The organism is Streptomyces sp. CC208A (genome assembly GCF_030010625.1).
In the GTDB taxonomy this organism is placed as follows: domain Bacteria; phylum Actinomycetota; class Actinomycetes; order Streptomycetales; family Streptomycetaceae; genus Streptomyces.
This window is the reverse complement of record NZ_JASCXN010000014.1, coordinates 1-55,734: the sequence shown is the minus strand read 5'-3', so window position 1 is coordinate 55,734 and position 55,734 is coordinate 1. Positions and strand designations below refer to the sequence as shown.

Here is a 55,734-nt window from a genome sequence, read left to right as displayed (position 1 = left end):
GATGCGGTGGGACTCCCGGCCCACCCGGGCCTCCAGCTCCGCGACCCGGTCGCGGAGCTGGTCCTCGTGCGCGGCCGCCACCCACAGCTGGAGCGCGGCCCGGAAGAGGGGCCCGGTGTAGAGGCCGACGAGCGCGGCGACGGTCTGCGCGCGGTCGTCGGTGGGCAGCGCCCGCAGCGCCTGCGAGCGCTCCTCCGCCACGTACTCGACGGCCGCCGTGAACAGGTCCTCGCGGGTCGGGAAGTGGTGCTGGGCGGCGCCCCGCGACACCCCCGCCCGTTCGGCGACCACCGCCACCGTGGACCCCGCCCAGCCGTACTCGGCGAGGCAGGCCACGGCGGCCTCCAGGAGCCGCTGCCGGGTGACGCGGCTCCGGTCCTGCTTCGGGTTCCGGTCGCTCCGGTCGTGCCGGGGCGCGGTCAGAGCCGCCATTCGGGGTCCCGTCGTTCGAGGAAGGCCGTCATGCCCTCGCGTGCCTCGGCGGAGGCGAAGAGCGTGGCCGATCTCTGCACGAGCTCCTCCGCGTCGCGCTCGAAGGTCTCCAGGACTCTAGCGGTGACCAGCCGTTTCGACTCACGCAGCCCTTGCGGCGAGCCCGCCCGCAGCCCGTCGAGGATCGCGCCCAGCTCGTCCTCGCCCGCCGTGACGAGCCCCATCGCCCGCGCCTCCGGCACGCCGAAGCGCTCGCCGGTGAGGTAGTAGCGGGCGGCGGCGCGCGGTTCCAGCCTCGGCAGCAGGGTCAGCGAGATCACCGCGGGCGCCACCCCGATGCGTACCTCCGTGAGCGCGAAGTCCGCGCCCTCCCCCGCCACCACGACGTCACAGGCGCTCAGCAGCCCGAGCCCGCCCGCCCGCACCCTGCCCCCGGCCGCGACGTGCCCCACGACCGGCTTCGGCAGCTCCACGACCTGCCGGAGCAGGTCGACGAAGGCGTACGGGCTGGGCGGCGCCTTCAGATCGGCGCCCGCGCTGAACGTGCCCCCCGTGTGCGTCAGCACCACCGCCCGCACCGCCGGATCCTTCCCGGCCTCGGCGAGCGCCCCGCCGAGCTCGGCGACGAGCGCGGCCGAGAGCGCGTTGCGGGTGTCCGGGGAGTCGAGGGCGAGGGTGACGACCCCGCGTTCCTCGGTGACGGCGATCAGGCTCACGTACGGTCCCTCGGCTCTCTTCTCGTGTCGTCTCGTGTCGTCAGACCTTCTCGACCCGCACGGATCGGTCCGCGAGGAGTCGATTCATGTCGTCGGTGTCGGAGGTGAAGACGGTCACCTCGGCCCCCTGCTCGGCCTCCCGTCCGGCCACGGCCGCCAGGACGGCGTCGATGGCGTACTTGTGCCCGTGCAGGCCGGCCGCCCTCAGCATGTCGCGCGCCATGGCGACCACGTGGTCGTCCGTGTGCACGACGCGGATCCGGGACAGCGTCCAGTCCCACAGCGCCTGCCTCGACGCCGCGCGCGGGTCCCGTGCTTCCAGGGTCGTGAGCGCCGAGGTGACGATCGGGATGTCGAGCCCCGGAGCCGCCTTGATCAGGGCGGCCATCTCCCGGTCGCCCCGGACCGCCTGGGAGAGCGCCTCGGAGTCGAACACGAAGACGCGTCGTCGCGGTCGGTGCGGCTTCGCCCGGGCGGCCCGGCTCACGCGGCCTCGCCCGGACGCGAGCTCTGCTCGTCGTGCCAGTCGTCGATCGCGGCGATCCGGTCCAGCGCCGCCCGCTGCTCGTCGTCGGTCACGGCGCCGTACTCCTCTTCGAGGCGTTCGGCCAGCTCGCGCAGCCGGTCCATGGCGTCCTGGTGGGCGGCGGCGGCGGCGATGTAACCGGACACCCCGCGCGCGTCGACGCGTCCCTTGATCGACTCCACCAGCTCTTCCGGCACGGTGATGGTGATCTTCCTGGTTGCCATACTCGGAGTATGGCACATGGCGGGCGTGCTCAGCAGGACTTCGGCAGGGCTCAGTAGGACTTCGGCAGGCCCAGGGTCTGGTGGGAGACGAAGTTGAGGATCATCTCCCGGCTGACGGGGGCGATCCTGGCCACGCGGGAGGCCGTGATCAGGCGGGCGAGGCCGAACTCCTTGGTGAGACCGTTGCCGCCGAGGGTGTGGACGGCGGTGTCGACGGCCTTCACGCACGCCTCGGCCGCCGCGTACTTGGCCATGTTGGCGGCCTCACCCGCGCCGAGGTCGTCGCCCGCGTCGTACAGCTTCGCCGCCTTCTGCATCATCAGGCGGGCGAGTTCGAGCTCGATGCGGGCCTGGGCGAGGGGGTGGGCGATGGCCTGGTGGGCGCCGATGGGGGCCTTCCAGACCTGCCGTTCCTTCGCGTAGGCGACCGCCCGGTCGAGGGCGAAGCGGCCCATGCCGATCGCGAAGGCGGCCGTCATGATCCGCTCGGGGTTCAGGCCCGCGAAGAGCTGGAGCAGCCCCGCGTCCTCTCCCCCACGCCCTGGGGCGTGGGAGGTGCCCCCACCCACCAGCGCGTCCGCCGGCAGCCGCACCTCGTCGAGGGTGAGCTCGAACTGCTTCTCGTCCGCGTCGAGTTCCATCTCGATCGGGCGGCGGCCGAAGCCGGGCGTGTCGCGCGGGACGATGAAGAGGCAGGCCTTCAGGGTGCCGGTGCGGGCGTCCGACGTGCGGCCCACGATCAGGGTCGCGTCCGCGATGTCGACGCCCGAGACGAAGACCTTGCGGCCGTTCAGGACCCAGCCGTCCTCCGTGCGGGTCGCGGTGGTGGTGATGCGGTGGGAGTTGGAGCCCGCGTCCGGCTCGGTGATGCCGAACGCCATCGTCCGCGAACCGTCCGCGAGGCCGGGCAGCCACGCCGCCTTCTGCTCCGCCGTGCCGAAGCGGGCGATGACCGTGCCGCAGATCGCGGGCGAGACGACCATCATCAGGAGCGGCGCCCCGGCCGCGCCCGTCTCCTCCAGGACGATGGACAGCTCGGCCATGCCGCCGCCCCCTCCGCCGTACTCCTCCGGCAGGTTCACGCCCAGGTAGCCGAGCTTCCCGGCCTCCGACCACAGGGCCGCCCGGTCGAAGCCGGGGCCGTGGCGACGGCCGAGCGCGGCGACGGCGGCGCGGAGTTCGGTGTGCTCCCGGGGTTCGATGTCGGTGCTCATGCTGTCTGGTCCTCCTGGTCCTCGGTCTGTACGACGGCGAGCAGGGCGCCGACCTCGACCTGGCGGCCGGGGGCGGCGTGGAGCGCGGTGAGCGTGCCGGAGGCGGGAGCGGTGACGCGGTGCTCCATCTTCATCGCCTCCAGCCAGAGCAGGGGCTGCCCGGCCTCGACCCGGTCGCCGACGGCGAGGCCGTCCGCGAGCCGGACGACGGTGCCGGGCATCGGCGCGAGCAGCGACCCGGGCAGGGTCCGCTCGCGCGGGTCGGTGAAGCGGGGGCGGGGGGTGAGGCGGTACGGGCCCACGTGAACGGTGCCGTCCTCGTACGCGGACACCTCGAAGTCCCTCACCACCCCTGCCGCTTCGAGGCGTACGCGATCCGGCGCGGCGCTCACCACCCGTACGCCCTCCGGGGCCGTCACCTCGTAGCCGCCGTCCCGCGCCGGCCGGTAGCGGACCTCGTGCTCCCCGTACGTCCTGGTCTCGTCCCGCGAGCGGAGGTTCCGCCAACCCCCGCCGAAACGGCCGCCGTTGCGGGCCGCGTCCGCGAGGGCGGCGGCGACGGCCGCGTACGCCTCACCGTCCGGTTTCCGCGCGAGGGCGGCGAGGTGCCGCTCGTAGAAGCCGGTGCCCAGGGCGGCCGGGTCGGTGAAGGCGGGGTGCCTCAGGGAGGCGACGAGGAGGTCACGGTTGGTGGCGGGGCCGTGGATCACGGCCCGTTCCAGGGCGTGGGCGAGTTTGCGGGCGGCCTCGGCCCGGGTCGGGGCGTGCGCGATCACCTTGGCGAGCATCGGGTCGTAGTGGACGCCGACCGCGTCGCCGGAGGCGTAGCCGGTGTCCGTACGTACGCCGGGGCCGGGCGGCACGCCGAAGGCGTGCAGCACGCCCGTCTGCGGGGCCCAGCCCGCCGCCGGGTCCTCCGCGTACAGGCGGGCCTCGATCGCGTGGCCCCGGGCGGCGGGCGGGTCCGGCGGGAGCGGGGTGCCCTCGGCGACGGCGATCTGGAGGGCGACGAGATCGACACCGTACACCTCCTCCGTCACCGGGTGCTCGACCTGGAGGCGGGTGTTCATCTCCAGGAAGTGCGCCCTGCTTCCCGCGACCAGGAACTCCACCGTGCCCGCGCCGACGTAGCCGACGGCCTTCGCGACCGCCGCCGACCGCTCGTACAACTCGTCGACGAGCGCGGGCGGCAGGCCGGGCGCCGGGGCCTCCTCGACGACCTTCTGGTGGCGGCGCTGGAGGGAGCAGTCGCGGGTGCCGAGGGTCCAGACCGTGCCGTGCGCGTCGGCGAGCACCTGCACCTCGACGTGCCGGCCGTTCTCGACGTACGGCTCGACGAACACCTCCCCGTCCCCGAAGGCACTCTCCGCCTCGGCGGCCGCCGCCATCAACGCGCCTTCGAGGTCGGCGAGTTCGCGGACGATCCGCATACCGCGGCCGCCGCCTCCCGCCGCCGCCTTCACGAGCACCGGCAGGTCGCCGGCGGTGACCTCCGCCAGGGGCTCGACGCCCATGAGCTCCTTCGCGCGGGTCTTGGACGCCATCGCCTCGATGGCGTCCGGCGGCGGGCCGATCCACCGCAGCCCGGCCTCCGTCACGGCCCGCGCGAAGCCGGCGTTCTCGGAGAGGAAGCCGTAGCCGGGGTGGACCGCGTCCGCGCCGGCCGCGAGCGCCGCCGCCACGATCAGATCCCCCCGGAGGTACGTCTCCGAGGGCGCGGCCCCCGGCAGCCGTACCGCCGCGTCCGCCTCCCGCACGTGCAGGGCGTCCGCGTCCGCGTCGGAGTGGACGGCGACCGTGGCGATGCCGAGGTCGCGGCAGGTGCGGAAGACGCGGCAGGCGATCTCGCCGCGGTTGGCCACGAGGACGTTCCTGATCACGTGAGGCCTCACATTCGGAAGACGCCGAAGCCGCCGCGCGCGCCCTCGACCGGTGCCGTGTGGATCGCGGACAGGCACAGCCCGAGGACCGTGCGGGTGTCGCGGGGGTCGATGACCCCGTCGTCGTAGAGCAGGCCGGAGAGGAACATCGGCAGCGACTCGGACTCGATCTGCGCCTCGACCATCGCCCGCAGGCCGGCGTCGGCCTCCTCGTCGTACGGCAGCCCCTTCGCCGCCGCCGACGCCCGCGCCACGATCGACAGCACGCCCGCGAGCTGCTGCGGGCCCATGACGGCGGACTTGGCGCTGGGCCAGGCGAAGAGGAACCGGGGGTCGTACGCCCGCCCGCACATGCCGTAGTGCCCGGCGCCGTACGACGCCCCCATGAGGACGGAGAGATGGGGGACGCGGGAGTTCGACACCGCGTTGATCATCATCGCGCCGTGCTTGATGATGCCGCCCTGCTCGTACTCCTTGCCGACCATGTAGCCGGTGGTGTTGTGGAGGAAGAGCAGCGGGATGTCCCGCTGGTTCGCCAACTGGATGAACTGGGCCGCCTTCTGGGACTCGGCGGAGAAGAGCACCCCCTGCGCGTTGGCGAGGATGCCGACCGGGTAGCCGTGGAGCCGCGCCCAACCCGTGGTCAGGGAAGGCCCGTACAGCGGTTTGAACTCGTCGAAGTCGGAGCCGTCGACGATCCGGGCGATCACCTCGCGCGGGTCGAACGGCGTCCGCAGGTCGCCGGGCACGATCCCGAGCAGCTCCTCGGCGTCGTACTTCGGCGGCTCGTAGCCGAAGGGGTCCGGATCCGGGTGCGCCTTGCGGTGGTTGAGGCGGGCGACGATCCGGCGGGCCTGCCGGATGGCGTCGGCCTCGTCGACGGCGTAGTGGTCGGCGAGCCCGGAGACCCGGGCGTGCATGGCGGCGCCGCCCAGCGACTCGTCGTCGCTCTCCTCGCCGGTCGCCATCCTCACCAGCGGCGGACCGCCGAGGAAGACCTTCGACCGCTCCTCGATCATCACCGTGTGGTCGGACATGCCGGGCACGTACGCCCCGCCGGCCGTCGAGTTCCCGAAGACGACGGCGACGGTCGGGATCCCGGCGGCGGAGAGCCGGGTCAGGTCGCGGAAGAGCGCCCCGCCCGGGACGAAGATCTCCTTCTGTGAGGGCAGGTCGGCGCCGCCGGACTCGACGAGCGAGACGACGGGGAGCCTGTTGGCGTACGCGATCTCGTTGGCGCGCAGCGCCTTCTTCAGCGTCCACGGGTTGGAGGCGCCGCCGCGCACGGTCGGGTCGTTGGCGGTGATCAGGCACTCGACGCCCTCGACGACCCCGATGCCGGTCACCAGGGACGCCCCCACCTGGTAGGCGCTGCCCCAGCCGGCGAGCGGGGACAGCTCCAGGAACGGCGAGTCGGGGTCGAGGAGCAGCTCGATCCGCTCGCGGGCGAGCAGCTTGCCGCGCTTCCGGTGCCGGGCGGTGTACTTCTCGCCGCCGCCGGCGAGCGCCTTGGCGTGCTCGGCGTCGAGGGCTTCGAGCTTCTCCAGCATCGCGGAGCGGTTGATCTTGTAGTCGGGGCCGGTGGTGTCGAGGGCGGAGGCGAGGACGGTCACAGGAGTTCCTCCGGGATGTCCAGGTGTCGGCTGCGGAGCCATTCACCGAGGGCCTTGGCCTGGGGGTCGAAGCGGGCCTGGGAGGCGACGCCCTCGCCGAGGATCCCGGCGACGGTGAAGTTCACCGCCCGCAGCTGGGGAAGCACGTGCCGAACGACCTCCAACTCCTCTGTTTCCGGGAGGAGTTCGCGGAAGAGGTCGACGGTGAGGGTGTGGACGAGCCACCGCCACTCCGCGTCCGTCCGCACCCACACCCCCACGTTGGCGTCCCCGCCCTTGTCGCCGCTGCGGGCCCCGGCGATCCGCCCGAGGGGGACGTTTCTCACCGGACCCGCGGGCAGCGGCGGCGGGAGTTCCGGTTCGGGTACGGGTTCCAGGGCACGGGTCGCCGGCGGTACGGGGACGGCGAGGCGGGTCCCGTCGGGGAGCACGGCCGTGTGCGGGACGTCGGCGGCGGGCACGTACGCGGTCTCGAAGACCCCGTAGGGGGAACCCCTCCCCGGCGGGGCGGTGACGTGGAAGCCGGGGTAGCTGGCGAGGGCCAGCTCGATCACCGCCCCCGTCAGGGTCCTGCCGACCTTCTCGGGGTCCTGGTCGCGGACGACGAGCCGGAGCAGGGCGCTCGCGGTCTCCTCGGTGGCCGCGTCCTCGCGGTCGGTGCGGGCGAGCTCCCAGCGGACCTCGGCGGGCGGGGCGGCGGCGAGCGCGGCGCCGACCTGCTCGCGGACGAGCGCGGCCTTGGCGTCGACGTCGAGGCCGGTGAGGACGAAGACGACCTCGTTGCGGTGGCCGCCGAGCCGGCAGCGGCCCGCTTTGAGCGTGGGCGGCGGCGCCTCGCCCCGCACCCCGTCGATCCGCACCCGGTCGGGGCCGTCCTGCGTGAGCCGTACGGAGTCGAGCCGAGCGGTCGCGTCGGGCCCGGCGTACCGGGCGCCGGAGGTCTCGTACAGGAGCTGGGCGGTGACGGTGCCGACGTCGACGACGCCGCCGGTGCCGGGGTGCTTGGTGACGACCGCGGAGCCGTCCTCGTACAGCTCGGCGAGGGGGAAGCCGGGCCGCAGGAGAGCCTTGTGGCCGTGCTCCCGGAAGAAGGCGTAGTTGCCGCCGGTGGCCTGGGTTCCGCACTCCAGGACGTGCCCGGCGACGACGGCCCCGGCGAGCCGGTCGTACTCCTCCGGGCCCCAGCCGAAGTGCCACTGCGCGGGCCCGGTGACGAGCGCCGCGTCGGTCACCCGGCCGGTGACGACGACGTCCGCCCCGGCGGCGAGGCAGGCGGCGATCCCGGCGCCGCCCAGGTAGGCGTTGGCGGTCAACTCCCCTGGCTCGGGCGGGAGTCGGTCGCCCTCGACGTGCGCGACGCGGGTCGGGAGCCCGAGTTTCGCGGCGAGGGCGCGGAGGGCGTCGGCGAGTCCGGCCGGGTTGAGGCCGCCCGCGTTGGCGACGATGCGGACGCCGCGCTCGTGGGCGAGCCCGAGGCCCTCCTCCATCTGCCGCAGGAAGGTCCTCGCGTACCCGGCGGACGGGTCCTTGAGGAGGTCGCGGCCGAGGATGAGCATGGTCAGCTCGGCGAGGTAGTCGCCGGTGAGCACGTCGAGCGGCCCGCCGGTCAGCATCTCGCGCACGGCGGAGAACCGGTCGCCGTAGAAGCCTGAGGCGTTGCCGATGCGGAGCGGGGTCACCGTGCGCCCTTCCGGGGAGCGCGTCCGGGCCCGGCCGGTCCTGCGAAGGCCTGGGCGATGGTGAGCCAGTGCTCGGCGTCGGCGCCGTCGGCGCGGAGGGCGGTGTCGTCGCGGTGGACCCGCTGGGTGACGAGGAGGCAGAAGTCGAGGGCGGTGCCGGTGACCCGCCGATCGGCGCCCTCGGGGCCGTACACCCACAACTCCCCGCCCGGCCCGGTGAGTTCCACCCGGAAGGGTTCGGCGGGCGGCTGCTCCCCGCGCACCAGATAGGCGTAGTCGCGGGCCCGGTGACCGATCCAGGCGACGTGCCGCAGCCGGGCGGTCGGCGTCCGTACGACTCCGAGGGCGTCGGCCACGTCCTGCCCGTGCGCCCAGGTCTCCATCAGCCGGGCGGTCGCCATCGCGGGCGCGCTCATCGGCGGCCCGTACCAGGGGAACCTCCCGCCCGGCGGCACCCCCCGCAGCGCCTCCTCAAGCCGCCCCCGCCCCTCCCGCCAGCGCCCGAGCAGCTCGGCGGGCGGCAGCGCGGCCCCCTCCTCGGCTCCGTCGTCCACGAACCGCTCCGGCGCGGCCGCCGCCTTCTCGGCCTCCTTCGCGAACCCGTCGGCGTCGGTGACGGCGAGCAGCGCGGCCCGGTCGGTCCAGGCGAGGTGGGCGATCTGGTGGGCGACGGTCCAGCGCGGGGCGGGGGTGGGCCGGGACCACTCGGCATCGCCCAACGCGGCGACGAGCGCGTCGAGTTCGTCGCCCTCGGCGCGGAGGTCGACGAAGACGTCGGCGGGGTCGGACACGGTGCGCTCCCCTCGGGAGGACGGGCCTGAGGAGTCGGAGCATGGCAGCGATCCAGGAAACAATCAAGCACGCTTGCTTGAAAAATATGGCGTGCGGACCGATGAGTTTCGAGCACGGCCGCAGTCCTGGACCATGAACACAACGGCAGGCACACAGAGAACCGAGGCCCACCATGCGCACGCTCATCAGCTCCGCCTTCGTCTCCCTCGACGGCGTCATCGAGGCCCCCGGCGGCGAGGCGGGCTACCGGAACTCCGGCTGGACCTTCAAGGACGTCGAGTTCCTGCCGGAGGCGTACGAGATCAAGGGCCGCGAGCAGCGGGAGGCCACCGCGATGCTGCTCGGCCGGATCAGCTACGAGGCGTTCAGCCCCGTGTGGCCGGCCATGGCGGACTTCGCCGAGTACAAGGAGATGCCGAAGTACGTCGTCTCCACCACGCTCACCGAGGACGACCTGGTCTCCGACTGGGGCCCGACCACCATCCTGCGCACCCTCGACGAGGTCGCCGCCCTGAAGGAGACCGAGGGCGGGCCGATCATCATGCACGGCAGCGCGTCCCTGAACCGCGCCCTCTCGGACGCCGGCCTCATCGACCGCTACCACCTCCTGGTCTTCCCCCTCCTCCTCGGCGCGGGCAAGCGCCTCTTCAGCACCACGGACAAGGACGCCCAGAAGCTGAAGCTCGTCGAGCACGAGGCGTATGCGAACGGCATCCAGAAGCAGGTCTTCGACGTCGTCCGCTGACGCACCGGAGACGCAGGGCCGGCCGGCGCGTCAGCCGAGCGTGCCGATGAGCAGGCCGGGCATGAGGTACAGGCCGGCACCGCCGAGGAAGAGGACCATGCCCCCCGTGAGGAGGGTGATGAACAGGGCGGCGTAGGGGTCGCCCAGGGTGTGGCTGCTCCGGGTGTCGGGGACGAACCACAGGGTGCGTGTCGAGCGCGGCTTGGCGAACCGGCCCGAAGGGCGCACCGCGTGCTCCCTTCGGACGCCGTCCGGGTCGGTGAACCGGTAGACGAACTCCGGCCAGGGCCCGCTGGAGGTGCGGGCGACACCTCTGCCGGTGTACCGGGCCTCGACCCTGATCCCAGGGGTCCAGGGGGCCCAGACGCCGGCGAGTCCGGCGCTGAGGACCGGGGCCAGGACGGCGACCAGGCCCCAGGGCGCGACGGAGAACCAGACTCCGACCGCGCGTACGGGGTGGCCGAGGAGCAGGAGGAGGAGCGAGGCGAGCAGGTTCGCCGTCAACAGGGCGAAGAACGCCGGCCGGACCGGGGAATACCGCTGGCGCAGAGGCAGGGAGCGTACCGGCCCCACGGTGACGGTGGCCGGCCGCAGCGAGCGGTGCGCCCCACACGCCCCGCCCGCCCCACACGCCCCGCCCGCCCCACACGCCTGGCCGGACTCGCGGACGAGACGCTCCAGGGCTGCCGCGAAGGGGCGGCCGTGTCGGTCGCGGCAGGCCAGTTCGTAAGGCCCGCGATGCTCCGTGACCGACGGCCGCAGAGTGATCCGCAACCGCACCCACGGCCCCTTCCCCTGGACGACGGCCACCTTGCCGACGAGCTCGTAGGGGATACGGGTCACGGTCCTGGCGTCCTGCCACCGGACACCGCCCCCGCCGAGCCGGACGGTGACACCCCCCTCCCGAAGAACCGGCGAAGGCACTGACGGCCCGGCTCCCGCCCCCGACACCATCGACACGGCTCCTCCCCAACCCCGATCCCCTCCGTGGCGCCCCATCCTTCCCCGGCGCCCGACGGACCACCACGCCCGCGCCCGGCAAGGCGGTACCGCGCTCGCTGCCGGGAGCGGGAAGTCCCGACCGCGGAGGACGACGGGCGCTAAGCCGCGCGGCGCGGACGGGGGACCAGTTCGCCGCCGCAGTTGGGGCAGACGCCGGACATCGCCTCCGTACAGGGCACGCAGAAGGTGCACTCGTACGAGCAGATCCGGGCGGGCCCGTCGGCCGGCAGGGGCGTCGTCTCACAGCGTTCGCAGCGTTCGCGCATCTCAAGAGCCATGGCTTCATGATCGTCCGGCGCCGGGAGGCACCGAAACAGGCCGACGGCCAGAGAAGCGACAGAATCCGGCCACGGGCGGCGGGGCGCTACGAGGCCGTGGCGGCCTTCTGCGTACGGACCGCTCCGATGCTCGCCCCGATGACGAGCGCGATGGCGAGGGCGTCGGTGACGGACAGTACCTGGTGGAGGACGAGGAAACCGGCGCCCGCCGCGATGGCCGGTTCCAGGCTCATCAGGACGGCGAAGGTGGGGGCGGGCAGGCTGCGCAGGGCGAGGAGTTCGAGGGTGTACGGCAGCACCGAGGAGAGCAGCGCGACGCCGAGGCCCAGCGCGACCGTGGACGGCACGAGCAGCGCGCCGCCCGCCTCCGCGATGCCGAACGGCAGGGTGAGGACCGCGCCGAAGGCCATCGCGAGCGCCAGGCCGTCGGCCTGCGGGAAGCGGCGTCCGGTGCGGGCGCTGAAGACGATGTACGTGGCCCACATGGCGCCCGCCGCGAGCGCGAAGCCCGCGCCGAGCGGGTCGAGCCGGTCGAAGCCGCCGCCACCGAGCAGGGCGACGCCACCGAGCGCGAGCCCGGCCCAGAGGAGGTTGACGAGCCGGCGGGAGACGACGACGGAGAGGATCAGCGGGCCGAGCACCTCCAGGGTGACGGCGGCGCCGAGCGGGATCCGGTCGACCGACTGGTAGAAGAGGACGTTCATGCCGGCCATGGCGGTACCGAAGGCGACGACGGTCCCCCAGTCGGCGCGGCCGTAACCGCGCACCTTGGGCCGGCAGACCGCCAGGAGCACGAGCGCGGCGAGCGCGAGCCGCAGCGTGACGACGCCGAGCGCCCCGGCCCGGGGCATCAGCAGGACGGCGAGGGCCGCCCCGAACTGCACGGACAGTCCGCCGGCGACGACGAGCGCGACGGGCCCGAGGCGGCGGGACTCACGGGGACGGCCGACCCGGCCGACCCGCCTCTCGGGGCCGGTACCCACGACCGGAGCCGAAGCCGAAGCCGCATCCGTCACCTGGCTGTCCACGCTCACCGTTCCTCCCACCCTCCACCGGACAAAAGTCCACTCAACTGAACCCTCAGTTCAGAGTAATGGACTTCGCCGCATCCTGACGACCGAATTCCGCTTCCACGCTACGGAGCCCCACCGCGCAGCGGAAATGCCGACCATCCTGCGGTTATGCTCCAGAGGCATGACCGTGCGCATCGAGCTGCGCCACCTGCGCTGCTTCCTCGCCATCGCCGAGGAGAAGAACCTCACCCGGGCCGCCGCCCGCCTCCACCTCACCCAGCCCGCCGTCTCCCGCACGCTCGCCACCCTCGAACGCCACCTCGGCACCCGGCTCGTCGACCGCTCCACCCACCACCTCGCCCTCACCGCCGAGGGCCGCGCCTTCCGCGAACGGGCCACCGCCGCCCTCGCCGCCTTCGACGCCGCCGTCGACCCGGCCAGGCTCCGCCACCGTCCCCTGCGCCTCGGCCACGCCTGGTCCGCCTTCGGGCCGTACACCACCCCGCTCCTCCGCCGCTGGCAGCGCGAACACCCGGAAACCCCCCTCGAACTCCTCCGCATCGACGACCGCACCGCCGGCCTCGCCCGCGGCCAGGTCGACGCGGCCCTCCTGCGCGGCACCGTCGAGTCCCCGGGCCTGGTCACCGCCGAACTCACCACGGAACCGAGGGTCGCCGTCCTCCCCGCCGACAGCCCGCTCGCGGACCGCCCCGGCGACCTCACCCTCCTCGACCTCGTGGACGAGACGGTCATCCTGAACACCGTCTCCGGCGCGACCACCCTCACCCTGTGGCCCCTGCCCGCCCGCCCCACGCGCACCCTCACCGTCGCCAACACCGACGACTGGCTCACCGCCATCGCCGCCGCCCGAGGCGTGGGCGTCTCCTCCACCTCCACGGCCGCCCTCCACCCCCACCCGGGCGTCACCTACCGCCCCCTCCCCGACGCACCCCCGCTCCCGGTCCTCCTCGCCTGGCGCGACGCCTTCCCGCACCCGGCGACGGAGGCCCTGGTGGCGATGGCCCGCGAGATCGTCAGCGGGGGCGGCTGACCCGCCGGAGCGAACACCGGACGTGCCGGGCCCACGCGTACTGCTCCGCCTCCTCGTACGACTCCTCGTACGACTCCTCGTACGAGAGGACAACGAAAACGCGTCGACAGCGCTCCCCGGTACCCGACAGAGTGTCCGCCCATGACGAGCAGCGAGCTGTGGAGCCGCGCGACCGCCGACCGCTACGACGCCGAGGAGGCCGAGATGTCCTCGGCCGCCGTTCTCGGACCGACCCTCGCCTTCCTCGCCGAGCTCGCCGGAGACGGCCGGGCGCTGGAGTTCGCCATCGGGACCGGACGCGTGGGCGTCCCGCTCCGGGAGCGCGGCGTGCCGGTCGTGGGCATCGAACTGTCCGAGCACATGGCGGCGGTGCTGCGGCGCAAGGCCGACGAGGACAGGCTCCCGGTGGTCATCGGGGACATGGCCACCACCGTCGTCCCCGGCGGGTTCACCCTGGTCTACCTCGTCTACAACACCATCACGAACCTGCTCACGCAGGACGAGCAGGTCGAGTGCTTCCGCAACGCCGCCCGCCACCTGGAGCCCGGCGGCCGGTTCGTCATCGAACTGGGCGTGCCGCCGCTGCGGTTCCTGCCGCCCGGCCAGGTCGCGGTGCCGTTCGACGTCTCCGAGCGGCATCTCGGCTTCGACACCTTCGACCTCGTCGAGCAGATCCTCGTCTCGCACCACCTCACCCGCGACGGCGACCACTACCGCCGCGAGAACTCCCGGCACCGCTACGCCTGGCCGGCGGAACTCGACCTGATGGCACGCCTCGCCGGGCTCGAACTCGAACGCCGCGTCGCGGACTGGGACGGAACACCGTTCACCCAGGACTCCACGAAGCACATCTCCGTGTGGCGCAAGCCGCCCCTGGCTTGAAACTCCTACCGGGAAATGAGGATCTGGGACGAAGACGACGTCCGCGCGCGGATACGGGAGCCGGCCGCCCGGGACCCCGAGCTGGAGCGCTTCGGGGCGGACACGCATCGGTACGCGCTGACGCGACCGCTGCCGGAGAGGGAGATCCGGACGTTCGAGGAGACCCACGGCATCCACCTGCCGCCGGAATACCGCTCCTTCGTCGCGGAGGCGGGCAACGGCCCGGCCGGGCCCGGCCACGGCCTGATGCCGCTGACCGCCCCCCGCCCGGAGGCCGACGCCGAGTGGGCCGTGGACGACGAGTGGCGGGAGGATCGCCTGCCCGGCCGGCTCTCGACGCCGTTCCCCCTCACCGCCCCCTTGCCCGGCCCGGTCAGGACAACGACCGAGAGGCTGACACCGGGCACGCTCATGCTGACCGACCAGGGCTGCGGCGCGTACGTCCGCCTGGTCCTGAACGGCCCCCACACCGGAGAGCTCTGGCAGCTCGACCCCGACTGGGGCGGCTTCGTACCGGTGAGCCCCGGCTTCCACGACTGGTACACCGACTGGCTGACGAGCCCGTGACCGCGTCCCCTGCCGGCCGGCACCCACGGGCTTCGGGCGCCGCCGGCCCCCTCACGGCACCTCCCCGCCCACGTCGATCGCCTCCGCCAGGACCTCCGCCAGGTGCCGCCCCCGCCACTCCGTCAGATGCGCGATCTGGGTCCTGCACGAGAAGCCGTCCGCCAGGACCTCCGTCCCGGGGGCGGCGGACCGCAGCGCCGGGAGGAGCTGGTCCTCCGCGCAGGCCCGGGAGACCTGCTCGTGGCCCGGTTCGAAGCCGAAGTCGCCGGCCAGGCCGCAGCAGCCGCCCGCCGGTTCGCCCGTCAGGCCGGCCCGCTCCCGGAGTCTGCGGTCGGCCGCGTCGCCCAGAACGGCGTGCTGGTGGCAGTGGGTCTGGCCGGTGACCTCGCGGTCCAGGCGGGGCGGGGTCCAGTTCGGGGCCAGGGTCTCCAGCGCCTCCGCGAAGGTGAGGACCGAGGCCGCCAGGCGGGCCGCCCTCGGGTCGTCCGGGAGCAGTTCGGGGAGGTCGGTGCGGAGGGTCGCCGCGCAGGAGGGTTCCAGGACGACCACGGGGCCTGCCTCCGGTTCCATCACGTCCAGCGTCCGCCGCATCACCCGCCTCGCCGCCCCCAGCCGCCCCGTCGACACATACGTCAGACCGCAGCACACCCTCCCCGGCGGCAGCGCCACGCCCAGGCCCGCCTCCTCCAGGACCCTCACCGCCGCCCGGCCCACCTCCGGGGCCAGGTGGTCGGTGAAGGTGTCGGGCCAGAGGGTGAGGGCCGGGGGGCGGGCCGAGGCGCGGTCGGCGAACCAGGAGGCGAAGGTGTATTCCGCGACCTTCGGCAGCGGGCGGTCCGGGGTCACGCCCGCCAGGCGGGCCGCGAACGGCAGCCGCGTCGCCGTGTTCAGACCCCGCCCGAACAGGTCCAGCCAGCGCGGCAGTCCGCCCATCGTCCAGTGCGAGCGCGGCCGGCGCAGCAGCCCGCCCGGCCCCGCGTAGTGCCGGGACAGGAACTCCGCCTTGTACGCGGCCATGTCGACGCCCACCGGGCAGTCGCTGCGGCAGCCCTTGCAGGACAGGCACAGGTCCAGCGCCTCCCGGACCTCCTCCGAGCGCCAGCCGTCCGTGACGACCTCGCCGAGCGCCATCTCGTGGAGGAGGCGCGCCCGGCCCCGGGTGGAGTGCTTCTCCTCCCCCGTCGCCCGGAACGAAGGGCACATCACCGACGGGCCCGAACTCGGCCCCGCCACCCGGCACTTGGCCACTCCCACACAGCGGGCCGCCTCCCGGCCCACCCCCACCAGCGGCAGGTTCCCGAAGCGCAGGCCGGAGTCGAGCGGCTCGGGGCGGACCAGCATGCCGGGGTTGAGGCCGCCGTCCGGGTCCCACACGTCCTTCACCTCGCCGAAGAGGCCGACCAGTTCGTCGCCGTACATCCTCGGCAGGAGCTCCGCCCGCGCCTTTCCGTCGCCGTGCTCGCCGGAGAGGGAGCCGCCGTGGGCGACGACCAGGCCGGCCACCGCCTCCGAGAAGCGGCGGAAGTCCCGTACCCCCTTCTCCGTCCACAGGTCGAAGTCGATGCGGACGTGCACGCAGCCGTCACCGAAGTGCCCGTACGGGATCCCCCGGAGGCCGTGTTCGGCCAGCAGGGCGCGGAAGGCGCGGAGGTACGCGCCCAGCCGCGCCGGCGGGACCGCGCAGTCCTCCCAGCCCGGCCAGGCGTCCCCTCCGCCGGGCATCCGGGTCGCCGTGCCCGCCGCGTCCTCCCGGACGCGCCAGAGCGCGCGCTGCCCGGCCGGGTCGCGTACCACCGCCGTGTCGAGCGCGTCCGCCGCGCGGACGAGGGCGCGGGCCGCGTCCTCCCCGTCCACCTCGCAGAACAGCCACGCCCCGCCCCGGGGGAGGTCCCCGACGGCCGTTCCCACCAGGTCGGCCGCCATGCCCTCCACCGTCAGCGGTCCCAGCGGGAGCAGGCCGGCCGCCGCGTCCGCCGCGGCCGTCTCGTCGGCGTACCCGAGGACGACGAGGACCGGTTCCGCGGGGAGCGGGACGAGCCGGACGGTCGCCTCCGTCACCACGCCGAGGGTGCCCTCGCTGCCGACGAAGGAGCGGACCACGTCCCGGCCCCGCTCGGGGAGCAGCGCGTCGAGGGCGTAGCCGGAGATGCGGCGGGGCAGTCCGGCGGGGTAGCCGGTGCGCAGGAGGGCGAGGCGGCGGTCGACGAGGTCGAGCAGTCCGGGGGGCGCACCCTGCCCGTCCCGGCCCAGCGTCAACCTCTCGCCCCGGTAGCTCACCACTTCCAGCGAGCGCACGTTGTCCGCCGTGGTCCCCCAGGCGACCGAGTGCGCCCCGCAGGCGTTGTTGCCGATCATGCCGCCGAGGGTGCAGCGGCTGTACGTGGACGGGTCGGGGCCGAAGGTCAGGCCGTACGGGCGGACCGCCTCCCGCAGCCGGCCGAGCACGAGGCCGGGGCGGACGACGGCGGTGCGCGCACCGGGGTCGACGGAGACGATGCCGTCCATGTGCCGTGTGAGGTCGAGCACCACGCCGGTGCCGGTGGCCTGGCCGCCGATCGAGGTGCCCGCGCCGCGCGCGACGACGGGGACGCCGTGCGCCCGGCACACCTCAAGGGCGGCGGCGACGTCGTCGGCGTCGCGCGGCGCGACCGTACCGGCGGGCACACGGCGGTAGTTGGAGGCGTCCATGGTCGTGAGCGCCCGTGCGGTGACGGAGAAGTCGACGTCCCCGGCGAGCGCGGAACGCAGGTCTGCGGCAAGGCTTTCGTGTGTTCCCACGACGCAAGGATGTCTCGTCCCTCGTCTCATCCGGCGGACATCACGCGCTTCCGGCCTTGCCGAACCGATACTCTCCGGCTCGTGGCCGATATCCAGATTCCCGCTGACATCAAGCCCGCAGACGGCCGTTTCGGCGCGGGCCCCTCCAAGGTGCGTACGGAGGCGCTGGACGCCCTGGCCGCCACCGGCACCTCCCTCCTGGGCACCTCCCACCGCCAGGCTCCGGTCAAGAACCTGGTCGGCGAGGTCCGCTCCGGCATCTCCGAGCTCTTCTCGCTGCCCGAGGGCTACGAGGTGATCCTGGGCAACGGCGGCTCCACCGCCTTCTGGGACATCGCGACCCACGGCCTGATCGAGAACAAGTCGCAGCACCTCACCTTCGGCGAGTTCTCCTCCAAGTTCGCGAAGGCCGCGAAGCTGGCCCCCTGGCTGGCCGAGCCGACCGTGATCTCCTCGGACCCGGGCACCCACCCGGAGCCGGTGGCCGAGGCCGGCGTCGACGTCTACGCGTACACCCACAACGAGACCTCGACCGGTGTCGCCGCCCCGCTGAAGCGGGTCGCGGGCGCCGACGAGGGCGCGCTCGTCCTCGTGGACGCGACCTCCGGCGCGGGCGGTCTGCCCGTGGACATCACCGAGACCGACGTCTACTACTTCGCCCCGCAGAAGTCCTTCGCCGCCGACGGCGGCCTGTGGCTCGCGGCCTTCTCCCCGGCCGCCCTGGAGCGGGCGCGGCGGATCCACGCGTCCGGCCGGCACATCCCGGAGTTCTTCTCGCTGCCGACCGCGATCGACAACTCGCTGAAGAACCAGACGTACAACACCCCGGCGCTCGCGACCCTCTTCCTGCTCGACGAGCAGCTGAAGTGGATCAACGGCCAGGGCGGTCTCGACTGGGCCGTGGCGCGCACGAAGGAGTCGTCGGACGCGCTGTACGCGTGGGCCGAGGAGTCCAAGTACGCGACGCCGTTCGTCGCGGACCCGGCGAAGCGCTCGCAGGTCATCGGCACGATCGACTTCTCGGACGAGATCGACGCGGCGGCGGTCGCGAAGGTCCTGCGCGCCAACGGGATCGTGGACACCGACCCGTACCGCAAGCTGGGCCGCAACCAGCTGCGCATCGCGATGTTCCCGGCGATCGACCCGGCGGACGTGCGGGCGCTGACGGCCTGCGTCGACTACGTGATCGAGCGCCTCTGACGGCGCCCCGAACGCGGGGAGGGGGTCCGGCGCGTGCGCCGGGCCCCCTCCTTCGTGTCAACGGCCTTCGTGCCGGCGGCCTTCGTGTCAGCGGCGCAGGAGCCGCTTGATGCCGAGGACGAGGACGGTGGCGCCGGCGAGGACGAGGAAGCCGGTGGTGGGGCTGCCGTCCTGGGCGCCGGTGCCGGTGGCGGCGGGCGCCGAGGGCCCCGGGGTGCCCGGGGCGGGGGCGGTGGGTCCGGCCGTGGGATCGGCCGCGGGCCGGTCCTTGCGGTCCACGCGGACGACGCGGCTGCGGACGCCCTCGGAGCCGAACAGGAAGGCCGAGCCGTCGGGCGTGTACGTGGCGGATTCCGCCTGCCCCTGGAAGGGGGCGCCGACGGGGGTGCCGTCGCCGTCGACGCGGCCCTCCTTCCAGACGTACTCGCGGGCGCTGAAGTAGCCGCGCAGGAGCAGCCGTTCGCCGTCGGGCGAGAAGGCGCCGTCGGTCACCCAGGGGACCTCCCCGATGCGGCGGAAGGTGTTGGTGCCGGAGGTGGAGAGGCGCTCGGGCCCGGCGTACAGGCCGCCGCCGTCCTCCTTCTTGCTGGCGATGTAGACCCGGCCGGTGGTGGGGTGGACCATCAGGGCCTCGGCGTTGCGGGGGCCGTCGGCGTACTTCACGACGTACTGCTTCGCCCGGACGGTCTGGTCCTTCAGGGTCTTCGGCTCGGGGAAGCGGTAGATCCAGACGTGGTCCCAGGAGCCGTCGAGGTTGTCGCCGATGTCGCCGACGTAGATGTCGCCGTCGGGACCGACGGCGATGGCCTCCATGTCCCTCGGGGTGCCGACCCCGGCCATGGTGAGGGTCGCGACGGTCTCTCCCGTACGGGAGTCGATGCCGTAGATCAGGGGCTGGTCCTGGTCGTTGTGCGTCCAGTAGATCCCGGGGTGGGCCCGGCTGGCGGCGAGGCCGCTGGACTCGGTGATCCGGGGGTCGGCGATCGTGAAGTCCTGGTCGGCGGGCCGCTCCTCCGCGTGGGCGGGCGCCGCGGCCAGGACGAGGGCCGCCGCGGCGGCGGCGAGGGCGGCACGGGATCCGGTACGCATGGCCCCAGCCTGCCACGGAGCCGTACAGCTGTTGACCCGGCGGGGGCCGGGTGTCAGGGTGCGACGATGATCACCTTTCCCGCGGACGACGGCACGTCTCTCGTACGACACCGGGAGGGAGCGGCCACGGAGACGGACGGCACTCCCCTGGTCTGCCTGCCCGGCGGCCCGTTCCAGGACTCCCGGTACCTCGGGGACCTCGGCGGGCTCGCCGCCCGGCACCCCTTCGTCCGCCTCGACCTGCGCGGCAGCGGCGCCTCCGGCGTGCCCGCCGACCGGCCGGGCTCGTACCGCTGCGACCGGCTCGTCGGCGACGTCGAGGCGCTCCGTACGGACACGGGCGCGGCGGCCGTCGACCTGCTCGGCCACTCGGCGGGCGCGAACCTGGCCGTCCTGTACGCGGCCCGGCACCCGGAGCGGGTGCGGCGGCTGGTGCTCGTGACCCCCGGCACCGCCGCCGTCGGGCTCGACACGGCGCCGGAGGAGCGGCTGGCGGCGGCGCGGCTGCGGGCGGGCGAGCCGTGGTTCGCGGAGGCGTACGCGGCCCTTGAGGAGGTGACGGCGGGGCGCGGCACGGCGGAGTCCTTCGGGAAGGTGGCGCCGTTCTTCCACGGCACGTGGGACGAGGCGGCCCGCGAGCGGCACGCGGCCTCGCAGCGGGAGCGGAACGGGGAGGCCGCCGCCGGGTACGCGGCCGAGGGCGCCTTCGACCCTCCGGCGACCCGCGCCGCGCTCGCCGCCTTCCCCGGCCCGGTGCTCGTCGTCGCGGGCGAGGGCGACGCGAACACGCCGCCGCCGACGGCCGCCGCGTACGCGGGCCTCTTCCCGCGGGCCCGCCTGGAGGTCCTGAAGGGCGGCGGCCACTTCCCCTGGCACGACGACGCGGAGTGGTTCGCGGGGACGGTCGCGGACTTCCTGCGCTGAGGGACAGCCGTGGCGGGGGTCACGTCGCAGCTGGCCCCCGCCCTCCCTGATGATGTGACCATGCGTTTTCTGTTCGTCGGCGACAGCATGACCATCGGACGCGCCGGCGACTGGACCTGGCGGTACCGCATGTGGCGGCACCTGGAGGCAGTGCTGCCGGGCGGGTACGAGATCGTCGGCCCCCGCGACGGCCTGTACGTCCCCGAGGGCGACCCGGCCGACCCGCAGGGGTACGCCGACCCGGCGTTCCCGCCCGCCGCCCGGCGGCACCTCGCCGGATGGGGCGAGGGGTGGCTGCACATGGCGCCGGTGATCGGCGACACGGTCGCCGCGACCCGCGCCGGCGTCCTCCTCGTCTCGCTCGGCCTGATCGACCTGGGCTTCTACACGAACAGCGACCAGACGGAGGAGAACGTCCGCGCGTTCGTGACCGCCGCCCGCGCCGCCAACCCCCGCGTGCGGATGGTCCTCCTCCCGGTGATCCCGAACGTCCGGGCCGGCTATGACCCCGCCTTCGCCGCCGAGTGCGCCCGCTTCAACGAGCTCCTGGCGAAGGCGGTCGCGGACCTCGACTCGCCGGCCTCCCCCCTCCTCCTGGCGTCGGTCCCGGACTCGTACGACCTCCGGACGGACACGTACGACGGCACCCACCCCAGCCCCGGCGGCGAGCACAAACTGGCCGCCGCCTTCGCCGACGCGCTGCACCAGGCGTGGGCGGTCGGCGGCCCGTACCGCCCCTGAGGGGCTGTGCCGGCGCTCCCTCAGGCCGCCCGGGTGAGGCGGTTGGCGAAGGTGGAGAGGGTGTACGCGCCGATGCCGAGGACGACCTCCAGGGCGTTCTGCCGGGTGAAGCCGGCGGCTTCGAAGGCGGCCAGTTCGGCGTCCGTCACCGCACCCGAGGAGGCGAGCACCTGAAGGGTGAACTTCCGCACGGCGTCGAGGCGTTCGGGCGAGGGCGCGGGGCCGAGCGCGGCGAGCTTCGCCTCGTGCATGTCGGTGCAGAGGTGGCACTGGCTGCGGGCGGCGACGGCGAGGATCACGGTCTCGCGGGAGTGCGGGTCCAGGCTGGTGGACTCGAAGATCCCGGAGAGGGTGAGAAAGGCGTCGAGGACCTGTGGGGCCTGGGCCTTGAGGCGGGCGACGGCGTCGGCGGTGCGGGTGTCCAGGGTGGCGTGCGGCAAGGCGGTTCCCCCTCATTAGAATGGACAACATGGTTGACCATATTGCGGGAGAAAACGTAAACCAGGTTGTCGATTCAGGCAAGGGGATTCCCAAGGGAATTCCTCAGCCCACCGAGCCCGCCGGGCTCGGGGAACCCCCCGCCGCCCCCGACTCCCCCGGTTTTGTACTGCCCCTGCTGCTCTTCGGCGGCTTCCGCACACTCATCGACCGGCTGCACACCCGGCTCGCCGCCGAGGGCCACCCGGACCTCCGGCCCGCCCACGGCTTCGCCATGCAGGCGATCGGCCCCCGGGGAGCCACCGCCAGCGAGATCGGGCGGCGGCTCGGAGTCTCCAAGCAGGCCGCCGGCAAGACCGTCGACCGGCTCCTCGCCCTCGGATACGCGGCGCGCGCCGACGACCCCGCCGACGCGCGCCGCAAACTCGTCCACCTCACCCCGCACGGCCGCGAGGCCCTGGCCCGCTCCGCCGCCGTCTTCGACGAGCTGCGGGCGGAGTGGAGCGCCGTCCTCGGCGCGGACCGGGTCCGCGCCCTGGAGGCGGACCTGCGGAACGTCGTCCCCGAGGAGACGGCGTTCCGCCTCGACGCCACGAGCTGGCTCGGCGGGGCGTGAGACACCCCAACGTGAGACACCCCAACCCGATGGCGAGTTGTCGCCACCGGGCGTGTCGAAGTGGCTGTACGTATCGTTGAGACGCGCGGCCGTCACCCGTCGAGCGACGGCCGGGGAGGAGCGCCACGTTGACCGCCGTGGACGACAGGATCGAGATGGCCGAGACCAAAGGCGAGTTGACCTTGGACGAGCTGTTCGAGGCCTTGGAGCGCATGCCCGTCCCCGAGGGGTACAAGGCCGAGATCGTCGAGGGGGCCGTCTTCATGGCGCCGCAGCGGGACAACCATTGGGACATCATCGCGGACGTCTTCGAGCAACTGCGCTCGAAGTATCCGCGCGGCCGGCTCAAGTCGGATGTCCGGATCGACTACCCCGGCCACCTCAACGGCTTCGCCAGCGACGTGACGCTTCTCGCGGAGCACGCCGAGAAGAACGACAGAGGACGGTGGCGCTGTCAGGACGTCGTGTTCGTCGTCGAGGTCGTCTCCCGCGCCACCGCGATGAACGACTACGGTCCGAAGAAGGCCGCGTACGCGGCCGCCGGAGTGCCCGTGTACCTCGTCGTCGACCCGTACACCCGTAAGTGCGTCCTCCACACGGTCCCCAAGGCCGAGACGTACACCGTCGAGGAGCGAACCCCCTTCGGGCACCCTGTGGATCTCACCGCGACACCCGTCGGACTCGCGCTCGGCACCGCCGAGTTCCCCCACGAGTGAGCCGCGGGCCGCCGCCCGGCAAAGGACGGCGGCCGACCTTCACGCCGAGCTCACCAGGCGAAGGCCTCCGGCGACGGCCCCGGACCCGGGAAGATCTCGTCCAGTTCAGCCAGAAGCTCGGGCGACAGCTCCAGGTCGAGGGCGCGCAGGGCGCCCGCCAGCTGCTCGGGCGTCCGGGGACCGACGATGGGGCCGGTCACGCCGGGACGGGTGAGGAGCCAGGCGAGGCCGACCTCACCGGGGGCGAGGCCGTGCTTGTCGAGGAGGTCCTCGTACGCCTGGAACTGCGCGCGCTTCGCCGGGTCGGCGAGGGTCTCCGCGGCGCGGCCCTCGGTGCGGCGCTTCCCCTCGGTCTCCTTCTTCAGGACGCCGCCGAGGAGGCCGCCGTGCAGCGGCGACCAGGGGATGACCCCGAGGCCGTACTCCTGCGCGGCCGGGATGACCTCCATCTCGGCGCGGCGCTCGTAGAGGTTGTAGAGGCACTGCTCGCTGACGAGGCCGACCATGCCGCGACGGGCGGCCGCCTCGTTGGCCTGGGCGATCTTGTAGCCGGGGAAGTTGGACGAGCCGGCGTAGAGGATCTTGCCCTGCTGGATCAGGACGTCGATCGCCTGCCAGACCTCCTCGAAGGGGGTGGCCCGGTCGACGTGGTGGAACTGGTACAGGTCGATGTAGTCGGTGCCGAGCCGCTTGAGGCTGGCGTCCACCGCGCGGCGGATGTTGAGGGCGGAGATCTTGTCGTGGTTGGGCCACGTCTCGCCGTCGGGGGCCATGTTCCCGTACACCTTGGTGGCGAGGACGGTCTTGTCGCGCCGGCCGTCGCCCTTCGCGAACCAGGAGCCGATGATCTCCTCGGTGCGGCCCTTGTTCTCACCCCACCCATACACATTGGCCGTGTCGAAGAAGTTCAGACCGGCGTCGAGCGCCGTGTCCATGATCGTGTGACTGGTGGCCTCGTCGGTCTGCGGGCCGAAGTTCATCGTGCCGAGGACGAGGCGGCTGACCTTGAGTCCGGTGCGTCCGAGCTGCGTGTACTTCATGGAGCACAAGCCAACTCGTTGGAGCGCGCTCGAAGCAAGGGGATAGTGCGGCGGTACGGCGCTCCTACTGCCCGACCACCGAGGCCACCGCGATGATCGCGAACATCAGTACGAGCACGCCGGCCATGATCTGGTTACGAGTCTTCGGGTCCACCCTTCGAGGTTAACCTGCGCCCTCCAGGGGCCAGGCCGCGACCGTCTCGTAGCGGGGCTGCTCGCCCGGCAGGCCGCTCGTCGGCAGGTTCGAGCGGACCAGGGACAGCTCGCCTACCTGCCAGCGGGTGCCTTCGAAGGTGGCCAGGGGGGCGAGGAAGGGGGTCAGGGGGGTGCCTTCGCCGCGGGCTCGGGCGATGGTCAGGTGGGCCTGGTAGCGGCGGTGCTCCTCCATGGGGATGCCGGCGCGGCGGGCCGCGGCGTCGGCGCGTTCGGCGAGGAGGCGGAGGGTGTCGAGGTCGCCGGCGGCGCCGGTCCACAGGGCGCGGCGGCCGAAGCGTCCGCCGCCGTGCAGGCGGAGGCCGAAGGGCGGGGTGCGGTGGGCGGCGCGGGCCAGGCGGGCCTGGAGGTCGGGGATCAGTTCCTCGTCGACCTCGCCCATGAAGGCGAGCGTGAAGTGCCAGCCGGGGCGGGAGGTCCAGCGCAGGGCGTCGGCCCCGGGGAGGGCGTGGAGCTCGTCGACGACGGCGCCCAGCTCGGCGAGGGCGGGGGCGGGTGGCAGGACGGCCGCGAAAAGCCTCATGACCGCCAGTCTGGCACCGGGTAGCGTCGGCCGGATGGACGACTCGATCATCATCAGGAGGGGCGGGCCGGCGGACGTGCCGGCCATGCTCGCGATCTTCGACAGTGCCGTGGTCTGGCTCAACGGGAAAGGGATCACCGCCCAGTGGGGGACCGAGCCGTTCACCTCGCGGCCGAGGACGGTGGATCTGGTCGAGCGGCTGACGGTCGAGGGCAGCCCGTGGATCGCGGAGGTGGGCGGCGTCCCGGCCGGCACCCTCACGCTGACCCCGCACCCCGGTGCGTACGTACCGCCCGCGGACGAGCCGGAGCGGTACGTGCGCTACCTCGCCACCGACGGACGCTTCCACGGCCTCGGGGTCGGGGCGGCCCTGCTCGCCCACGCCGCGGAGGAGACCCGGCGCGAGGGCGTCTCGCTGCTCCGCGTGGACTGCTTCGCGGGCGGTGAGGGGCGGCTCGTCTCCTACTACGAGCGGCAGGGGTTCACCCGTACCGACGCGTTCACGGTGGGTGAGTGGCCGGGGCGGGTCCTGGAGATGCGGGTCTGAGGCGGGGCGGGGCGGCTCGGCGGTGGGATCAGCTGTGGAAGGTGATGTAGCCGTTGCCGTCGCGGTCGTTCGCGCTCTTGGTGTAGGAGTGCGTGTCCGCGGCGGCGCCGCCGGGCTTGATCAGCTTGATCGTGTCCTTGTCGTTGTTCCAGATGAAGTTGCAGTTCTGGCGGTAGGCGACGTTGTTCGCGTCGGACTCGGTGCCCTTGCCGCCGCGCAGCTTCACGTGGTCGCCGGGCTCCAGGTAGTGGTTGATCCGGAAGGTGTAGCTGTTGCCGGCCGCGTCCTTGACGACGTAGCCCTTGAGGTTCACCTTCGCCGTCCGCGAGAAGTTCTTGATGGTCACGTACTCGGCCTTGGTGTTGCCGGTCGTGCAGCTGTTGTTGTCCCGGCCCGGGGCGTCGTACTGGACGCCGGCGATCTTCAGGGCCGAGGAGTACTCGGCGGCCTGGGCCGGCGTGGCGACGAGGACGGTCAGCGCGCCGGTGGCGAGGGCGGCGGCTATGACGGGACGGGCGGAGCGCATACGCAAGGGACCCCCTGGTGGTGCCTGTGATTGACGGCTCAACATACACAGGATCTCCACACCTTCGTGTCCGATCGCATGAATCAGGACAGCGGGGAGACGGGAGGGGCGGGAGGGGGCGGGGGTCCGTGGATCCCCGCCCCTGCCGTGCTCAGGCCGCCGCCGCCAGGCGCTCCCGCGCGGCGCGCGGGACAAAGCGTACGGACGGGTGGCCGTGGCGCCAGGCCAGCGCCAGGCGCAGGTTGCCGATGCGGGCCAGGACGAGGCCCACGACGGCCGCCGCGGCGAGCGAGACGAGGCCGCCGGTGGCGAAGCCGACGCGGGGGCCGTACGTGTCGGTGACCCAGCCGAGCAGCGGCGCGCCGATCGGCGTACCGCCCGCGAAGACCATCATGTAGAGGCTCATCACCCGGCCCCGCATGGCCGGATCCGTCGCCATCTGGACGGCCGAGTTCGCGGTGATGTTCACCGTGAGGCCGACCATGCCGATGGGGACGAGCAGCAGCGCGAACAGCCAGAACGCGGGCGAAAGCGCCGCCATGACCTCCAGGACGCCGAAGACGCCCGCGGCGGTCACCAGCATCCGCAGCCGGGTCGAGCCGCGGCGGGCGGCGAGCAGGGCGCCCGCGAGGGAACCGGCCGCCATCAGGGTGTTGAGGAAGCCGTACGTGCCGGCGCCGACGTGGAAGACCTCGTCGGAGAAGGCGGTCAGCCAGATCGGGAAGTTGAACCCGAAGGTGCCGATGAAGCCGACGAGGACGATCGGCCAGATCAGGTCCGGGCGGCCCGCCACGTACCGGAGGCCCTCCCTCAGCTGGCCCTTGCCGCGCGGGGCGCGCTCCACCTTGTGGAGCTCGGCGGGGCGCATCAGCCACAGGGCGGTCAGCGGGGCGAGGAAGGAGAGGCCGTTGACGAGGAAGGCCCAGCCGCTGCCGACCCCGGCGATCAGCACGCCGGCGACGGCGGGGCCGACGAGCCGGGCGGACTGGAAGTTCGCCGAGTTGAGCGAGACCGCGTTGCGGAGCCGGTCGGGGCCGACCAGCTCGGAGACGAAGGACTGCCGGGCCGGGTTGTCGACCACGGTGACCATGCCGAGGAGGAAGGCGATCAGGTAGACGTGCCAGACCTGGACGTGTCCGGAGAGGGTGAGTACGGCGAGCGCGAGCCCGCACAGGCCGAGCGCGGCCTGGCTGGCGAGCAGCAGGCGCCGCTTCGGGTAGCGGTCGGCGATGACCCCGCCGTACAGGCCGAAGAGGAGCATCGGCAGGAACTGCAGGGCGGTCGTGACGCCGACGGCGGCGGCCGAGCCGGTGAGGCTCAGGACCAGCCAGTCCTGGGTGATCCGGGCCATCCACGTACCGGTGTTGGAGACGATCGCTCCGGTGAAGAAGAGCCGGTAGTTCCGGATCGAGAGCGAGGAGAAGGTTCCTCCGCGCTCACGGGTTTCGGTGGTGGGTCGATGATGGACGGGTGCGGAGTCTGCTCCGGGTCCCGTGCTCAAAGTGCGTCGCCTCCTTGGCGCTCGGTTCGTTCAGCTCGGTTCGTTCAGCTCAGTTCGTTCAGCTCGGTTCGTTCAGAGGTGGGCGAGCTTCTCCAGGACCGGGGCGGCCGCGCGCAGTACGGCCCACTCGTCCTCGTCCAGGCCCTCGGCGAGGGAGGCCAGCCAGGCGTTCCGCTTGCGGCGGGCGTCCTCGAGCATGGTCTCGGCCTGCTCGGTCGGGCTGACCACCTTCTGCCGGCGGTCGTCGGGATGCGGCTCAAGCCGGACCAGTCCCTTGGCTTCGAGCAGCGCGACGATGCGGGTCATCGACGGCGGCTGGACGTGCTCCTTGCGGGCCAGCTCACCGGGGGTGGCGGAGCCGCAGAGGGCCAGGGTGCCGAGCACCGACATCTCGGTCGGGCTCAGCGACTCGTCGACGCGCTGGCGCTTGAGGCGCCGGCTCAGCCGCATGACGGACGAGCGGATCGCGTTCACGGCCGCGGCGTCGTCGGCGGTGCCGTGGGACAGATCAGGCATGTACTTAGCCTAGCTCATTACTCTCGCTAAGGAGTAAGGGGATTCCCTGGAGTCTCACGGGTTCCCCCGGAAGGGGCGGCGTGGGCGCTCAAAGGTCACGGGGCGATATCCATGCATCACCCAAATGAGTGAGCTGGATCCGGAAAGTGACGCAAAGGAGCCCCGGCAGCCACGACCCTGAACGGCATGGGATCGACAGTGCTCAGCCTGCGCATCGACAGTGAGCTGCTCGACCGGCTCAAGAACCACGCCGCGAAAAGAGGAATGAGCGTCCAGGACTATGTCGTCCGGACGCTCATTCGGGAGGACTTCGACGAGCGGTTCAAGACCGCCGTGGAGGAGACGGAGAAGTTCTACGGGGCGGAGAAGCCCTACGGGGCGGAGCCGGAACCTCCCGGCGTCGCCCCGCACGCTCAGGTCAGGCCCAGCGCGGGCATCGCGTAGTAGAAGACGAAGACCGCCGAGACCACGTACATGGCCGCCGGGACCTCACGGCCCCGGCCGGCCGCGAGCCGCAGGACGCTGAAGCTGATGAAGCCGATGCCGATGCCGTTCGTGATCGAGTACGTGAACGGCATCATCACCATGGCCAGGAACGCCGGCACCGCGATGGTGAAGTCGCTCCAGTCGATCTCCTTGATCGACCCGGCCAGGATCAGGAAGCCCACCGCGAGCAGCGCGGGGGTCGCCGCCTGCGACGGCACCATGGTCGCGAGCGGCGTGAGGAACAGCGCCACCGAGAACAGACCGCCCGTGACGACCGAGGCGAGACCCGTACGGGCGCCCTCGCCGACGCCCGCCGTGGACTCCACGAAGCAGGTGGTGGCCGACGAGGAGGAGGCGCCGCCGGAGGCGACGGCCAGGCCGTCCACGAACAGGACCTTGTTGATGCCCGGGAAGTCGCCCTTCTCGTCCATCAGCTTGGCCTCGTCGCCGACGCCGAGGATCGTGCCCATGGCGTCGAAGAAGCAGGACAGCAGGACGGTGAAGACGAAGAGGAGGCCGGTCAGGACGCCGACCTTCCCGAAGCCGCCGAAGAGGCTGACCTCGCCGATCAGGCCGAAGTCGGGGGCGGCCACCGGGTTGCCGGGCCACTCCGGGGTGGTCAGGCCCCAGGACGGAACGTCGGCCACCGCGTTGATGATCATCGCCACGACCGTCATGGCGACGATCGAGATGAGGATCGCGCCCGGCACCTTGCGGATGATCAGGGCGAGGGTCAGCAGGGTGCCCACGGCGAAGACGAGGACCGGCCAGCCGCCCAGGTGCCCGTCGGCGCCGAGCTGGAGCGGGACGGTGGTGTGCGCGGCGTCGGGGATGCGGGAGACGAAGCCCGAGTCGACGAGGCCGATCAGCATGATGAAGAGGCCGATGCCGATCGCGATGCCCTTGCGCAGGCCGGCCGGGACGGCGTTCATGACCCGCTCGCGCAGGCCGGTCGCCACCAGCAGCATCACGACGAAGCCCGCGAGGACGACCATGCCCATGGCGTCCGGCCAGGACATCCTGGGCGCGAGCTGGAGGGCGACGACCGTGTTCACGCCGAGACCGGCGGCGAGCGCGATCGGCACGTTGCCGATGACGCCCATGAGGAGCGTGGTGAAGGCCGCCGTCACGACGGTGGCGGTGACGAGCTGACCGCCGTCGAGCTGGTGCCCGTACATGTCCTTGGCGCTGCCGAGGATGATCGGGTTCAGCACGATGATGTACGCCATCGCGAAGAAGGTGGCGAAGCCGCCCCGGACCTCGCGGGCGACGGTGGAGCCGCGCGCGGAGATGCTGAAGTAGCGGTCGAGGGGCGAGACGGGTCCCCGGGGGAACTGCGGCTCGGGGACGGAGGCCTTGGCGGTGGCCGTGGTGCTCATGGAGTGGGTTCCTCTTCGGGAAGAAGTCCTGAAGTCCCTTTGGCGGTTCATACGAGGGAAACCCGCCATGGGCAAACCGTTTCAGTATGAACATATGAACGAGGGTGCGTCCATCTCCGCGCGTAGATGCCACCCGTACACGGGGTCGGGGTGCCCGGAACGGGCCGCCTACACTGAGCCGCATGGCGAAGTGGACACCGAAGCACGAGGCACCCGAGCCCCTGGAGGGGCCGGTCGTCGGCACGATCACCGGCGGAACGATCCTCTGGTTCGTCCTCTTCCTCGTCCAGGTCCCCTTCTACGGCTGGTTCGACGACCGGGACCTCACGTGGTGGGTGTGGACCTGCCTGGCCGGCGGCGGCCTCGGACTGCTCGGCATCTGGTACGTACGCAAGCGCGACGCGGCGATCAGGCGGCACCGGGCGGCGCAGGCCCAGGCCCAGGGGATGCCGGGGGCGTCCGACTCGTAGCGCCCGGACCCGTCCCCGCACGGACCGGGCCCGTCCTCGTACGGACCGGGCTCACCTCGTAGCGGCCGGGCCCGTCCTCGTACAGCCGGCCACACCCTCGTACCACCACAGGACGATTCCGCTCCTCCCACAGTCGGATCTGGCCTCTTCTCGGCAGGTGAACGCTCCCTTCCGGCCGTACCGTCGAGAACATGACTCAGCGGGCGAAGATCGACACGGACATCGGCGACACCCGGGACAGCCAGGGAGCCCCGCCGAAGCCGGAACCGTCCGTCGTCCACCGCCCCGCCGGGCTCACCTCCGCCGAGGTCGCCGAGCGCGTCGCCCGCGGCGAGGTCAACGACGTCCCCGTACGCAGCTCCCGCTCCACCGCGGACATCGTCCGGGCCAACGTCTTCACCCGCTTCAACGCGATCATCGGCGTCCTCTGGGTGATCATGCTGATCGTCGCCCCGATCCAGGACAGCCTCTTCGGTTTCGTGATCGTCGCCAACACCGGCATCGGCATCATCCAGGAGCTCCGCGCCAAGAAGACCCTCGACGGGCTCGCCGTCATCGGCGAGGCGAAGCCCACCGTCCGCCGCGACGGGCGCGCCGCCGGGATCTCCACCTCCGAGATCGTCCTCGGCGACCTCATCGAGCTCGGCCCGGGCGACAAGGTCGTCGTCGACGGCGTCGTCGCCGAGGCCGACAGCATGGAGATCGACGAGTCCCTCCTCACCGGCGAGGCCGACCCGGTCCTCAAACGCCCCGGCGACCCCGTCATGTCCGGCTCCTTCGTCGTCGCGGGCGGCGGCGCCTTCACCGCCACCAAGGTCGGCCGGGAGGCGTACGCGGCCCAGCTCGCCGAGGAGGCGTCCCGCTTCACGCTCGTCCACTCCGAGCTGCGCTCCGGCATCTCCACGATCCTCAAGTACGTGACGTGGATGATGGTCCCGACCGCGATCGGCCTGATCATCAGCCAGCTCGTCGTCAAGGACAACGACCTCAAGAACTCCATCGCCCGGACCGTCGGCGGCATCGTCCCGATGATCCCCGAGGGCCTCGTCCTCCTCACCTCCGTCGCCTTCGCGATCGGCGTCATCCGGCTCGGCCGGAAACAGTGCCTGGTGCAGGAGCTGCCCGCGATCGAGGGCCTGGCCCGGGTCGACGTCGTCTGCCTCGACAAGACCGGCACCCTCACCGAGGGCGGCATGGACGTCACCGAGGTCCGCCCCCTGAACGGCTCGGACGAGGCGTACGTACGCAAGGTGCTCGGCGCCCTCGGCGAGTCCGACCCGCGCCCCAACGCCTCCCTCCAGGCCGTCATCGACGCCTTCCCCGACACCGAGGAGTGGCGCTGCACCGAGTCCCTGCCCTTCTCCTCCGCCCGCAAGTACAGCGGCGCCGCGTTCAGCGAGGGCAACGGCGAGGACTCCACCTGGCTGCTCGGCGCCCCCGACGTCCTCCTCCCGGCCGGCGACCCGGCCCTCGCGGAGACCGACCGGCTGAACGAGCAGGGCCTGCGGGTCCTCCTCCTCGCCCGTACCACCCGCGAACTCGACTCGCCCGACGTCGCGAAGGACGCCCGCGCCACCGCCCTCGTCGTCCTCGAACAGCGGCTGCGCCCCGACGCCGCCGACACCCTCGCCTACTTCGCCGACCAGAACGTGGCCGCCAAGGTCATCTCGGGCGACAACGCCGTCTCCGTCGGCGCCGTCGCCGGCAAACTCGGCCTCCCCGGCGCCGAGCACACCGTCGACGCCCGCAAGCTGCCCGCCGACCGCGAGGAGATGGCGACGGTCCTCGACGAGAACGCGGTCTTCGGCCGGGTCACCCCGCAGCAGAAGCGGGACATGGTCGCCGCGCTCCAGTCCCACGGCCACACGGTCGCCATGACCGGCGACGGCGTCAACGACGTCCTCGCCCTGAAGGACGCGGACATCGGCGTCTCGATGGGCTCGGGCTCGGAGGCGACGAAGGCGGTGGCCCAGATCGTCCTCCTCAACAACTCCTTCGCCACCCTCCCGTCGGTGGTGGCGGAGGGCCGCCGGGTCATCGGCAACATCACCCGCGTGGCGACCCTCTTCCTCACGAAGACGGTCTACTCGGTGCTCCTCGCGATCCTGGTGGTCGTCTCCCAGATCGAGTACCCCTTCCTCCCCCGCCACCTCACCCTCCTCTCCACCCTCACCATCGGCGTCCCCGCCTTCTTCCTCGCCCTCGCGCCCAACAAGGAACGCGCCCAGCCGCACTTCGTCCGCCGCGTCATGCGGTACGCGATCCCCAGCGGCGTCATCGCGGCGGCGGCGACCTTCACGACGTACCTCCTGGCCCGCCACTACTACACGGGCCCGGAGGCCCTGAACGCCGAGACCAGCGCCGCCACCCTCACCCTGTTCCTGGTCTCCCTCTGGGTCCTGGCGATCATCGCCCGCCCCTATACGTGGTGGCGCGTCGCCCTCGTCTCCGCGATGGCCGGCGCCTTCCTCCTGGTCCTCGTCGTCCCCTGGCTCCAGGACTTCTTCGCCCTCAAGCTCGTCGGCGTCACCATGCCGTGGACGGCCGTCGCCGTCGCGGCGGCGGGCGGGGCGGCCCTGGAGGTGGCGTGGAGGTGGGTGGATCGCAGGTTCCCGGCGTAACCGATCTTCGCTCAGGTCGAGTTGACCGGTGCGCGGCGGTTCGGTGGGGCGGCCCGCACCCGGCGCCGGTTCCGGCACACCTTCTCCAGCGTGGACCGCACCGGATCGTCGGCCGGATGACGCTCGCCGGTGGGCGGCAGCGCGGTCCGGAACAGCGCCGCCGAACGGGCCCCGGCGAAAGCCGTGAAGGCGGAGACGCCGGCGTCCCGCGCACCCCTTCACCCGGCGCACGCGCACCGGAGCCGTGACCCAAGCGTCACCTCGAAGCGGCCCGTCGTACAAGGGTGGAACCACCGGCTCAGGCCGAGCGTCGAAGGGCCATGACGCAGAGAACGGGACAGATCGTCGTCGCCCTCACGCTGGCTGCCGGGGTGCTCACAGGCTGCGCCCAGGCCGACGGGGGCCCGGACATCGTCCGGGCGACACCTTCCGGTCGGACGATTCCCTTCGAGCTCTCCACACATTGCGGAATCGACGAGGCCCGTATCGGCTCGACGTACTTCGAAGCGGAGACCCCGCTCTCCGACGGCTCGGGAAACCCTCCCGAAGGGTGGGACAACCCCACCCAACGCGGCACGATGACCCTGAAGTCCGAGACGGAGGCCGTCTTCACCGACGACGCCGGACGCGAGGTGACGTTCCGTGCCCGGCCCGGTGCGACCGCCTTCAAGCGCATCTGCGCCTAACGGTCCGGCACCGCCAGGAGGGGGCTGCGCGCGGGTCAGTGGCCGATGCCGTGGGTCCGGGGGACCGGGGCGGGGCGGGTGCGGGAGAGTCTCGCGGCGGTGCCGCGGGCCGTCTCGAAGGCCGCGACCGGGTTGCCGTCCTTCCGCCAGGGCTGGGCGCCGCACCACGGGCCGATCAGGCGGAACTGCTCCAGGGCGGGGGCGTACATCATCGACCGGAGCATGTAGTGGGCCAGGAGGTGACGCAGGACCGGCAGCCGCTCGTCGTCGGGGTCGACCCGGTCGAACGAGGCGGCGACCTGCTTCAGGACGCTCTTGGCCCGGGGCGTGGCGGGCACCGTGTCGGAGCCGGACCGTTCGGTGAGCTCGTTCAGGGCGTGGAGGTAGATCCCGGCGAGCGGGCTGCCGGGCGGGGCCTTGCGGACCGCCCGGCGGGCGAACCGCATCATCCGCCGGTCGCTGCCGAACCACTTGGCGCACCAGTACTGGAGGGCCTGCCAGTGCCCCTCGTAGTGGTGGGGCGCGCGGGCGACGAGTCCCTCCCAGAGCGGCTTGAACCGTGCGCGGTCGTACTGCGCTCCGCGCGCCGCCGTGATCATGACGACCCACGGGCCGGGGTTCGCGGGGTCGAGCAGAGCGGCCCTGCGGGCCTCCTCGATCGCGGCCGGGAGCATGGCCTTGAACCGCTCCATGTCCGAGGTCATGACCTCGTGGGCGTACCCGCTGCCCCGGATCTCCCACGCCCGGTGGACCATCAGGCTCGCGTTCAGGGTCGCCGCGTCGCAGTCCCCCGGCTCCGCCGCCCGCCAGGCGTCGAACCAGGCGTCGTCCTCCTGGGCGACGTGCTGCAGGAGTTCGAGCCGGGCCCAGCGCTCGTCCCAGTCCTCCCCCGCCTCGCGGACGTACCGCGCGGCGCCCTTCCAGTCCCCCGCCCAGGCCGCGTCGGCGACGGCCTGCCGCTCGCTCCGACGGTGCGCCGGCGCGGGCGGACCCGCCCGCCGGGAGTCGAGCGCCTCACGGGGCGGAAGCCCGTAATCGGTGGCGACGAAGTGCTCCGCGACCCAGCCCTCGGCCTGCCGGGGGCTGACGAAGAGGCGGTAGAGCACGACGAGGAGCACGCCGAGCACGGCGGCGAGGAGGAGAGTCACGGCGGGGAATCATTCCGGAAGCCGTCACTCTCCGCAATACTTCAGGCCAAGGAAAAGCCGAGGTCAGGGCGGGGGTGGACGAGGCCCCTCTCCTCGATCACCGCAGGGCCGGTGACCGTGAGCGAACGCCTCCCGCCAGAGCCGGGCCGGCTGTCAGTGTCCCTCCCTACGCTGGCGCCATGGAGATCACTCAGCGGACGCTGACGGAGGCCTGGCAGCGGACGGCCGCCGGACACCCCCTGCTCCACGGGGTCGGGCTGCCCCTCGTGGCGCTCTCGCGCGACGAGTTGGAAGCCGAAGCGGAGGACGAGGACCTGTGTCTGCTCCTGGACGAGGACGGCACCGTGCGCGGCCATCACGGCCCCTACCAGGAGGTCTTCGCCACCCGCGATCTCGAACAGGTCCTTTACCTGATCGCCGAAGCCGCGATGCAGCGGCGTGGCGGCGGCGTCGAGGAGGTGGCCGAGGCGCTGGAGCGGATCGATCCGGTGTGGGGCAGGCGGTTCCGCAGTGGCGGCCTGGACGGTGCGGGGACGGTCGAGGCGTGCGGGCGCGACCCGCTGGAGGGGCTTGCCTGGATAGCGAAGTCCTGGCGCGACCAGGCCCCGTACACGACCCTCGCCTTCTACCGCGCGGCACCCGGGGAAACCGTCGACGCCGAACGGCTGGCGCTGCTCTACGGGGCCGATCCCGCACAGGTCGCGGCCGGCACGCGCCTGAAGGACCTCCAGGCCGTGGACGGCGGCAGGGCCTACTGGGACCGCCAGTGGGAGAGCTGCTGTTTCGGGCAGGCGGGCGAGTGGACGTTCCTGTTGCACCACGAGACGCCGCCGGGGGGCTTCACCGACAAGGAGGCGTACGCGGCGCTCGGGATCAGGGAGACCGTGTGGCTGGAGGCCACCATGGCGAAGGCCATCTACACCTTCGACTACATGCGGGACGGCCGCCGCGTCGTCGACAACGACGACCAGGGTGTGCTGGAGCTGATCTGGTACGAGCCCGGCCGCGCCCCCTATCCGCGGGGCGGCGAGCTGGACTTCCTCAACCGCGCCCTGCGCCGCGCCGAGCTGGACCACCCGGAAGTGACCGGCACGTTCGAGCTGTACTTCCACGCCCTGGAGGAGTCCCTCGGCCTGCGCCTGTCGCGCCGGGACTTCGCGGAGGGGGAGGTGCGGGCGGCGTACTGGGCCGGAGGGCGGTGACGGAAGCCGTGCGGCGGCGCGGTGGCCGTGACGGTGGCCGTGTCGGGCGGCCTGCTGCCGGCGGGTGCGATCGGGTGCGGGACGCTGAGAACCGGACCGCTGCCGGGCAGGAGCGCGCTGGTGTCCCCCGGCCAGGAAGCCGACGGCGGGCCCGGCGAGGAATCCTTCCACGGTTCCCCGGTCCGCGGCGCCGGGAATCGATCCGGTCCCTCCCCGGCATTCCATACCGACGCCTCAGGCGCTTGTTCTACCGTGAGATCTCCGCATTCACCCAGGGGGATCACCGCATGGGCCACGACGAACAGCGCCCGGAGCGATCGGCCGGCTCCGCCTCACTCACCACTCGGCGCGACCCGGGCGGCCGGAACCCGAAGGGCCGGCCTCTGCCGTGGAACAACTGACGGCGGAGGACCCCGCGCGCATAGGCCCGTACCGGCTGATCGCCCGCCTCGGCGCGGGCGGGATGGGCCTGGTCTACCTGGGCCGCTCCGACCTGGGACGTACGGTCGCCGTCAAGGTCGTACAAGCCGAATACGCCCAACACGCCGAGTTCCGAAGGCGGTTCGCCCGCGAGGTGGACGCGGCCCGGCGGGTGGGCGGAGCCTGGACGGCCGACGTCCTGGACGCCGACACCGAGGCCGCCGTGCCGTGGGTGGCGACCCGGTACATTCCGGGGCCCGACCTGACCACCGTCGTGGCCCGGGACTTCGGGCCGCTGCCCGAGCAGTCGGTCCGTACCCTCGCCAACCGCCTCGCTCTCGCCCTGCAGGCCGTGCACGAGGCCGGCCTGATCCATCGCGACCTCAAGCCGTCCAACGTCCTGATCACCGTCGACGGCCCCCGCGTCATCGACTTCGGCATCGCGCGGGCGATGGACAGCCTGGCCGGGGACAGCCTGCACACCCGCACCGGCATGCTGATCGGCTCGCCCGGCTTCATGTCGCCGGAGCAGGCGCGCGGCCTCGAACTCACCCCGGCGTCCGACGTGTTCTGCCTGGGCGCGCTCCTCGTCTACGCCGCCACCGGCCGCCTCCTCTTCGGTGCCACGGACGCCGGTCTGAACGCCCACCTCTTCCGGGTCGCCGAGGAGGAGGCGGACCTGACCGGCGTACCGGATTCGCTGGTGGAGCTCGTACGCGCCTGCCTGCGCAAGGACCCGGCCGAACGGCCCACCCCCCACGAGGTGGCCGCGCGCACGGCGGCCGACCAGGCGGGCGAGTGGCTGCCGGGGGCGGTACTGGCCCAGCTCGGCCGCCACGCCGCGCGTCTGCTGGACTACGCCCCCGCCGCGCCCGCCGGCGCGGTCCCCGCACAGCCGGACCCTCGTGCCCGGTCCGCCCAGCCCGCCCAGCCCGTCCAGCCGCCCGCGTACGTCCCGACCGCCCCCGCGCACTCCGGCGCCGCACCCGGCTTCGGTACGCCTCCGGCCCCGGCGCCCGGGGTCTGGGGCGTACCCACGTCCCCGGCCCACCTGACAGACCCCCCGGCTCCTCTTCCCCGGCGCTGGTGGGGCCTGGCGGCGCTCGCGCTGGCGCAGATGGTCGTGCTGCTCGACGCGGCGTTCTCCAGCACGGCGATGCTGTGGAGCGGCGCCGCGAGGGATCTGGGGTTCCCTGCCGACGGCGTGAAGGTGTCGTCCACCGTCTACCTGGACGTGATGCCGATCGCCTACACGCTGGCCTTCGTCGGGATGCTGCTGTTCGGCGCCCGCGTCACGGACCTCATGGGCCGCAAGAGAACGCTGTTGGTCGGCCTGGTGGGTTTCGTGGCGGCCGCCGTGCTCGGTGTCCTGGCGCCCTCCTCCGGTGTGTGGATCACGGCCCGCGCCCTGCAGGGCGTCTTCGCCGCGCTGGTCTCGTCGTCCGCGCCGGTCCTGGTGTCCACCTCCTTCACCGACCCCGGGGAACGCCGCAAGGCCTTCGGGATCCACGTCGCGGTCGCGGGCGGAGGCCCGGCGCTCGGCCTGGCGGCGCTCGGGTTCCTCCCCATGGTCCTGGACTGGCGCCGGTGCCTGATGGCCGTGATCCCCTTCGCCGTGGTCGCGGTGATCGGCGTGGCGACCCTGGTGCGCGACCGCCCCGGCCGCGTCGGCGTGCGCTTCGACGGGCGCGGTGTGCTGCTCGGCGCCCTCGGGGTCGTCGGCATCAGCGGGGCCGTTCCGTACTTCACGGCCCGGGCGCTCCTGCTTCCGGTCGCCGGCATCCTGCTCTCGGCCTTCGTGTGGTGGCAGACCAGGACGGCCGGCTCCCTCGCCTCGCCGCCCGGCGTCAGAACCCAGGCACCCGTCGGGCACTTCCTCGCGGTGGCCCTGGCCGACATCGGCGCCTTCGCCCTGCTCATGGCCGTGGGGTACCTCTACCTGTAGGACCCGCCCCGGCCGCTCGCCTGCCGAGCGGCCGGGAGGCGGGGAAAGCGGGACGATGGAGGGGAGGGACTCGCCAAGGGGGCGCCATGTCCCGTATCGAAGAATCCACCGGCATAGCCCGCTCGCCCGAGGACGTCTTCTCGTACCTCATGGACCCCGGGCACATGCCCGAGTGGCAGGAGGGCGCCGTGTCCGCGCGGCAGCTGGACGAGGGGCCCTGCGGGTCGGGTCGCGGTTCCGGGTACGGCGGCGGTTCGGGAAGCGCGAGATGCCGATGACCATGGAGGTCACGGAGCTCACACCGCCGCGCAGCTGGCACTTCCACGGGATCGACGGGCCCGTGCCCGGAGACGTGCGGGGGACGCTCGAACCGCTCGGCGACGGCAGCCGCTCCCGGCTGACGCTCTCGCTCGACTTCGAGGGCCACGGGGTCGGCAAGGCCCTCGTACCGCTCGTCGTGAAGCCACGCGCCCGGAAGGAGATGCCGCGGAACGAGGCCCACCTGAAGGAGCTGATGGAGACCAGCGCCGCCCGGTAGCCGCCGGGTGAGAGGGACGCGGGGGCACGGGCCCCCTCAGCCAACGGACCCGTACCTCTGCCTCCTCGGCGGTGCGCTCGCCGAGGAGGCAGAGGTACGGGGTCACCCCGTGCGCACGGCCTGTCCGGCGGCGTGCACGGGGTGCTCCCGCGTGGAGGCAGGGGTTTTCGGGCAGGCGGAGGACGGCGGGCGTGCCGTGCGTGAGCGGGTGCCCGGCTCCGGCCCGGGCCGGGGCCTTGGGCGCGCCCGTAGCGGCAGGTGAGGGTCTGATCCTCGTCGAGGAGCCGGGGGCGGCTCGTGGATCGCTTCGAGTACGAGCACGAGCGCGCCGAGGCCCAGGAGGATGACCGCCGCCGCAGGGCGGGGCGCGGTCGCCGCAGGCCGTCACGGGGTCACCGCCGACGGTCCGGCGCGCACGGCTGCTCGCCGCCCGGCGGGGCGTTGAGCGTGAACCACACGCTCTTGGAGGTCTCGTCGCAGACGGCCGACCACTCGTCGGCGAGGACGGAGACGAGCCCGAGTCCGCGTCCCTCGCACGTGAGGGCGTACGGGGCCGCCCAAGTCGGGCGTATCTGCGGCGTGTTGCTCGGTGCGGTGTCGTGCACGCACACGGTCACGCTGCTGGCCGCGAAGGACACCTCGATCGTGATCAGCGGTGAGGCCGTGTGCTGGTGGGCGTTCGTGACCAGTTCCGAGGTGCAGAGTTCGGCCCGGTCCACCAGGAAGGCCCACCCGCTCTGCCGCAGCAGGTCCACGACCCAGTGGCGGGCGAGGGCGGCCAGGCCGGGCAGGTTCGGGCCGGTGAACCGGTAGGACACGTCCCGAGCAGGGGGCGGAACGGAAGGCCGTAAGGCTGCGGACATCATTCGTCGTCTCCTCACACGAAGTCGGAGCAGGTCAGGAGCGGAGGTCCGTGGCTCTGGCCATCCCCCGGGGAGCCGTCAAACGGCTTGCAGATGACTGCACTTCAGACCGGCGCGGCGGTGTGCCGCCACGCCGAAGCTAGGGCACAACGTAGGGACGGCACAACAGTGGGACGGATGTACCAACCTTAAGAGTGGACCGGCGGGCCGCGAGGGCGGCACACTCTAGGCACACAGGAGGGAGGGGCCCATGCCACCGAGGGCGTATCCGACCGCACGGCAGAGGCGGCTGGGGGCAGAGCTTCGCAAGATGAGAGAGCGCGCCGGCCTTTCCGGCGCAGACATCGCCCGCTTCCTCGGCGGTGAACGCGCGGCGGCGAGCCACATCGAATCGGGCCGCTACGGCGTGAGCTCGGATCGCGTGCGCCGCCTCGCCGCCCACTGCTCGGCCACCGACAAGCGTCTCATCAACGCCCTTGCGGCGATGGCCGATGAGCGCGGCAAGGGCTGGTGGGAGGAATACCGGGGGCGCCTGTCGCCGGGCTTCCTCGATCTGGCCGAGCTTGAGCACCACGCCGTCTACATGCGCGCCATCGACATGTTGCACGTTCCCGGGCTGCTCCAGACCCGGGCGTACGCGAAAGAGCTGATCCTCAGCAGCGTTTCGGAACCCTCGGAAGAGGTCGGGATAAGGGTCGAGCACAGGATGCGGCGACGCGAGATCTTCGACCGGCCGCAGCCACCGAAGTTCCAGGCGCTGATCCATGAGGCCGCCCTGCGGATGCGCTACTGCCGCCCCGAGACCATGCGCGAGCAGCTGGAGTTCCTGATCGAGGCGTCGACATGGCCTGGCGTGTCGATTCACGTCGTACCGTTCAGCGCGCAGATCACGGGATCCGCCCATTCCATGCTTTACGCAGGTGCGACTATTCCACAGCTGGACACGGTGCAGCTCGACAGCGCATTCGACGGGGGTTTCCTGGACGCCGAGCCCCATCTGATCAAGTACCGCGCGCTCCTGGATTCCGTCGAGGAAATCTCGCTCGACGCCGAAGAGTCACGCAAGTTCATCCACCGAGTCGCACAGGAAATGTGAGAGAGATGACCGACCCTACCGCTTGGCAGAAGTCCTCATTCTCAGGAGCGGACAACAACCAGAACTGCATCCACGCCCGGCTCTCCGCAAGCGGCGAGATCGAGCTCGTCGAGAGCGAGGCACCCGGGACGATCGTCGCCACCAGCCGCGCGAACTTCGAAGCCTTCCTCAAGGGCGTCAAGGCGGGCGAGTTCGACCACCTGATCGAGGCCCCCTCCCGGAGCTGAACCCCACCCCGCCCCGGGTCGAGCCTCGAGCGCCCCTGGCCAACTGGCCGGGGGCGCTTGGCATATGCCGAACCATCTCCGGCGCGTCACATCGTTGCGACGAACGTCCCCACACCGGTACGGTCCCAGTGTTGCGCCGCAGACACTGTGCGTGACATCGCCTCCCGTTCTGCGTGCTCTCGGGAGGTTTCCGCAGGCTGCCCCAGACGGCCCGAGGCCCTGTCCGGCCGGTGAAGGGCGACCCCGCCACCGGCGGCATGCAAGGCGAGGAGGCACACGTGTCAGGTGTGATCGGCGTCAACGGGGCAACCTTGCCCGCCCCCGCGCTCGCCCCGGCGCGAAGCCCCGCCGGTCGCGGGTTTCTGGTCGTGGTGGTCTCGTACCCGTCGGGCGACTCTCGCCGGGCGGTGCCCGTCGCCGCCCCCCGCGTGTTCGCCGGCCCCCGCGACGCGATACGCGCCATCCGCGAACAGGCCCGCGCGGGAGCGGGGTTCGACATGAGCCCCGGCGACATCGCGCAGGCGGCCACATGGGCGGAGCACGGGTGGCGGGTGCCGCTCGCGCTGCTCGGCGTGGGCGCGCAGGTCGGGCTCACCCTGCTCCTGGAGAGCGGCGAGGTCGCCGAGTGGTCGGCGCGTCCCGTGCACCGGCTCGGGCTGAACGGGCTCACCGAACAGGGGTGCTACAGAAAGGAGTTGAACTCATGAGCGCCCGCTTCCTCGCCGATCATCCCGCCTGGCGGGCGACCGTCGAGGGCGAGCGGGCCCGGCTGGTCGAGCACGACGGTTCCGCGTGGCTCGCCATCTGGAACCAGGCGCGCGAGCACATCGGGCTGTGGCCGATCGCGGGTGATCCTGCGGCCCCGCCGCCGCCCGTCGCCCACACCTCGCCCATCGGACTTCCCGTCGGACCTGAGGAAGCCCTGCCGCTGCTCGCCGAACTGATCCGGCTCGGCACGGTGGGCCGGCTCACCAACACCTCGCTGTGGGACGCCGTCGTGGCGGCGGTCCTCCGCCGGGGCGTGGCCGTGCGGCGGGCCCGGTACACGTACTACACGTTCTGCACCGCGTACGGGCGGAGCTTCGCCACCGGCGTCGGTGACTTCTCGCTCACGCCGGACCCCGGGACCGTACTCGCCCTCTCCGACGGCCAGTTCGCCGCTGTCGGCGCGACGTCCGGCCGGCCCGCGCTGCGCGCCGCCGCCACCGCGTACCTCGACCGCGGCGGGTACTGGGCGACTCTCGCCCCCGAGAGCCTGGTCAAGGAGCTCGGTCAGGTGCACCGCCTCGGGTCGTGGGCCGCCGCTGTGGCCGCCGCCGACTTCACCGGTGACTTCTCGGTCTATCCGTACGGCGACGCGGCTGTGCGCGCGCAGGCGGCCAGGGCGGCCCCTCGTATCGGATTCCCCGACGAGGCCGCCGAGTTCAAGAAGCTCTGGTGCCGGTGGGCGGCGACGCGCGTCCAGTTGCACACCCTGACCCTTTTCACGCTCGCACGGGGGATGGGCCCTGTCGCGGACAGAGGCGCGTCCGGCACCGCCCACTCGGCGCCCCGTTACCGCCCGCCCCGGCTCGGCCCCCCCGTCGTGACTCTCAGTTGTGCGCCGCGATGCAGGCCACGAATGCGCCGGGGATCGCGAGCATGGCGGCCACGTGCACCATCGCCGTACGCGGCATCCGTAGCGCGGCGGCGATCAGCAGTCCGGCGGCGAGCCACCCGCCCCAGATCGTCCGCGCGGTGTCCTGAGTCCGCCGCATGGCCGCCTGCTCCGTGGCGTTCGGCTCCCCGAACGTGATCCCGGACGCGATCGTCACCCACAGCAGGACACCGGACAGGAACAGGTCCCCGACAGCGACCAGGAACGCCACCGGCCCGTCGTACTCCTTTGCCCGGCCCCACCAACTCGTGCTCGCGCTCATACGCTCAGAGGCTGCCACGTGGTCCGGCCCAGCACATGAGTACCCGTACTCAGAAGCAGGGCCGGCAGGCCACTGCCGCCGAAACCCCGGGCCAGGCCCGCTTCACGGCAACGAGCGCGTGAGCCAGTACACTTCGCCGTTCTCTTCCGTGGAGACGCGATCCCGCTCGAACCCGAGCTTCTCAAGGACGCGGAGCGACGGTGTGTTCCACGTGCCGACGGTCGACCAGAGCCGTTTCCGCCCGGTCGCGGCAGCGGCGGTGACCACCGCGCCGGCCGCCTCGGTGGCGTAGCCGCGCCCGTGCGCGTGCTGGAACAGCTCGTACGCGATCTCGGGTTCCCCCAGGGTGGCGCGGCCGATGATCAGCCCGCAGTAGCCGATGAAGTCGCCCTCCTCGCGGCGCTGGATGGGCAGCAGGGCGATCCCCGTGTTCTCCGTCGTGGCGAGGAACTCCGCGATGGCCGTCCGGATGCGCTCGACCTCGGGGGTCCCCTTGCCGCGTTCGGCGAGGAGGGCGCAGAACGCGGGGGCGTCCGACTCGGCCCACGGCCGCAGGATCAGCCGCTCGGTCTCCAGGTGGAACGACATCGTCTGGTACGTGGTCATGCCGTCCACCCTGCCCCATGGATCGTCGCGGACTGCGGACGGGGTCCTCAGTCGAACCAGCGGTCGCGGGCCAACTCCGCTGTGCGGGTGGGGTCTTCCAGGAGGGCCGCGACCTCGAAGCGGCGGGGCCACTGGCCGGTGGCCCAGGCGAGGGCCGCCGCCACGCCTTCCAGGGTGGCGGCGTGGAGGGTGCCGTCGGGGGTGCGGCGCCATTCGAGTTCCACGCCGCCCGCCCGGAGTTCCTCGTGTTCGAGGTAGGTGGCGGGGGTGGAGGGGCCGAGGAGGGCGTGGACCGAGGGGGGGACCTCGTGTTCCTCGCCTTCCGTCGTGACCTCCGCCTCCACCGTCTCGCTGAGGCGGCGGACCTGGAAGAGGTCGGCCAGGTCGGCGGCCCGGGTCGGGGAGACCGGGAGGAGGGGGAGGTCCTCGGTGAGGGGGAGGAGGTCGGGGGCGTCGGCCACCAGCGCCTCCGTCGCGTCCACCACGACCAGGTCGCCGTTCACGACCGCGCGGAGTTCGTCGGGGAGGGTGACCTGGTCGGGGTCCAGGTCGGCCAGGGCCGTGTAGAGGGCGTGGAGTTGGGCTCCCGTCACTTCCCGGGAGGGGTCGGCCAGGCGGGCGAGGAGTTCCGCCGCGCCGCCGGGCTCGTCGAGGAGGGCCGCCACCGAGGTGCGGACGCCCAGGGCCCGGAGGACCTGTTCGTCCTCGAAGCCGGTCGCGTCGGCGGAGTCGTAGAGGCCCGCGAGGAGGGGGTCGGTGCCGGCGGCGCGGAGGCCGGCCGGGCGGCGGCCGTCGAGGACCGGGTGGTCGCGGAGCCACCAGGCCGTGTACGGGCGGACCGTCTCCGTGGTGCCGTCCGGCAGGAGGATCCGTACGGGCTGGGTCAGGGCGTCCCGGAGCGGCGGCCGCGCCAGGAGGGCGAGCGCCTGGGGCCAGGCGTCGTCGTCGACCAGGTCCAGGTCCCGTACGGCCACGATCTCCGTGGCCACCGGCGGCACCACGGACTCCGGGAGGCGGTCGAGGACGTCCTCGCACCACACGTCGACCGCGTCGAGGAGGCCGGCGTCGTCCGGTTCCGGGTAGTCGCTCTCGCGGGGGTCCAGGTCGTCGGGGTCGAGGACGAGGTCGGTGGCGCGGACCAGCGCGAAGTTCGCGAGGACGCCGCAGGCGGCGAGCGGGGCCTCGCCCCAGCGGGCGGCCAGCTCCGCGTCGACGTGGGCGAGTTCGCCCTGACGCATGACGGAGTCGAACGCCGAGCCCGGGAGGACCAGCTCACCGGCGGGGGCGAGTTCGCCCTCGTCGTCGGGGAGGGCGAGGGCGCCGAGCCACGGCTCGTCGCCGGGCTCCAGGTTCGCGTCCCGTACGAGACCGAGCACCGTCTCGGCGAGTTCGTCCGCGTCCAGCGCCGGGGCGTCGAGGTCCCAGGCGTCGGCCGCTTCGAGGGAGGCCGCGACCGCCGCCCGCACCTGAGGGGTCGTCAGGACGGCGCGGGGGGTGGCCGAGAGGGCGCCGAGCTTCTCCAGGAGCGGGTGCGCGGCCTCCGGGTGCGCCACCTTCAGGCCGAGGCGGGCCAGCTCCGCCGGGGTGCCTTCCTGCGGGAGGAGGACCTGCCGGGGGCCGATCGCCGTCCGGCCCGAGTCCAGCGGCACCGGAAGGCCGGTGAGCCGGTCCGGGTCCACCCCGGCGAGGGAGTCGTAGAGCCGTCGCCACCAGCCCGGCGCCCGCTCCACGCCCGCCAGCCGGTCCACCGCCTCCGTCAGCGGCACCCGGCCCACGCCGAGCGTGCGCGGCTCGGGGCGGCGCTCCAGGCCCGCCGGGAGGAGCGCCGGGAACACCTCGGCGAGCACCGCGACCGTCTCCGCGCCCGCGCCCTCCACGACCTCCGCCTCGATCGGGCGGAGCGCCGGCACGTCCTCCGTCGCCACCGCCGGGGCGAGGAACGCGACGCGCGGCAGCCGGTCGAGGATCGCCTCGCGCAGCGCCCCGTCGAGGTGCCCCTTGCCGAGCGGGCCCGGTACGAGGTCGAGCGCCCCACTCGTCACCGGCCGCCAGTCGGCGAGGAGTTCGGCGTACGCCTCGGCCGCCCGCCGCACCAGGAACTCCGTCAGCGGCCCCGGCGCCACGTGGCGGCGGGCCGTGTCCAGCGGCAGCGAGGCGATGAGCAGGGCGGGGATGCCGAGCGGTTCGTCGGTGGGGGTCGGCGCGTGCACGACCGGCGCGGTGCGCGGGTAGCGGGGGGCGCCGGCGCCGTCCACCGGAACGGCCCAGGTGACCGACCAGTGCGGGCGCAGCCGCTCCTCGACCGGGCGGTCGGCGAGCAGGGCCGCGTCGAGGGGGCCGGTGTGGGTGACGGTCCGCCAGCGGTGCGGCTCCTCGGCGGCGGAGTCCTCGATCCGCACGTACCCGTCCGCCTCGGAACGGGTCAGGGTGCGGACCCCCTCCGGCGTCTCCACGACGATCTCGGTGAGACCCGGAAGAGTGAGCAGCGTCGCGTCGTCCACGGAGGTGAGGAGCCGCTCGGCGAGGTCCCGGGCGGGCGCGTCGCGGAGCGGGAGGACGACGACGGTGTCGTACCCCTCGGGCGCGGTGCCCTCGGCGGGCAGCGGCAGCCGGAGCAGCGGTACGTGGCCGTCCCTCCGGCGCAGCTCGTCGCCGAGGCCCGGGCTGTGGCGGGCCACGTCCGCGGCGAGCTCGCGGGCCTCCGCGAGGGACCAGCGGACGCCGCCGTGCCGGCCCAGGACGGCCGGCTCGTCGGAGACGGCGAGCACGGCGGCGAAACCGACGCCGAAGCGGCCGACGGCGGTCGTCGTGTCGGCCTCGGTGCGCTTCGCGGAGGCGCGGAGCGTGGACAGGGACTCGACGCCGGCCGCGTCCAGCGGGGCGCCGGTGTTCGCGGCGGCCAGGACGGCCGGGCTGTCCGCGTCGGCCGGGTGCAGGGTGAGGCGGAGGCGGCCGGTGACGCCGGCGCGGGCGGCGGCGTCGGCGGCGTTCTGGGCCAGCTCGACGACGAGGCGGTCGCGGTAGCCGCCGAGGACCAGGTCCTCCTCGGCGTTCGCGTCCTCCCGGAAACGGGCCGGGGAGGCGGCCCAGGCATCCAGGACGCCTCTGCGGAGCCGTGCGGTGCCGAAGGGGTCGCTGCCGTCGGTCGTCGTCCGGACGGTGACGCTCACGTCTGACTCCAGTCTGCTGTGCGGGGGCGCTGGCGCCGGGCCTCCGTCACCGGGGCTCCGCCGCTACCGCGCCGAAGGTATCGCGTGGGTCCGCGTGGCTTTGGAGCGACGCCGCGGTTGTGGCTGCGGGGGGGTTGCGGGCCTGGTGCGGGCCGCGCCTGGCCGTGCGGCGCCGGTGCGGGCGGGCCTGTGCCGCGCGCCCCACGGTGCGGCCGCGTCGCCCTGCGCCCGTGTGGGCGGCCCGTTCCGCGCCGTGTGGGCAGGCGTTCCGCTGGGGGTCCCCCCTGGACGGAGTCCTTGAGGAACGGGTGGGCACACCCACGGTGCGGCCGCACGTGTGCGGGGCGTTCAGGCGCGGGAGCCTGGGCCCGGCAACGGGGCGCCGTCCCTGTGCCCACCCTCCCCCAAGGACTCCGTCCAGGGGGTACCCCCAGCCCTGCGGGACGCCTGCCCACAGGGACGGCGGGCACAGCCCACAGGGGTCAGCGGGCGCGGCCCGCACCGGGGTGGCGGGTTCGTCAGGAGTGGCCCAGGTCGGCCGTCGTCGTGTCGGGGGGCGTCGTGGAGCCGGAGTCCGTGGGCGGGCGGAGGGGCAGCTCGTCGACCGCCATCGAGTCGAGTACGGGCTCCGCGGGCCGCGGCGGCGTCGGCATGACGGCCGCCTCCGAGTGGCCGCCGCAGCCGTACGCGAGGGAGACCACGCGGCCGTCCGCCGGGGACAGCTCGTTGGCGCAGAGGCCGAAGGACTGGCGCAGCGAGCCGGCGAGCGGGATGAGGAACGCGCAGGTCTGGCAGGTCGCGGGCGCCGCCTGGGCCATCGGTGTACGGGGGCCGAACGCCTCGTCCCAGCGGTCCGCCGCGATCCGGAGGCCGTACCGGGAGAGGACCCGGGCCCGGCCCATGCCGAGCTCGTCCGCGACGGCCGCGATGGCGCCGCGGGTCGGCCCCCGGTCGGTGATCTCGGCGTCCTCCGCGTCGAGGTGGTCCGCGAGCTCGGGCGAGAGCGCGGAGTTCGGCGGCGGGGCGTCCTCGCCGGTGTAGCCGGGCTCCAGGCGCGGGTCGTCCTGCTCGGTCGGCAGGAGGTCGCCGGGGCCGAGGTCGCCGGGGCGCAGCCGCTCGCTCCACGGGACCCACTCGGGCGCCATGAGGGCGTCGGGGCCGGGCAGCAGGACGGTTTCGTCGAGCGTGACGTTCTTGGCGCGGGAGGCGCGGGTGACGGTGACGGCCCAGCGCCAGCCGCGGTAGCCGGGCTCCTTGGCCTCGAAGTAGTGCGTGACGACCCGGTCGCCCTCCGACACCACGCCGGTGTGCTCACCGACCACGCCGGGCGCGGCGGCTTCTTCGGCGGCCTCGCGGGCGAGGTCCACTGCCTCGGCGCAGAGGCGGTCGGGGGCCGGGGTACGCGGGGCTCGCGGGGTACGCGTTCGCGTCGTCGCAGCACTCACAGGTCTCGCTTCTCTCCTACGCCGTCTCACGGGTGCGCCGGCCGAGGTCCGGGAGCGAGACTCCGGGAGCGGGGCGGGCGGAGCGGACCTGGGGGCCGCATCGACGTCCGCACCCGACCGGATCTCACGCGTCTCGGGCACACCTATCGTCATCCATTCTGCGGGATGCCGAAGGGGCGCGCGGCCGAGAGGAACCGCCGGTGGCGCGCTACGCACGCTACCCCGTTCGCGGGCCTGGGCCCACCTGCGCGTCCCAAGAGACCCGGATCGGGCCCGGCGGCCCGCGCGAAGCCGGCCCGCCCACCCCGGCGTGTCCCCACCACCGGCCCCACCGACCCCACCCCGGCGTGCCCCCACCACCGGCCCCACCGACCCCACCCCGGCGTGCCCCCACCGCCGACCCCGCCGACCCCACCGTCCCTCCACCCCGGCGTGCCCCCACCGCCGACCCCGCCGGCCCCACCGTCCCTCCACCCCGGCGTGTCCCACCGCCGACCCCGCCGGCCCCACCGTTCCCCTCCCCGACACCCCGGCGCCGCCCCTGCTCGGTTCGGGCGGGGGGCCGGTGGGGCACTATGAGGTCGTGGCAGCCGCACGGTCCTCCGTTCGATCCCACGATCGCCCCGGCCCGCTCCGCCGAGCGGGCCGGTCGCTGGGTCGCGCCCTGCACCTGCCGTTCACGGGGACCGCGAAGGGGATCCGGCGGGCGACGCACGCGCACGGCGCGGGCGAGTCGGGGCTCGGGAAGCTGATCGAGCTGCACGCCGTGAACGGCGCCGGCGACGTCATGATCACCGTCGCGCTCGCCTCCACCGTGTTCTTCTCCGTGCCCACCGACGAGGCCCGCGGCCGGGTCGCGCTCTACCTGGCCATCACCATGGCCCCGTTCACCCTCCTCGCGCCGGTCGTCGGCCCGCTCCTCGACCGGCTGCCGCACGGGCGGCGGGCGGCGATGGCGGCGGCGATGTCCGCCCGCGCGGTGCTGGCGGTGCTGATGTCGGGCGCGGTCGCCACCGGCGGGATCGAGCTGTACCCGGCGGCGCTCGGGGTGCTCGTGGCGTCGAAGGCGTACGGGGTGGTCCGCAGCGCCGTCGTGCCCCGGCTGCTGCCACCGGGCTTCTCGCTGGTGAAGGCGAACTCGCGGGTGACGCTCGCCGGGCTGCTCGCCACCGGCATCGCCGCGCCCGCCGCCGCCGGGCTCCAGCTGATCGGGCCGCGCTGGCCGCTGTTCGGGGCGTGCGCGCTGTTCCTGCTCGGCACGTACTGGGCGGTGCGGATGCCGCACAAGGTGGACTCGGCGAAGGGCGAGCGGCGGGCGCACCTCCTGACGCACGGCGAGAAGCGGCCGAGCCTGCGGACGGTGGGCCCGGCGGTGCTGCACGGGCTCCAGGCGAACGCGGCGCAGCGGATGCTCTCCGGGTTCCTGATCTTCTTCCTGGCGTTCCTGCTGCGCGTGCATCCGCTGCCGGGGCAGTCGGCGGCGGTGTCGCTGGGGATCGTGGCCGTGGCGGCGGGCGTGGGGAACGCGTGCGGGACGGCGGCGGCGTCGCTGCTGCGGGACCGGGGGCGCCGGCCCGAGGTGATCATCGCCGTGATGATCTCGACGGTCCTGACGACGGCGATCTGCACCGCCGTCTTCTTCGGCGGGGTGATGATCGCGGTGCTCGGCGCGGTCGCCGGCCTCACCCAGGCCCTGTCGAAGCTGTCCCTGGACGCCCTGATCCAGCGGGACGTCCCGGAGTCCGTACGGACCTCGGCGTTCGCCCGCTCGGAGACGGTGCTCCAGATGGCGTGGGTGGTGGGCGGCGCCCTGGGGATCGTGACGCCGCTGAACGGGACGGTGGGGATGGCGGTGGCCTCCGCCTTCCTGGCGATCGGCGCCCTCCTCGCCGTACGGGGCCTCGTCTCGTCCCGCGGGCCGGGCCCGTCCGGCCGCCCGCCCCGTACGAAGACGGCCTGAGCCGCCCGCGCGCCCTCCGCCCGGGAGGGGCCGGGGCGCGGCGCGCCGTACCCCCGCGTGGCAGCGGCGCGGCGGCCCGATAGCCTTCGGCTCATGACCGTTGCGTTCTTCTCCGGCTCGCGCCGCCGGGCCGCCGTCGCCCTCGGGGCCGTCTCCGCCGGGCTCCTCGTCCTCACCGCCTGCGATAAGCCGACTCCGATCGCGACCGTCACGGTCGGGACCGAATCGATCAACTCCGAGGCCGCCTGCTACAACGACGGCGACCCCATCAAGGAGTCCGAGATCCAGAAGTGCCTCAACAAGAAGGCCGAGAAGTCGATCACCGTCGCCATGGACGACAAGGTCCGCTTCGGCGTGGACCCGTCGATCGCCGACAACGGCTGGACCATCTTCCTCGGCGGCCAGCAGGCCGAGCCGGAGCCGTACAAGAAGACGTACCGGACCATCCCGGCCAGCGCGTTCTTCTCCAGCCAGACCGGCGAGGCCACCGACGAGACGCAGGTGACGATCGTCGAGAACACCGGCAAGACGCTCACCGGCATCTGGCACTTCAAGCTGAAGAAGGAATCCTGATCCTCCGGTGCCCCACCGGATCCTGATCGTGACGGCCGTGGCGGCGGAGGCGGACTCCGTCGCCGGCGGCCTCACGGCACCCGCCCGCCCGACCGGGGAGCTCCCCGTGCCGGGCGGTCTCCTGCTGCGCCGGTACGAGGGAGCGGACCGCCCGACCGGCGTGGACGTCCTCGTGGGCGGGGTCGGCCCCGCCGTCGCCGCCGCGACCGGCGCCGCGCTGACCCGCGCCGCACTCGCAGGCGAGCCGTACGGGCTCGTCGTCTCCGCCGGGATCGCGGGCGGCTTCCCCGGCCGCGCCCCGCTCGGCTCGCTCGTCGTCGCGGACACGATCGTCGCCGCCGACCTGGGCGCCGACACCCCCGACGGCTACCTCCCCGTCGAGAAGCTGGGCTTCGGCCGCTCCGTCCACCGCGTGCCCGAGGCCCTCACCGGGCCCGCCACCGCCGCCCTCGCGGCCGCCGGGCTCCCGCACACCACCGGCACCGTGCTGACCGTCTCCACCGTGACCGGCACCGCCGCCCGCGCCGACGCGCTCGCCGCCCGCCACGCGGGGGCCGCCGCCGAGGCGATGGAGGGCTTCGGCGTCGCCGAGGCCGCCGCCGCGCACGGCACCGCCGTCCTCGAACTGCGGGCCGTCTCGAACGCCGTCGGCCCCCGCGACCGCGCCGCCTGGCGCGTCGGCGAGGCCCTGACCGCCCTGCGGCACGCCGTGACCGCACTGGAAACGACCCTGACGACCCTGACGACCTTGCCGGAGGCCCGGCCGTGCAGCTGAGGATCGCCTACTCGCCCTGCCCCAACGACACCTTCGTCTTCGACGCCTGGGCCCACGGCCGCGTCCCCGGCGCCCCGCACCTCGACGTCACCTTCGCCGACATCGACGTCACCAACGGCTGGGCGGAGAGCGGCACCGACGGTCGCGACGTCCTGAAGGTCTCGTACGCGGTCCTGCCCTGGATCCTCGACGAGTACGCCCTCCTGCCCTGCGGCGGCGCCCTGGGCCGCGGCTGCGGCCCGCTCGTCCTGACGAGGGACGCCGGCACCGACCTCACGGGAAAGACGGTGGCGGTCCCGAGCGAGCGCTCGACCGCCTACCTGCTCTTCCGCCTCTGGGCGGCCGAGGCGGTACCGGGCGGCGTCGGCGAGGTCGTCGTGATGCCGTTCCACGAGATCATGCCCGCCGTGCGGGACGGCAAGGTCGACGCGGGCCTCGTCATCCACGAGGCCCGCTTCACCTACAAGGCGTACGCTCTCCACAAGCTCGCCGACATGGGCGAGCACTGGGAGTCCACCACCGGCCTCCCGATCCCGCTCGGCGCGATCGTCGCCCGCCGCTCGCTCGGCGCGGACACCCTGCGGCTGCTCGCCGACTCCGCCCGCGCCTCGGTGCGGATGGCGTGGGACGACCCGGCCGCCTCGCGGCCGTACGTCATGGAGCACGCGCAGGAGATGGACCCGAAGGTCGCCGACCAGCACATCGGTTTGTACGTGAACGAGTTCACCGCCGACCTCGGCGAGGCCGGCTACGCGGCCGTCCGGGGCCTGCTCACCCGGGCAGCGGCCGAGGGACTCGTACCGCCCCTCGGCCCGGACGCGCTCGCCTTCCCGTAACGGATCGACAGGCCGTCAGACGTCCAGCTGGTCAGCCACCGCCCGCAGCAGCCCCGCGATCTTCTTGCCGGCCGCCTTGTCGGGGTACCGGCCGCGCTCCAGCATCGGCGTGATGTTCTCCAGGAGCGTCGTCAGGTCCTGCACGATCGACGCCAGCTCGTCCGGCTTCCGCCGCTGCGCCGCCGCCACCGACGGCGTCGGGTCGAGGACCGTGACGGAGAGCGCCTGGTCACCCCGCTGACCCGCGACGACACCGAACTCCACCCGCTGGCCCGGCTTCAGTGCGTCGACTCCGGCAGGGAGCACCGACGAGTGGACGAAGACGTCACCGCCGTCGTCACGGGAGAGAAAGCCGAAGCCCTTCTCGCTGTTGAACCATTTGACCTTGCCAGTCGGCAAAGCACACGCTCCCTCGATCAGTCCCGGACGCTCCCGGACGCCGGTTGAAATGCCCTGGCCACCTTACTGGGGCTCTCCCCACCGACACACAGCGTTAATCCCGCCCGAAAACAGGCCACGCCCCCTGCCTGGTCAGGGGAGGCTCCAAGCCACCGAGGAACACACACGGCAGCGCCACGTCCGTCAGGTCGCAGTTGCACGCGGATCGAGCTACGACAGGAGGGTCAGCGCGGGAACGTGGGCGGGCTTGACGACGCTGAAGTGCCGCCGGTCGAGGGTGGCCACCCGCTCCACACCGAAGCGCTCGGCCACCGCGATGACCGAGGCATCGACGCCACCAAGCGGAAAGTCGGCGTGCTGGAGGACCAGCTCCCCCATGCGCGTCAGGTCGGTGGGAGTGAGGTGGACCGGTTCGAACGTCCCCCGCGCGACCTCGGCGAGGAACGCCGCTTCGACCTGGGGCCAGCGCTCCAGCAGCCAGCAGACCTCGGTCATGACCGGGCTGGGCAGCAGACGGCGGCCGGTCAGCGACGTCAGCAGGGAGGCGCACTCGGGGTGGCGCCGGTCGGCCGCGTTGAACGCCGCGGCCAGGGGTTCGGTGTCCAGGACCGTGGCGATCACGCCGAGTCACCGAAGCGCTCGCGCATCCGATCGCGGATGTAGTCGTCGTGCCGTTCGGCCAGATCCTCCGGGCCGTTCACGCTGCCGATCAGAGCCAGCAGCCCGGCCGGAACCGACTCCTCGTCCTCGCTCGCGCCGACCGCAGGCAGTGACTGGGCGACCTGGGACAGCTCCTCGTCCTGGGTGACGAGCAGACGCAGGCGCCGCACCTGGGCCGGGGTGAGCCGGTCCACCAGGTGGTGCATGTCCTCGTAGTCGTACGCAGCGGCCACGCCAGCAGTGTAGGACGGCGCCGCGGCCTCGGGCGGCTGGATCAGCAGAGGTTCATCCCCGCCGGCGTGCGGGCAGTCGTCCGGGGATTGCAGGAACTCGGTCGATGTCCCCGCGTGCGTCCCATCTGGCCCTGGATATTCAGCGGAATAGGACGATCTGACGGATCGACAGCGAAAGGTGCCGCCTGGCCTGCGATGATGTGAGTGTCGAGTTCGCATCACGGCAGGAGCCTGGGGCACCTTTCTGGTGACGAAGACTACTGGATGGGACCGGGGGCTGGTCGTGACGGCCACCGGCAAGGGACTGATCGGCCACGCGGGTGCGGTGCTGCTGCGACGGCTGGCAGACCGTACGGGGCTGACGGCCGCGCCGGCCGGGGTGCTGCCGGTCGGCACGGGAACGGGCTGGCGGGAACGGGCACCAGTGGTGGTGCAGCTCGCCGTCGCGATCGCGCTCGGCGCGAGGAATCTGTCCGAGGCCGAACATCTCCAGGCCCACCACCGCAGCTTGTTCGGGCCGTCGGTGTCGGACTCAACGGCCCGACGCACGCTGGCGGCCATGGACGCGCAGGTGCTGTCCGTACTCGCCCGGGCCAGAGCCGGGGTGCGACGGCATGTGTGGTCACTCCTGGCCCTGCGGCCGGGTGGCTTGCCCTGGCTCACGATCGCCGGGAAACGCCTGCACCAGTGGGTGGTCGTCGACCTGCACGCCACAATCATCACTGCCGCCTCCAAGAAGGAAGGGGCCACCGCGACCTGGAAGAAGTCCTACGGCTTCCACCCGCTCGCGGCCTGGTGCGCGAACACCACCGAGTGCCTGGCCATGCTGCTGCGCCCCGGCAACGCCGGCTCCAACACCGCCGCCGACCACATCCGGTTCCTCTCCGACGCGCTCGCCCAGATCCCCGGCCAGTCGACAGCGAAGATCCTGGCCCGGGTCGACGGCGCCGGCGCCGGCCACGATCTTCACGAGCACCTGCGCGACCTGAACACCCGGCGCCGCACGGTCCGCTTCACCACCGGCTGGAAGATCACAGACGCCGACGAGGCGGCGATCGCCCGCCTGCCCGAGAGCGCGTGGGAGACCTCGCCGAACCAGGACGGCACCGTTCAGGACGGCTACTTCGTCGCCGAGCTGACCGGGCTGAACTCCCGTCCCGGCTGGCTCGCGGGGATGCGTCTGATCGTCCGCCGTGTCCGTCCCTCGGGCAGGCAGACGCGGGACCTGACCGCGTTCGAGAAGAAGACCGGCTGGAAGTACTCCATCACCGCCACCGACATCCGCAAGATGACCCGCACCCGAGGCTCCCACCAGATCCAATGGCTCGACGCCGTGCACCGCCACCACGCCGTCGTGGAGGATCGCGTCCGCACGAACAAGGCCATGGGCCTGCACAACCTGCCCTCCAAGCCCTGGACGGTCAACCAGGCGTGGATGCTGACCGCGAATCTCGCAGTCGGCCTCGACGCCTGGCTCCGCCTCCCGGCCCTCCACGACGAGGCGGACCTGGCCGACGCCGAACCGGACACCATGCGCTTCCGGCTCTACCACCTGCCCGCCCGGCTCAGCCGCCACGCCCGCCGCCGATGGCTCCGCATCGACACCACCTGGCCCCGGGCCGGCGCGTTCACCGCCGTCTGGAGCCGGATCACCGGCCTCCCGGCCGTCACCTGACGAGCCGGGAGGCGACCCGACGACGACCAGGAAGGAGCAGACCAGCACCACCCGGGCCGTGGAACCCGGCGCAGCCGCAGCGACACGCGACGACCCCGCCCGACACCCTCGGGAACAAACCGGGGTGAACCGATCACCTCAAGAAACAGCGATCACCGCTGACGAATCGAGGCTGACGCTTCCCCCGGCAGCCCGTTCGCCGGAATAGAGCAAAGCCCGCCCTGACTGCCAGCTTCGACCCGGCGAAGACCAGAACGGAGGGAATCCGCACCACTCCGGGCCCGTGGAACCCCGGCGTAGCCGCAGCGACACGCGAAGATCCCACCCGGTATCACCCAAGACACAACGGGATCAGCCAATCATCTCACCGAGCAGCGACCACCGCTGACCAATGGAGGTCAACGAGTGAACCCCATCGAC

General features: G+C 73.0%; 56 protein-coding genes (1 of these 56 only partly in view). 27 read left to right on the top strand and 29 right to left on the bottom strand.

Translation table 11 applies throughout. The features are described 5' to 3' along the window. The 9 genes in view from QK442_RS17275 to QK442_RS17235 are tightly spaced (at most 50 nt apart) and all read right to left on the bottom strand, a layout consistent with a single transcriptional unit that may run on beyond the window. On the bottom strand, positions 1 to 432 hold the 5' portion of the coding sequence (locus tag QK442_RS17275; RefSeq protein WP_282694839.1) for a TetR/AcrR family transcriptional regulator. Its footprint begins 177 nt before the window's first position; 432 of the gene's 609 nt are visible here — the first part of the coding sequence; the start codon lies at positions 430 to 432; the stop codon falls past the left edge of the window. After that, on the bottom strand, positions 420 to 1,148 hold the full coding sequence (locus tag QK442_RS17270; protein WP_282694838.1) for an enoyl-CoA hydratase family protein: 729 nt from the start codon (positions 1,146 to 1,148) through the stop codon (positions 420 to 422). The genes QK442_RS17275 and QK442_RS17270 overlap by 13 nt, the downstream gene beginning before the upstream one ends. Positions 1,149 to 1,188: 40 nt before the next feature. After that, positions 1,189 to 1,635 carry a PIN domain-containing protein gene (locus tag QK442_RS17265; RefSeq protein ID WP_282694837.1) on the bottom strand — a complete coding sequence of 149 codons (447 nt, stop codon included), beginning with the start codon at positions 1,633 to 1,635 and terminating at the stop codon, positions 1,189 to 1,191. Further along, positions 1,632 to 1,898 carry a hypothetical protein gene (locus QK442_RS17260; protein WP_282694836.1) on the bottom strand — a complete coding sequence of 89 codons (267 nt, stop codon included), beginning with the start codon at positions 1,896 to 1,898 and terminating at the stop codon, positions 1,632 to 1,634. The genes QK442_RS17265 and QK442_RS17260 overlap by 4 nt, the downstream gene beginning before the upstream one ends. A gap of 50 nt (positions 1,899 to 1,948) precedes the next feature. Next, positions 1,949 to 3,112 carry an acyl-CoA dehydrogenase gene (locus tag QK442_RS17255; protein WP_282694835.1) on the bottom strand — a complete coding sequence of 388 codons (1,164 nt, stop codon included), beginning with the start codon at positions 3,110 to 3,112 and terminating at the stop codon, positions 1,949 to 1,951. After that, on the bottom strand, positions 3,109 to 4,992 hold the full coding sequence (locus QK442_RS17250; protein WP_282694834.1) for a biotin carboxylase N-terminal domain-containing protein: 1,884 nt from the start codon (positions 4,990 to 4,992) through the stop codon (positions 3,109 to 3,111). Before QK442_RS17250 ends, QK442_RS17255 begins: the two co-directional genes overlap by 4 nt. A gap of 8 nt (positions 4,993 to 5,000) precedes the next feature. Further along, a complete protein-coding gene (locus QK442_RS17245) occupies positions 5,001 to 6,605 on the bottom strand; it encodes a carboxyl transferase domain-containing protein (RefSeq protein WP_282694833.1) in 1,605 nt (534 codons plus the stop codon). Then, the gene (locus QK442_RS17240; protein WP_282694832.1) at positions 6,602 to 8,284 is read right to left on the bottom strand and encodes a DUF1446 domain-containing protein; all 1,683 of its coding nucleotides are present in this window, start codon (positions 8,282 to 8,284) and stop codon (positions 6,602 to 6,604) included. The genes QK442_RS17245 and QK442_RS17240 overlap by 4 nt, the downstream gene beginning before the upstream one ends. After that, positions 8,281 to 9,075, bottom strand: a complete 795-nt coding sequence (locus QK442_RS17235; protein WP_282694831.1) for a TIGR03084 family metal-binding protein — start codon at positions 9,073 to 9,075, stop codon at positions 8,281 to 8,283. The genes QK442_RS17240 and QK442_RS17235 overlap by 4 nt, the downstream gene beginning before the upstream one ends. 173 nt (positions 9,076 to 9,248) lie before the next feature. Here QK442_RS17235 and QK442_RS17230 point away from each other — a divergent pair, with 173 nt between their 5' ends. Continuing rightward, entirely contained in the window at positions 9,249 to 9,821 is a 573-nt protein-coding gene (locus QK442_RS17230) for a dihydrofolate reductase family protein (RefSeq protein ID WP_282694830.1), read from the top strand. 30 nt (positions 9,822 to 9,851) lie between these two features. Here the strand turns inward: QK442_RS17230 and QK442_RS17225 are convergent, their stop codons facing one another. From QK442_RS17225 to QK442_RS17215, 3 genes are all read right to left on the bottom strand, one after another. Further along, positions 9,852 to 10,664, bottom strand: a complete 813-nt coding sequence (locus tag QK442_RS17225; protein WP_282694829.1) for a hypothetical protein — start codon at positions 10,662 to 10,664, stop codon at positions 9,852 to 9,854. Positions 10,665 to 10,921: 257 nt separating this feature from the next. Then, on the bottom strand, positions 10,922 to 11,101 hold the full coding sequence (locus QK442_RS17220) for a DUF1272 domain-containing protein (RefSeq protein WP_282694828.1): 180 nt from the start codon (positions 11,099 to 11,101) through the stop codon (positions 10,922 to 10,924). 86 nt (positions 11,102 to 11,187) lie between these two features. Beyond that, positions 11,188 to 12,084 carry an EamA family transporter gene (locus tag QK442_RS17215; protein ID WP_282694827.1) on the bottom strand — a complete coding sequence of 299 codons (897 nt, stop codon included), beginning with the start codon at positions 12,082 to 12,084 and terminating at the stop codon, positions 11,188 to 11,190. Between the two features lie 178 nt (positions 12,085 to 12,262). On the opposite strand from QK442_RS17215, the gene QK442_RS17210 reads away from it, so the two are divergent. From QK442_RS17210 to QK442_RS17200, 3 genes are all read left to right on the top strand, one after another. Further along, complete coding sequence (locus tag QK442_RS17210) at positions 12,263 to 13,165, top strand: LysR family transcriptional regulator (protein ID WP_282694826.1); 903 nt, start codon at positions 12,263 to 12,265, stop codon at positions 13,163 to 13,165. Positions 13,166 to 13,306: 141 nt separating this feature from the next. Then, a complete protein-coding gene (locus tag QK442_RS17205; protein ID WP_282694825.1) occupies positions 13,307 to 14,047 on the top strand; it encodes a class I SAM-dependent methyltransferase in 741 nt (246 codons plus the stop codon). A gap of 15 nt (positions 14,048 to 14,062) precedes the next feature. Further along, positions 14,063 to 14,614, top strand: a complete 552-nt coding sequence (locus tag QK442_RS17200; RefSeq protein WP_282694824.1) for an SMI1/KNR4 family protein — start codon at positions 14,063 to 14,065, stop codon at positions 14,612 to 14,614. 51 nt (positions 14,615 to 14,665) lie between these two features. On the opposite strand, the gene QK442_RS17195 is transcribed toward QK442_RS17200, so the two are convergent. Then, the gene (locus QK442_RS17195; protein WP_282694823.1) at positions 14,666 to 17,422 is read right to left on the bottom strand and encodes an FAD-binding and (Fe-S)-binding domain-containing protein; all 2,757 of its coding nucleotides are present in this window, start codon (positions 17,420 to 17,422) and stop codon (positions 14,666 to 14,668) included. A gap of 51 nt (positions 17,423 to 17,473) precedes the next feature. Between QK442_RS17195 and serC the strand changes: the two genes are divergently transcribed. After that, the gene (gene serC, locus QK442_RS17190) at positions 17,474 to 18,592 is read left to right on the top strand and encodes a phosphoserine transaminase (protein ID WP_282694822.1); all 1,119 of its coding nucleotides are present in this window, start codon (positions 17,474 to 17,476) and stop codon (positions 18,590 to 18,592) included. Between the two features lie 87 nt (positions 18,593 to 18,679). Here the strand turns inward: serC and QK442_RS17185 are convergent, their stop codons facing one another. Continuing rightward, entirely contained in the window at positions 18,680 to 19,681 is a 1,002-nt protein-coding gene (locus QK442_RS17185; RefSeq protein WP_282694821.1) for a WD40 repeat domain-containing protein, read from the bottom strand. A 66-nt stretch (positions 19,682 to 19,747) separates the two neighbouring features. Between QK442_RS17185 and QK442_RS17180 the strand changes: the two genes are divergently transcribed. Further along, a complete protein-coding gene (locus tag QK442_RS17180; RefSeq protein WP_282694820.1) occupies positions 19,748 to 20,605 on the top strand; it encodes an alpha/beta hydrolase in 858 nt (285 codons plus the stop codon). A 60-nt stretch (positions 20,606 to 20,665) separates the two neighbouring features. Beyond that, positions 20,666 to 21,346 carry a GDSL-type esterase/lipase family protein gene (locus QK442_RS17175; protein WP_282694819.1) on the top strand — a complete coding sequence of 227 codons (681 nt, stop codon included), beginning with the start codon at positions 20,666 to 20,668 and terminating at the stop codon, positions 21,344 to 21,346. A 20-nt stretch (positions 21,347 to 21,366) separates the two neighbouring features. Here QK442_RS17175 and QK442_RS17170 read toward each other — a convergent pair whose 3' ends face one another. Then, positions 21,367 to 21,786 carry a carboxymuconolactone decarboxylase family protein gene (locus tag QK442_RS17170; protein WP_282694818.1) on the bottom strand — a complete coding sequence of 140 codons (420 nt, stop codon included), beginning with the start codon at positions 21,784 to 21,786 and terminating at the stop codon, positions 21,367 to 21,369. A 29-nt stretch (positions 21,787 to 21,815) separates the two neighbouring features. Here QK442_RS17170 and QK442_RS17165 point away from each other — a divergent pair, with 29 nt between their 5' ends. Both QK442_RS17165 and QK442_RS17160 read left to right on the top strand, forming a co-directional pair. Next, positions 21,816 to 22,400 (top strand): MarR family winged helix-turn-helix transcriptional regulator, encoded by a 585-nt coding sequence (locus tag QK442_RS17165; protein WP_282694817.1) that lies wholly within the window; start codon positions 21,816 to 21,818, stop codon positions 22,398 to 22,400. 128 nt (positions 22,401 to 22,528) lie between these two features. Next, positions 22,529 to 23,116 (top strand): Uma2 family endonuclease, encoded by a 588-nt coding sequence (locus QK442_RS17160; RefSeq protein WP_282694816.1) that lies wholly within the window; start codon positions 22,529 to 22,531, stop codon positions 23,114 to 23,116. A gap of 50 nt (positions 23,117 to 23,166) precedes the next feature. Here QK442_RS17160 and QK442_RS17155 read toward each other — a convergent pair whose 3' ends face one another. Together QK442_RS17155 and thpR are read right to left on the bottom strand one after the other, a co-directional pair. Beyond that, entirely contained in the window at positions 23,167 to 24,156 is a 990-nt protein-coding gene (locus tag QK442_RS17155; protein ID WP_282694815.1) for an aldo/keto reductase, read from the bottom strand. A 163-nt stretch (positions 24,157 to 24,319) separates the two neighbouring features. After that, positions 24,320 to 24,892 (bottom strand): RNA 2',3'-cyclic phosphodiesterase, encoded by a 573-nt coding sequence (gene thpR, locus QK442_RS17150; RefSeq protein WP_282694814.1) that lies wholly within the window; start codon positions 24,890 to 24,892, stop codon positions 24,320 to 24,322. A 34-nt stretch (positions 24,893 to 24,926) separates the two neighbouring features. Here thpR and QK442_RS17145 point away from each other — a divergent pair, with 34 nt between their 5' ends. Further along, on the top strand, positions 24,927 to 25,439 hold the full coding sequence (locus QK442_RS17145; protein ID WP_282694813.1) for a GNAT family N-acetyltransferase: 513 nt from the start codon (positions 24,927 to 24,929) through the stop codon (positions 25,437 to 25,439). A 28-nt stretch (positions 25,440 to 25,467) separates the two neighbouring features. On the opposite strand, the gene QK442_RS17140 is transcribed toward QK442_RS17145, so the two are convergent. From QK442_RS17140 to QK442_RS17130, 3 genes are all read right to left on the bottom strand, one after another. Beyond that, positions 25,468 to 25,965, bottom strand: coding sequence for a lamin tail domain-containing protein (locus QK442_RS17140; protein WP_282694812.1), 498 nt, complete (start codon positions 25,963 to 25,965; stop codon positions 25,468 to 25,470). A gap of 151 nt (positions 25,966 to 26,116) precedes the next feature. Beyond that, the gene (locus QK442_RS17135; protein WP_282694811.1) at positions 26,117 to 27,466 is read right to left on the bottom strand and encodes an MFS transporter; all 1,350 of its coding nucleotides are present in this window, start codon (positions 27,464 to 27,466) and stop codon (positions 26,117 to 26,119) included. Between the two features lie 72 nt (positions 27,467 to 27,538). Next, complete coding sequence (locus tag QK442_RS17130; RefSeq protein WP_282694810.1) at positions 27,539 to 27,982, bottom strand: MarR family transcriptional regulator; 444 nt, start codon at positions 27,980 to 27,982, stop codon at positions 27,539 to 27,541. Between the two features lie 186 nt (positions 27,983 to 28,168). Between QK442_RS17130 and QK442_RS17125 the strand changes: the two genes are divergently transcribed. After that, on the top strand, positions 28,169 to 28,426 hold the full coding sequence (locus tag QK442_RS17125; protein WP_282694809.1) for a ribbon-helix-helix protein, CopG family: 258 nt from the start codon (positions 28,169 to 28,171) through the stop codon (positions 28,424 to 28,426). Here QK442_RS17125 and QK442_RS17120 read toward each other — a convergent pair. Then, positions 28,396 to 29,847 (bottom strand): NCS2 family permease, encoded by a 1,452-nt coding sequence (locus QK442_RS17120; protein WP_282694808.1) that lies wholly within the window; start codon positions 29,845 to 29,847, stop codon positions 28,396 to 28,398. The two genes, QK442_RS17125 and QK442_RS17120, sit on opposite strands and share 31 nt — an antisense overlap. A gap of 182 nt (positions 29,848 to 30,029) precedes the next feature. On the opposite strand from QK442_RS17120, the gene QK442_RS17115 reads away from it, so the two are divergent. The 3 genes from QK442_RS17115 to QK442_RS17105 all read left to right on the top strand — a co-directional run bounded on the left by QK442_RS17115 (position 30,030) and on the right by QK442_RS17105 (position 33,624). Next, positions 30,030 to 30,317 carry a DUF2530 domain-containing protein gene (locus tag QK442_RS17115; RefSeq protein ID WP_282694807.1) on the top strand — a complete coding sequence of 96 codons (288 nt, stop codon included), beginning with the start codon at positions 30,030 to 30,032 and terminating at the stop codon, positions 30,315 to 30,317. A gap of 191 nt (positions 30,318 to 30,508) precedes the next feature. Continuing rightward, a complete protein-coding gene (locus tag QK442_RS17110) occupies positions 30,509 to 32,938 on the top strand; it encodes an HAD-IC family P-type ATPase (RefSeq protein WP_282694806.1) in 2,430 nt (809 codons plus the stop codon). A gap of 320 nt (positions 32,939 to 33,258) precedes the next feature. Further along, positions 33,259 to 33,624, top strand: a complete 366-nt coding sequence (locus tag QK442_RS17105) for a hypothetical protein (RefSeq protein WP_282694805.1) — start codon at positions 33,259 to 33,261, stop codon at positions 33,622 to 33,624. Between the two features lie 35 nt (positions 33,625 to 33,659). Here QK442_RS17105 and QK442_RS17100 read toward each other — a convergent pair whose 3' ends face one another. Beyond that, complete coding sequence (locus tag QK442_RS17100) at positions 33,660 to 34,772, bottom strand: hypothetical protein (protein ID WP_282694804.1); 1,113 nt, start codon at positions 34,770 to 34,772, stop codon at positions 33,660 to 33,662. A gap of 179 nt (positions 34,773 to 34,951) precedes the next feature. Between QK442_RS17100 and QK442_RS17095 the strand changes: the two genes are divergently transcribed. From QK442_RS17095 to QK442_RS17085, 4 genes are all read left to right on the top strand, one after another. Next, positions 34,952 to 35,974, top strand: a complete 1,023-nt coding sequence (locus QK442_RS17095) for a hypothetical protein (protein ID WP_282694803.1) — start codon at positions 34,952 to 34,954, stop codon at positions 35,972 to 35,974. Positions 35,975 to 36,362: 388 nt separating this feature from the next. Continuing rightward, positions 36,363 to 38,339, top strand: a complete 1,977-nt coding sequence (locus QK442_RS17090; RefSeq protein WP_282694802.1) for a bifunctional serine/threonine protein kinase/MFS transporter — start codon at positions 36,363 to 36,365, stop codon at positions 38,337 to 38,339. 86 nt (positions 38,340 to 38,425) lie between these two features. Then, a complete protein-coding gene (locus QK442_RS36355; RefSeq protein ID WP_349239659.1) occupies positions 38,426 to 38,617 on the top strand; it encodes an SRPBCC family protein in 192 nt (63 codons plus the stop codon). Next, complete coding sequence (locus QK442_RS17085; protein ID WP_349239658.1) at positions 38,557 to 38,877, top strand: SRPBCC family protein; 321 nt, start codon at positions 38,557 to 38,559, stop codon at positions 38,875 to 38,877. The genes QK442_RS36355 and QK442_RS17085 overlap by 61 nt, the downstream gene beginning before the upstream one ends. 392 nt (positions 38,878 to 39,269) lie before the next feature. On the opposite strand, the gene QK442_RS17080 is transcribed toward QK442_RS17085, so the two are convergent. Beyond that, entirely contained in the window at positions 39,270 to 39,695 is a 426-nt protein-coding gene (locus QK442_RS17080; protein WP_282694801.1) for an ATP-binding protein, read from the bottom strand. A 295-nt stretch (positions 39,696 to 39,990) separates the two neighbouring features. Here QK442_RS17080 and QK442_RS17075 point away from each other — a divergent pair, with 295 nt between their 5' ends. The 4 genes from QK442_RS17075 to QK442_RS17060 all read left to right on the top strand — a co-directional run bounded on the left by QK442_RS17075 (position 39,991) and on the right by QK442_RS17060 (position 42,858). Beyond that, entirely contained in the window at positions 39,991 to 40,836 is an 846-nt protein-coding gene (locus QK442_RS17075; RefSeq protein WP_282694800.1) for a helix-turn-helix transcriptional regulator, read from the top strand. 5 nt (positions 40,837 to 40,841) lie between these two features. Beyond that, on the top strand, positions 40,842 to 41,063 hold the full coding sequence (locus tag QK442_RS17070; RefSeq protein ID WP_282694799.1) for a DUF397 domain-containing protein: 222 nt from the start codon (positions 40,842 to 40,844) through the stop codon (positions 41,061 to 41,063). Between the two features lie 278 nt (positions 41,064 to 41,341). Further along, positions 41,342 to 41,770, top strand: coding sequence for a hypothetical protein (locus tag QK442_RS17065; RefSeq protein WP_282694798.1), 429 nt, complete (start codon positions 41,342 to 41,344; stop codon positions 41,768 to 41,770). Next, positions 41,767 to 42,858 (top strand): hypothetical protein, encoded by a 1,092-nt coding sequence (locus tag QK442_RS17060; RefSeq protein WP_282694797.1) that lies wholly within the window; start codon positions 41,767 to 41,769, stop codon positions 42,856 to 42,858. Before QK442_RS17065 ends, QK442_RS17060 begins: the two co-directional genes overlap by 4 nt. A gap of 226 nt (positions 42,859 to 43,084) precedes the next feature. Here the strand turns inward: QK442_RS17060 and QK442_RS17055 are convergent, their stop codons facing one another. The 3 genes from QK442_RS17055 to QK442_RS17045 all read right to left on the bottom strand — a co-directional run bounded on the left by QK442_RS17055 (position 43,085) and on the right by QK442_RS17045 (position 48,203). Next, positions 43,085 to 43,588 (bottom strand): GNAT family N-acetyltransferase, encoded by a 504-nt coding sequence (locus tag QK442_RS17055; RefSeq protein WP_282694796.1) that lies wholly within the window; start codon positions 43,586 to 43,588, stop codon positions 43,085 to 43,087. 47 nt (positions 43,589 to 43,635) lie between these two features. Further along, positions 43,636 to 46,770, bottom strand: coding sequence for a molecular chaperone Hsp90 (locus QK442_RS17050; protein ID WP_282694941.1), 3,135 nt, complete (start codon positions 46,768 to 46,770; stop codon positions 43,636 to 43,638). Between the two features lie 506 nt (positions 46,771 to 47,276). After that, entirely contained in the window at positions 47,277 to 48,203 is a 927-nt protein-coding gene (locus tag QK442_RS17045) for a DUF3027 domain-containing protein (protein ID WP_282694795.1), read from the bottom strand. Positions 48,204 to 48,786: 583 nt separating this feature from the next. Between QK442_RS17045 and QK442_RS17040 the strand changes: the two genes are divergently transcribed. The 4 genes from QK442_RS17040 (at position 48,787) to QK442_RS17025 (ending at position 52,347) form a co-directional block, all read left to right on the top strand. Next, entirely contained in the window at positions 48,787 to 50,163 is a 1,377-nt protein-coding gene (locus QK442_RS17040) for an MFS transporter (RefSeq protein WP_282694794.1), read from the top strand. Positions 50,164 to 50,256: 93 nt separating this feature from the next. Next, the gene (locus QK442_RS17035) at positions 50,257 to 50,736 is read left to right on the top strand and encodes a DUF2771 domain-containing protein (RefSeq protein ID WP_282694793.1); all 480 of its coding nucleotides are present in this window, start codon (positions 50,257 to 50,259) and stop codon (positions 50,734 to 50,736) included. A 7-nt stretch (positions 50,737 to 50,743) separates the two neighbouring features. Then, positions 50,744 to 51,511 (top strand): futalosine hydrolase, encoded by a 768-nt coding sequence (locus QK442_RS17030; protein WP_282694792.1) that lies wholly within the window; start codon positions 50,744 to 50,746, stop codon positions 51,509 to 51,511. After that, positions 51,502 to 52,347: a 1,4-dihydroxy-6-naphthoate synthase gene (locus QK442_RS17025; protein WP_282694791.1), complete on the top strand. Its 846-nt coding sequence runs from the start codon at positions 51,502 to 51,504 to the stop codon at positions 52,345 to 52,347. The genes QK442_RS17030 and QK442_RS17025 overlap by 10 nt, the downstream gene beginning before the upstream one ends. Positions 52,348 to 52,362: 15 nt before the next feature. On the opposite strand, the gene QK442_RS17020 is transcribed toward QK442_RS17025, so the two are convergent. The 3 genes from QK442_RS17020 to QK442_RS17010 form a co-directional block, all read right to left on the bottom strand. After that, positions 52,363 to 52,746 (bottom strand): cold-shock protein, encoded by a 384-nt coding sequence (locus QK442_RS17020; protein WP_030497965.1) that lies wholly within the window; start codon positions 52,744 to 52,746, stop codon positions 52,363 to 52,365. Between the two features lie 210 nt (positions 52,747 to 52,956). After that, complete coding sequence (locus QK442_RS17015) at positions 52,957 to 53,367, bottom strand: PIN domain-containing protein (RefSeq protein WP_282694790.1); 411 nt, start codon at positions 53,365 to 53,367, stop codon at positions 52,957 to 52,959. Further along, entirely contained in the window at positions 53,364 to 53,639 is a 276-nt protein-coding gene (locus QK442_RS17010) for a hypothetical protein (RefSeq protein ID WP_282694789.1), read from the bottom strand. Before QK442_RS17010 ends, QK442_RS17015 begins: the two co-directional genes overlap by 4 nt. 247 nt (positions 53,640 to 53,886) lie before the next feature. Between QK442_RS17010 and QK442_RS17005 the strand changes: the two genes are divergently transcribed. Further along, on the top strand, positions 53,887 to 55,314 hold the full coding sequence (locus QK442_RS17005) for an IS1380 family transposase (RefSeq protein WP_282694788.1): 1,428 nt from the start codon (positions 53,887 to 53,889) through the stop codon (positions 55,312 to 55,314). Positions 55,315 to 55,734 lie beyond the last annotated feature (420 nt).

What these genes read in the sequence shown, in the direction of transcription:
- QK442_RS17200 (WP_282694824.1), top strand. Translation starts at nt 14,063, where the DNA reads ATGAGGATCTGGGACGAAGACGACGTCCGCGCGCGGATACGGGAGCCG.
- QK442_RS17095 (WP_282694803.1), top strand. Translation starts at nt 34,952, where the DNA reads ATGGAGATCACTCAGCGGACGCTGACGGAGGCCTGGCAGCGGACGGCC.
- QK442_RS17255 (WP_282694835.1), bottom strand. Translation starts at nt 3,112, where the DNA reads ATGAGCACCGACATCGAACCCCGGGAGCACACCGAACTCCGCGCCGCC.
- QK442_RS17195 (WP_282694823.1), bottom strand. Translation starts at nt 17,422, where the DNA reads ATGAGACGAGGGACGAGACATCCTTGCGTCGTGGGAACACACGAAAGC.
- QK442_RS17185 (WP_282694821.1), bottom strand. Translation starts at nt 19,681, where the DNA reads ATGCGTACCGGATCCCGTGCCGCCCTCGCCGCCGCCGCGGCGGCCCTC.
- QK442_RS17105 (WP_282694805.1), top strand. Translation starts at nt 33,259, where the DNA reads ATGACGCAGAGAACGGGACAGATCGTCGTCGCCCTCACGCTGGCTGCC.
- QK442_RS17035 (WP_282694793.1), top strand. Translation starts at nt 50,257, where the DNA reads ATGACCGTTGCGTTCTTCTCCGGCTCGCGCCGCCGGGCCGCCGTCGCC.
- QK442_RS17175 (WP_282694819.1), top strand. Translation starts at nt 20,666, where the DNA reads ATGCGTTTTCTGTTCGTCGGCGACAGCATGACCATCGGACGCGCCGGC.
- QK442_RS17205 (WP_282694825.1), top strand. Translation starts at nt 13,307, where the DNA reads ATGACGAGCAGCGAGCTGTGGAGCCGCGCGACCGCCGACCGCTACGAC.
- QK442_RS17055 (WP_282694796.1), bottom strand. Translation starts at nt 43,588, where the DNA reads ATGACCACGTACCAGACGATGTCGTTCCACCTGGAGACCGAGCGGCTG.
- QK442_RS17220 (WP_282694828.1), bottom strand. Translation starts at nt 11,101, where the DNA reads ATGGCTCTTGAGATGCGCGAACGCTGCGAACGCTGTGAGACGACGCCC.
- QK442_RS17070 (WP_282694799.1), top strand. Translation starts at nt 40,842, where the DNA reads ATGACCGACCCTACCGCTTGGCAGAAGTCCTCATTCTCAGGAGCGGAC.
- QK442_RS17130 (WP_282694810.1), bottom strand. Translation starts at nt 27,982, where the DNA reads ATGCCTGATCTGTCCCACGGCACCGCCGACGACGCCGCGGCCGTGAAC.
- QK442_RS17140 (WP_282694812.1), bottom strand. Translation starts at nt 25,965, where the DNA reads ATGCGCTCCGCCCGTCCCGTCATAGCCGCCGCCCTCGCCACCGGCGCG.
- QK442_RS17180 (WP_282694820.1), top strand. Translation starts at nt 19,748, where the DNA reads ATGATCACCTTTCCCGCGGACGACGGCACGTCTCTCGTACGACACCGG.
- QK442_RS17125 (WP_282694809.1), top strand. Translation starts at nt 28,169, where the DNA reads ATGGGATCGACAGTGCTCAGCCTGCGCATCGACAGTGAGCTGCTCGAC.
- QK442_RS17155 (WP_282694815.1), bottom strand. Translation starts at nt 24,156, where the DNA reads ATGAAGTACACGCAGCTCGGACGCACCGGACTCAAGGTCAGCCGCCTC.
- QK442_RS17115 (WP_282694807.1), top strand. Translation starts at nt 30,030, where the DNA reads ATGGCGAAGTGGACACCGAAGCACGAGGCACCCGAGCCCCTGGAGGGG.
- QK442_RS17210 (WP_282694826.1), top strand. Translation starts at nt 12,263, where the DNA reads ATGCCGACCATCCTGCGGTTATGCTCCAGAGGCATGACCGTGCGCATC.
- QK442_RS17145 (WP_282694813.1), top strand. Translation starts at nt 24,927, where the DNA reads ATGGACGACTCGATCATCATCAGGAGGGGCGGGCCGGCGGACGTGCCG.
- QK442_RS17260 (WP_282694836.1), bottom strand. Translation starts at nt 1,898, where the DNA reads ATGGCAACCAGGAAGATCACCATCACCGTGCCGGAAGAGCTGGTGGAG.
- QK442_RS17110 (WP_282694806.1), top strand. Translation starts at nt 30,509, where the DNA reads ATGACTCAGCGGGCGAAGATCGACACGGACATCGGCGACACCCGGGAC.
- QK442_RS17075 (WP_282694800.1), top strand. Translation starts at nt 39,991, where the DNA reads ATGCCACCGAGGGCGTATCCGACCGCACGGCAGAGGCGGCTGGGGGCA.
- QK442_RS17230 (WP_282694830.1), top strand. Translation starts at nt 9,249, where the DNA reads ATGCGCACGCTCATCAGCTCCGCCTTCGTCTCCCTCGACGGCGTCATC.
- thpR (WP_282694814.1), bottom strand. Translation starts at nt 24,892, where the DNA reads ATGAGGCTTTTCGCGGCCGTCCTGCCACCCGCCCCCGCCCTCGCCGAG.
- QK442_RS36355 (WP_349239659.1), top strand. Translation starts at nt 38,426, where the DNA reads ATGTCCCGTATCGAAGAATCCACCGGCATAGCCCGCTCGCCCGAGGAC.
- QK442_RS17060 (WP_282694797.1), top strand. Translation starts at nt 41,767, where the DNA reads ATGAGCGCCCGCTTCCTCGCCGATCATCCCGCCTGGCGGGCGACCGTC.
- QK442_RS17120 (WP_282694808.1), bottom strand. Translation starts at nt 29,847, where the DNA reads ATGAGCACCACGGCCACCGCCAAGGCCTCCGTCCCCGAGCCGCAGTTC.
- QK442_RS17165 (WP_282694817.1), top strand. Translation starts at nt 21,816, where the DNA reads ATGGTTGACCATATTGCGGGAGAAAACGTAAACCAGGTTGTCGATTCA.